The 55,675-nt window shown below is 59.7% G+C and carries 57 protein-coding genes (2 of these 57 only partly in view); 12 read left to right on the top strand and 45 right to left on the bottom strand.

Going from position 1 to position 55,675, the window contains the following annotated elements; genetic code table 11:
• Both MTP41_RS14735 and MTP41_RS14730 read right to left on the bottom strand, forming a co-directional pair.
• Positions 1-527: the 5' portion of a segregation and condensation protein A gene (locus MTP41_RS14735; RefSeq protein WP_249235824.1), read on the bottom strand. Its footprint begins 196 nt before the window's first position; 527 of the gene's 723 nt are visible here — the first part of the coding sequence; it begins with the start codon at positions 525-527; its stop codon lies beyond the left edge, outside the window.
• Positions 528-529: 2 nt separating this feature from the next.
• The gene (locus tag MTP41_RS14730; RefSeq protein ID WP_249235823.1) at positions 530-1,204 is read right to left on the bottom strand and encodes a site-2 protease family protein; all 675 of its coding nucleotides are present in this window, start codon (positions 1,202-1,204) and stop codon (positions 530-532) included.
• A 212-nt stretch (positions 1,205-1,416) separates the two neighbouring features.
• Between MTP41_RS14730 and rpmB the strand changes: the two genes are divergently transcribed.
• From rpmB to MTP41_RS14705, 5 genes are all read left to right on the top strand, one after another.
• Positions 1,417-1,605 (top strand): 50S ribosomal protein L28, encoded by a 189-nt coding sequence (gene rpmB / locus MTP41_RS14725; protein ID WP_082210844.1) that lies wholly within the window; start codon positions 1,417-1,419, stop codon positions 1,603-1,605.
• Positions 1,606-1,674: 69 nt separating this feature from the next.
• Complete coding sequence (locus tag MTP41_RS14720) at positions 1,675-1,851, top strand: DUF4250 domain-containing protein (protein ID WP_097801859.1); 177 nt, start codon at positions 1,675-1,677, stop codon at positions 1,849-1,851.
• A gap of 100 nt (positions 1,852-1,951) precedes the next feature.
• A complete protein-coding gene (locus tag MTP41_RS14715; RefSeq protein WP_249235822.1) occupies positions 1,952-2,707 on the top strand; it encodes an esterase family protein in 756 nt (251 codons plus the stop codon).
• Positions 2,708-2,850: 143 nt separating this feature from the next.
• Positions 2,851-3,246 (top strand): metal-sensing transcriptional repressor, encoded by a 396-nt coding sequence (locus tag MTP41_RS14710; RefSeq protein WP_249235821.1) that lies wholly within the window; start codon positions 2,851-2,853, stop codon positions 3,244-3,246.
• 42 nt (positions 3,247-3,288) lie between these two features.
• Positions 3,289-5,853 (top strand): heavy metal translocating P-type ATPase, encoded by a 2,565-nt coding sequence (locus MTP41_RS14705; protein WP_249235820.1) that lies wholly within the window; start codon positions 3,289-3,291, stop codon positions 5,851-5,853.
• A gap of 80 nt (positions 5,854-5,933) precedes the next feature.
• Here MTP41_RS14705 and MTP41_RS14700 read toward each other — a convergent pair whose 3' ends face one another.
• Positions 5,934-6,200 carry a type II toxin-antitoxin system RelE/ParE family toxin gene (locus MTP41_RS14700; protein WP_097774883.1) on the bottom strand — a complete coding sequence of 89 codons (267 nt, stop codon included), beginning with the start codon at positions 6,198-6,200 and terminating at the stop codon, positions 5,934-5,936.
• Positions 6,197-6,463, bottom strand: a complete 267-nt coding sequence (locus MTP41_RS14695; protein WP_097774882.1) for an AbrB/MazE/SpoVT family DNA-binding domain-containing protein — start codon at positions 6,461-6,463, stop codon at positions 6,197-6,199. Before MTP41_RS14695 ends, MTP41_RS14700 begins: the two co-directional genes overlap by 4 nt.
• Before the next feature lie 691 nt (positions 6,464-7,154).
• Between MTP41_RS14695 and MTP41_RS14690 the strand changes: the two genes are divergently transcribed.
• A complete protein-coding gene (locus MTP41_RS14690) occupies positions 7,155-8,522 on the top strand; it encodes an AAA family ATPase (RefSeq protein WP_249235819.1) in 1,368 nt (455 codons plus the stop codon).
• Between the two features lie 204 nt (positions 8,523-8,726).
• Here MTP41_RS14690 and MTP41_RS14685 read toward each other — a convergent pair whose 3' ends face one another.
• Positions 8,727-9,764 carry a hypothetical protein gene (locus tag MTP41_RS14685; protein ID WP_118527848.1) on the bottom strand — a complete coding sequence of 346 codons (1,038 nt, stop codon included), beginning with the start codon at positions 9,762-9,764 and terminating at the stop codon, positions 8,727-8,729.
• A gap of 72 nt (positions 9,765-9,836) precedes the next feature.
• Here MTP41_RS14685 and MTP41_RS14680 point away from each other — a divergent pair, with 72 nt between their 5' ends.
• Both MTP41_RS14680 and MTP41_RS14675 read left to right on the top strand, forming a co-directional pair.
• Complete coding sequence (locus MTP41_RS14680; protein ID WP_249235818.1) at positions 9,837-10,124, top strand: YabP/YqfC family sporulation protein; 288 nt, start codon at positions 9,837-9,839, stop codon at positions 10,122-10,124.
• A 9-nt stretch (positions 10,125-10,133) separates the two neighbouring features.
• Positions 10,134-11,276 carry a sporulation protein YqfD gene (locus tag MTP41_RS14675; protein WP_249235817.1) on the top strand — a complete coding sequence of 381 codons (1,143 nt, stop codon included), beginning with the start codon at positions 10,134-10,136 and terminating at the stop codon, positions 11,274-11,276.
• A gap of 407 nt (positions 11,277-11,683) precedes the next feature.
• Here MTP41_RS14675 and hslO read toward each other — a convergent pair whose 3' ends face one another.
• From hslO to MTP41_RS14615, 12 genes are all read right to left on the bottom strand, one after another.
• Complete coding sequence (gene hslO / locus MTP41_RS14670; protein ID WP_249235816.1) at positions 11,684-12,595, bottom strand: Hsp33 family molecular chaperone HslO; 912 nt, start codon at positions 12,593-12,595, stop codon at positions 11,684-11,686.
• Between the two features lie 4 nt (positions 12,596-12,599).
• Entirely contained in the window at positions 12,600-13,349 is a 750-nt protein-coding gene (locus tag MTP41_RS14665) for a class I SAM-dependent DNA methyltransferase (protein ID WP_005940360.1), read from the bottom strand.
• 3 nt (positions 13,350-13,352) lie between these two features.
• Positions 13,353-13,952, bottom strand: coding sequence for a ribosome biogenesis GTP-binding protein YihA/YsxC (yihA, locus tag MTP41_RS14660; protein WP_120120069.1), 600 nt, complete (start codon positions 13,950-13,952; stop codon positions 13,353-13,355).
• 154 nt (positions 13,953-14,106) lie between these two features.
• Positions 14,107-16,566, bottom strand: a complete 2,460-nt coding sequence (gene lon / locus MTP41_RS14655; RefSeq protein ID WP_005940355.1) for an endopeptidase La — start codon at positions 16,564-16,566, stop codon at positions 14,107-14,109.
• Positions 16,567-16,707: 141 nt separating this feature from the next.
• The gene (locus tag MTP41_RS14650) at positions 16,708-17,253 is read right to left on the bottom strand and encodes a Gx transporter family protein (protein ID WP_097781894.1); all 546 of its coding nucleotides are present in this window, start codon (positions 17,251-17,253) and stop codon (positions 16,708-16,710) included.
• Between the two features lie 13 nt (positions 17,254-17,266).
• Positions 17,267-19,162 (bottom strand): ABC-F family ATP-binding cassette domain-containing protein, encoded by a 1,896-nt coding sequence (locus MTP41_RS14645; RefSeq protein WP_249235815.1) that lies wholly within the window; start codon positions 19,160-19,162, stop codon positions 17,267-17,269.
• A 35-nt stretch (positions 19,163-19,197) separates the two neighbouring features.
• Positions 19,198-19,938, bottom strand: a complete 741-nt coding sequence (locus tag MTP41_RS14640; protein ID WP_249235814.1) for a YjjG family noncanonical pyrimidine nucleotidase — start codon at positions 19,936-19,938, stop codon at positions 19,198-19,200.
• A 95-nt stretch (positions 19,939-20,033) separates the two neighbouring features.
• The gene (locus MTP41_RS14635) at positions 20,034-20,255 is read right to left on the bottom strand and encodes a hypothetical protein (RefSeq protein WP_118527866.1); all 222 of its coding nucleotides are present in this window, start codon (positions 20,253-20,255) and stop codon (positions 20,034-20,036) included.
• Positions 20,256-20,310: 55 nt separating this feature from the next.
• Positions 20,311-22,176: an SGNH/GDSL hydrolase family protein gene (locus MTP41_RS14630; RefSeq protein WP_249235813.1), complete on the bottom strand. Its 1,866-nt coding sequence runs from the start codon at positions 22,174-22,176 to the stop codon at positions 20,311-20,313.
• 42 nt (positions 22,177-22,218) lie between these two features.
• On the bottom strand, positions 22,219-22,872 hold the full coding sequence (locus MTP41_RS14625; RefSeq protein WP_242702837.1) for an HAD-IA family hydrolase: 654 nt from the start codon (positions 22,870-22,872) through the stop codon (positions 22,219-22,221).
• A gap of 152 nt (positions 22,873-23,024) precedes the next feature.
• Entirely contained in the window at positions 23,025-23,348 is a 324-nt protein-coding gene (locus MTP41_RS14620; protein WP_005940334.1) for a hypothetical protein, read from the bottom strand.
• 74 nt (positions 23,349-23,422) lie between these two features.
• Positions 23,423-23,740 (bottom strand): YerC/YecD family TrpR-related protein, encoded by a 318-nt coding sequence (locus MTP41_RS14615; RefSeq protein WP_118527870.1) that lies wholly within the window; start codon positions 23,738-23,740, stop codon positions 23,423-23,425.
• 696 nt (positions 23,741-24,436) lie between these two features.
• Here MTP41_RS14615 and MTP41_RS14610 point away from each other — a divergent pair.
• The gene (locus tag MTP41_RS14610; RefSeq protein WP_097777928.1) at positions 24,437-26,164 is read left to right on the top strand and encodes a carbon starvation CstA family protein; all 1,728 of its coding nucleotides are present in this window, start codon (positions 24,437-24,439) and stop codon (positions 26,162-26,164) included.
• A 398-nt stretch (positions 26,165-26,562) separates the two neighbouring features.
• Here MTP41_RS14610 and MTP41_RS14605 read toward each other — a convergent pair whose 3' ends face one another.
• The 5 genes from MTP41_RS14605 to MTP41_RS14585 form a co-directional block, all read right to left on the bottom strand.
• Positions 26,563-27,255: an alpha/beta hydrolase gene (locus MTP41_RS14605; RefSeq protein ID WP_249235812.1), complete on the bottom strand. Its 693-nt coding sequence runs from the start codon at positions 27,253-27,255 to the stop codon at positions 26,563-26,565.
• Between the two features lie 190 nt (positions 27,256-27,445).
• Complete coding sequence (tsf, locus tag MTP41_RS14600) at positions 27,446-28,369, bottom strand: translation elongation factor Ts (RefSeq protein WP_249235811.1); 924 nt, start codon at positions 28,367-28,369, stop codon at positions 27,446-27,448.
• Between the two features lie 48 nt (positions 28,370-28,417).
• On the bottom strand, positions 28,418-29,140 hold the full coding sequence (gene rpsB, locus MTP41_RS14595; RefSeq protein ID WP_005940316.1) for a 30S ribosomal protein S2: 723 nt from the start codon (positions 29,138-29,140) through the stop codon (positions 28,418-28,420).
• A 201-nt stretch (positions 29,141-29,341) separates the two neighbouring features.
• Positions 29,342-31,279 (bottom strand): LTA synthase family protein, encoded by a 1,938-nt coding sequence (locus MTP41_RS14590; RefSeq protein ID WP_249235810.1) that lies wholly within the window; start codon positions 31,277-31,279, stop codon positions 29,342-29,344.
• Positions 31,280-31,414: 135 nt separating this feature from the next.
• Entirely contained in the window at positions 31,415-31,714 is a 300-nt protein-coding gene (locus tag MTP41_RS14585) for a PRC-barrel domain-containing protein (RefSeq protein WP_097774865.1), read from the bottom strand.
• Between the two features lie 130 nt (positions 31,715-31,844).
• Between MTP41_RS14585 and MTP41_RS14580 the strand changes: the two genes are divergently transcribed.
• Positions 31,845-32,459 carry an HAD family hydrolase gene (locus MTP41_RS14580; protein ID WP_097774864.1) on the top strand — a complete coding sequence of 205 codons (615 nt, stop codon included), beginning with the start codon at positions 31,845-31,847 and terminating at the stop codon, positions 32,457-32,459.
• A 66-nt stretch (positions 32,460-32,525) separates the two neighbouring features.
• Here the strand turns inward: MTP41_RS14580 and MTP41_RS14575 are convergent, their stop codons facing one another.
• The 7 genes from MTP41_RS14575 to MTP41_RS14550 all read right to left on the bottom strand — a co-directional run bounded on the left by MTP41_RS14575 (position 32,526) and on the right by MTP41_RS14550 (position 37,133).
• The gene (locus tag MTP41_RS14575) at positions 32,526-32,684 is read right to left on the bottom strand and encodes a DUF1540 domain-containing protein (protein WP_005940302.1); all 159 of its coding nucleotides are present in this window, start codon (positions 32,682-32,684) and stop codon (positions 32,526-32,528) included.
• A gap of 58 nt (positions 32,685-32,742) precedes the next feature.
• Positions 32,743-33,099, bottom strand: a complete 357-nt coding sequence (locus MTP41_RS14570; RefSeq protein WP_249235809.1) for a nitrous oxide-stimulated promoter family protein — start codon at positions 33,097-33,099, stop codon at positions 32,743-32,745.
• Between the two features lie 330 nt (positions 33,100-33,429).
• Positions 33,430-33,846 (bottom strand): flavodoxin, encoded by a 417-nt coding sequence (locus tag MTP41_RS14565; RefSeq protein ID WP_005940293.1) that lies wholly within the window; start codon positions 33,844-33,846, stop codon positions 33,430-33,432.
• A gap of 151 nt (positions 33,847-33,997) precedes the next feature.
• Positions 33,998-34,576: a heparan-alpha-glucosaminide N-acetyltransferase domain-containing protein gene (locus MTP41_RS14560; protein ID WP_330220993.1), complete on the bottom strand. Its 579-nt coding sequence runs from the start codon at positions 34,574-34,576 to the stop codon at positions 33,998-34,000.
• A gap of 45 nt (positions 34,577-34,621) precedes the next feature.
• Complete coding sequence (locus MTP41_RS15670) at positions 34,622-34,768, bottom strand: heparan-alpha-glucosaminide N-acetyltransferase domain-containing protein (protein ID WP_330220992.1); 147 nt, start codon at positions 34,766-34,768, stop codon at positions 34,622-34,624.
• Between the two features lie 164 nt (positions 34,769-34,932).
• The gene (locus tag MTP41_RS14555) at positions 34,933-35,484 is read right to left on the bottom strand and encodes an NADH peroxidase (protein WP_005926148.1); all 552 of its coding nucleotides are present in this window, start codon (positions 35,482-35,484) and stop codon (positions 34,933-34,935) included.
• A 287-nt stretch (positions 35,485-35,771) separates the two neighbouring features.
• A complete protein-coding gene (locus MTP41_RS14550; RefSeq protein ID WP_005940287.1) occupies positions 35,772-37,133 on the bottom strand; it encodes a uracil-xanthine permease family protein in 1,362 nt (453 codons plus the stop codon).
• A 394-nt stretch (positions 37,134-37,527) separates the two neighbouring features.
• Here MTP41_RS14550 and MTP41_RS14545 point away from each other — a divergent pair, with 394 nt between their 5' ends.
• Positions 37,528-38,649: a cysteine desulfurase family protein gene (locus MTP41_RS14545; protein ID WP_249235808.1), complete on the top strand. Its 1,122-nt coding sequence runs from the start codon at positions 37,528-37,530 to the stop codon at positions 38,647-38,649.
• Positions 38,650-38,858: 209 nt separating this feature from the next.
• Here MTP41_RS14545 and MTP41_RS14540 read toward each other — a convergent pair whose 3' ends face one another.
• The 16 genes from MTP41_RS14540 to MTP41_RS14465 all read right to left on the bottom strand — a co-directional run bounded on the left by MTP41_RS14540 (position 38,859) and on the right by MTP41_RS14465 (position 54,897).
• Positions 38,859-39,494 (bottom strand): thiamine diphosphokinase, encoded by a 636-nt coding sequence (locus MTP41_RS14540; protein ID WP_044953453.1) that lies wholly within the window; start codon positions 39,492-39,494, stop codon positions 38,859-38,861.
• Between the two features lie 18 nt (positions 39,495-39,512).
• Entirely contained in the window at positions 39,513-40,391 is an 879-nt protein-coding gene (gene rsgA, locus MTP41_RS14535) for a ribosome small subunit-dependent GTPase A (protein WP_249235807.1), read from the bottom strand.
• 11 nt (positions 40,392-40,402) lie between these two features.
• Positions 40,403-42,301 (bottom strand): Stk1 family PASTA domain-containing Ser/Thr kinase, encoded by a 1,899-nt coding sequence (gene pknB, locus MTP41_RS14530; RefSeq protein WP_249235806.1) that lies wholly within the window; start codon positions 42,299-42,301, stop codon positions 40,403-40,405.
• Positions 42,301-43,041 (bottom strand): Stp1/IreP family PP2C-type Ser/Thr phosphatase, encoded by a 741-nt coding sequence (locus MTP41_RS14525; RefSeq protein WP_120079537.1) that lies wholly within the window; start codon positions 43,039-43,041, stop codon positions 42,301-42,303. Before MTP41_RS14525 ends, pknB begins: the two co-directional genes overlap by 1 nt.
• Before the next feature lie 19 nt (positions 43,042-43,060).
• Positions 43,061-44,101: a 23S rRNA (adenine(2503)-C(2))-methyltransferase RlmN gene (gene rlmN / locus MTP41_RS14520; RefSeq protein WP_005940261.1), complete on the bottom strand. Its 1,041-nt coding sequence runs from the start codon at positions 44,099-44,101 to the stop codon at positions 43,061-43,063.
• A gap of 39 nt (positions 44,102-44,140) precedes the next feature.
• Positions 44,141-45,475 carry a 16S rRNA (cytosine(967)-C(5))-methyltransferase RsmB gene (gene rsmB / locus MTP41_RS14515; protein WP_249235805.1) on the bottom strand — a complete coding sequence of 445 codons (1,335 nt, stop codon included), beginning with the start codon at positions 45,473-45,475 and terminating at the stop codon, positions 44,141-44,143.
• Positions 45,475-46,395: a methionyl-tRNA formyltransferase gene (fmt, locus tag MTP41_RS14510; protein WP_249235804.1), complete on the bottom strand. Its 921-nt coding sequence runs from the start codon at positions 46,393-46,395 to the stop codon at positions 45,475-45,477. Before fmt ends, rsmB begins: the two co-directional genes overlap by 1 nt.
• A complete protein-coding gene (gene def / locus MTP41_RS14505) occupies positions 46,395-46,931 on the bottom strand; it encodes a peptide deformylase (protein WP_097777944.1) in 537 nt (178 codons plus the stop codon). Before def ends, fmt begins: the two co-directional genes overlap by 1 nt.
• A gap of 16 nt (positions 46,932-46,947) precedes the next feature.
• A complete protein-coding gene (gene priA / locus MTP41_RS14500) occupies positions 46,948-49,206 on the bottom strand; it encodes a replication restart helicase PriA (protein ID WP_249235803.1) in 2,259 nt (752 codons plus the stop codon).
• 21 nt (positions 49,207-49,227) lie between these two features.
• On the bottom strand, positions 49,228-49,800 hold the full coding sequence (gene gmk, locus MTP41_RS14495; protein ID WP_005940248.1) for a guanylate kinase: 573 nt from the start codon (positions 49,798-49,800) through the stop codon (positions 49,228-49,230).
• Positions 49,787-50,068: a DUF370 domain-containing protein gene (locus tag MTP41_RS14490; RefSeq protein ID WP_005940246.1), complete on the bottom strand. Its 282-nt coding sequence runs from the start codon at positions 50,066-50,068 to the stop codon at positions 49,787-49,789. Before MTP41_RS14490 ends, gmk begins: the two co-directional genes overlap by 14 nt.
• A 22-nt stretch (positions 50,069-50,090) precedes the next feature.
• A complete protein-coding gene (locus tag MTP41_RS14485; protein WP_097774851.1) occupies positions 50,091-50,969 on the bottom strand; it encodes a YicC/YloC family endoribonuclease in 879 nt (292 codons plus the stop codon).
• Positions 50,970-51,200: 231 nt separating this feature from the next.
• The gene (locus MTP41_RS14480; RefSeq protein ID WP_118528073.1) at positions 51,201-51,542 is read right to left on the bottom strand and encodes a transposase family protein; all 342 of its coding nucleotides are present in this window, start codon (positions 51,540-51,542) and stop codon (positions 51,201-51,203) included.
• Between the two features lie 185 nt (positions 51,543-51,727).
• Complete coding sequence (locus MTP41_RS14475; protein ID WP_005940236.1) at positions 51,728-53,131, bottom strand: oxaloacetate decarboxylase subunit alpha; 1,404 nt, start codon at positions 53,129-53,131, stop codon at positions 51,728-51,730.
• A gap of 16 nt (positions 53,132-53,147) precedes the next feature.
• Positions 53,148-53,528 (bottom strand): biotin/lipoyl-containing protein, encoded by a 381-nt coding sequence (locus tag MTP41_RS14470; protein WP_005940233.1) that lies wholly within the window; start codon positions 53,526-53,528, stop codon positions 53,148-53,150.
• 49 nt (positions 53,529-53,577) lie between these two features.
• Positions 53,578-54,897, bottom strand: a complete 1,320-nt coding sequence (locus MTP41_RS14465) for a carboxyl transferase domain-containing protein (protein WP_097777948.1) — start codon at positions 54,895-54,897, stop codon at positions 53,578-53,580.
• A gap of 366 nt (positions 54,898-55,263) precedes the next feature.
• Between MTP41_RS14465 and MTP41_RS14460 the strand changes: the two genes are divergently transcribed.
• Positions 55,264-55,675, top strand: the start of a protein-coding gene (locus MTP41_RS14460) for a glycerophosphodiester phosphodiesterase family protein (RefSeq protein WP_249235802.1). It continues 1,544 nt past the right edge of the window; 412 of the gene's 1,956 nt are visible here — the first part of the coding sequence; the start codon lies at positions 55,264-55,266; its stop codon lies off the right edge, out of view.

The raw sequence follows: 55,675 nt of genomic DNA, 5'->3' as shown, positions 1-55,675 counted from the left end.
TACACCACCCGGCTCGTCACCGACACCATGGGCGCTGTGACCAGCGGCTCGAACTGCTGCTGGGTAGGCTCCCGGTGCAGCTTGGTGCGGCCGGAAAGCGCGGCCCAGTAATCCGCCAGCACCTGCGGCGCATGGTGCAGGTCGTAGGTGTTATCGAACTCCATCTCCATGGGCGGACGCACAAAAACCGGCGCAGCTTCGGCCTTTTGGCGCAAAAGCGCAGCCATGCGGCGGCACTGGTCGTACTCGATCAGCTGGCCGGTGAACTCCTGCTTCATGCGCTCGCCCTCTTCGCTGCGGGGCAAAAGCAGGTAGCTTTTCATCTCCACCAGCCGCGCGGCCATCTCGATGAAGGCGCTGGCGGCTTCCGGGTCCGGGTCGGCCCGCGCCACAGTGGCGGTGTACTGGTCGATCAGCTCCAGAATGGGGATGTTGTGCAGGTCCATCTTATGTTTGGCCACAAGCGCCAGCAATAATTCCAGCGGGCCGTCAAAATCTTCCAGATGGAAGGTCAGTTCTTCTGCCACGCTCACACCACCGTCCCAAGGCCGGCATAGTAGACGGAATACGCGATCTTATCAATGTAGCCGGTGCCCTTGCCCAGCAGCTCCCACACAATGTTGTTCAGGTAGTACAGGGGGGTATCCAGTGCGCCGAACCACACTGCCGCCAGCAGGGCGATCATGATATAGCGCTCGTACTTCATCAGGCCAAAGTAGATGCGCCGGGGCAGCAGCACCAGCAGGATGCGGCTGCCGTCCAGCGGCGGCACCGGGATCAAGTTGAACACGGCAAGGCTCACGTTCATCAGCACAAGGTACTGCAGGAACATGGCAATGTAGATGGTGGCATCGTTCACCGGTGCCCAGTAGTACATGAGCTTCCACGCCACCATGCCCACATAGGCAAGGATCATGTTTGCCGCAGGGCCTGCCAGCGCGGTAAGGGCCATGCCCCACTTGGGGTTTTTGAAATTGCGGGGGTCGGTGGAGACGGGCTTTGCCCAGCCCACGCCCGCAAACACCATGCACAGCGTGCCCAGCAGGTCAAAGTGGGCAAAGGGGTTCAGCGAAAGCCGCCCCTGCCGCTTTGCGGTGTCGTCGCCCAGCAGCCATGCTGCCAGCGCGTGGCCGCACTCGTGGAAGGGGATGGCCACCAGCGCCACCAGCGCGCGGATGAGATAATAGATGCCCTGAGAGGTCATTCGATATTCCTGCCTTTTTTCAGTATACCATATATAATACTATTTTTTGAGGTTTTAGACAAGGGGGTATTCGGAGAGGGCGAGCATGCTTGCCTGTTTTCCAAAAAACGCAATATTTTTTGAAAAAAGGCTTGCATTTTGCCCGGCAATCTGCTACAATAGTCAAGCTGATTATTTTGATTCCTTACTTCACTGCAGGAGGTGCAAGTACCATGGCTAAATGTGAATGCTGCGGCAAGGGTGTTGCCTTTGGTATCAAGGTTTCTCACTCTCATCGTCGTTCCAACCGTACCTGGAAGCCGAATGTCCGTCGTGTCAAGGCGGTCGTTGAGGGTTCTCCCAAGTACGTCTACGCATGCTCCCGTTGCCTGCGCGCTGGCAAAGTTACCCGCGCTGTCTAATTTGGTGTATGTGGCCGGCCACTTTGTCGAGTGGCCGGCTTTTTTTGTTGCTGTAAGGAGGCAAAACACATGGCTCTGCCTAACGATCCCATCATGCTGCTGAGCGTGGTGAACCTGAAGCTGCGTGATTTTTACAAAAACCTCGATGCTCTGTGCGAAGACATGGATGCCGACAAGGCCGACCTTTGCGCAAAGCTCCGGGCCGTGGGCTACGAGTACGATGCCCAGCGCAACCAGTTCGTGTGATATTTCCAGAGAAAGCTTTCTTTTGATCGCTGACGACCGGCACCGACGTGCAGCGACTGCGCCCGGGCCGGTGAATATAGAAACAAGGAGTGCTTGATTTATGATCCAGGGTACCTATTACAAAGAGTGGAGCAGCGTGCTGAACCGCGAGATGGAGTTCAAGGTGTATGGCAGCGCCGGTGTGCCGGTGCTGGCCCTGCCTGCCCGCGGCGGCCGCTTTTATGATTGGGAGAACAACGGCATGCCCGATGCCATTGCCCAGCTGCTGAACGAGGGCAAGGTGCAGCTGTTCTGTGCCGACAGCATTGACGGCGAGGCCGTACTGAACGGCGACATCCCGGTGCGCCGCCGCGCCGAGATGGAGGAAAAGTACTTCGTCTACCTTACCGCCGAGCTGGCTCCCCGGGTGCTGGCCCTGAACGGTGCCGCAAAGGATGCTAAGCTGTGGTGTGTGGGCATCGACCTTGGCGCTGTGCACGCCGTCAACTGCCGCCTGCGCCGTCCCAAGCTTTTTGCCGGTGCCATCGGCCTTTCCGGCATCTACGATCTGGCCCGCTTCTGGGGCAGTGAAGCCGACGATCTGGTGCTGCGCGGCTCTCCCCTGCAGTATCTGGCCGAGAACGGCATCGCCGACAAGCTGGCTCTGGCCAAGGCCGAGGAGAACAGCCTGATGCTCTGCGCCGGTCAGGGTGCCTACGAGGACGACGCCAAAGCCGACACGCAGGCGCTGGCCGATGTGCTGGCCGCACAGGGCCTGCCCGCCCACCTCGAGGTCTGGGGCGGCGATGTCTCCCACGAGTGGTACTGGTGGGGCAAGATGCTGGGCCTGTTTGTGCCGCGGATTCTGGAGAAGTAAAAGTGATTTGATAGAGGGAAGGCATTTGCAGTGCCTTCCCTCTTTTTGTTTGTATTTTTCAATTTCCTACTTGATTTATCGGGTTTGCTGTGCTATACTCATGCTGTAAGACACATACCCCCTATGGGTAAAGGAGATATTTTATGGATAACGAGAAAAAGCCCTGCTGCTGTTGCGGCACGCCCGCCCAGCCCGAAGCTGCCACGGCTCCGGCCGTTGACGCATCCGCTGTGCCCACCGAAAGCGTCACCCCCTCCTGCTGCCGCCACAAGGACCGCACCCCTGAGGAACACAAGGCCCTGCTGAACCGGCTCAGCCGTATCGAGGGGCAGGTGCGCGGCATCCGCGGCATGCTGGAAAAGGATGCCTACTGCGTGGACATCCTTGTGCAGGTGGCGGCGGCGAACTCGGCGCTGAACAGCTTTTCCAAGGAGCTGCTGGCACAGCACATCTCCACCTGCGTAGCGGACGACCTGCGCGCGGGCAGCGAGGCAAAGCTGGACGAGCTGATGAATCTGCTGCCCAAGCTCATGAAATAAGAAGCCCTTTCCCGTGCATACTCAACGTAGGAGTGATATTTTATGGAACAATACAACGTTACCGGCATGAGCTGCGCAGCCTGCTCCGCCCGGGTGGAGAAGGCCGTGAGCAAGGTGCCCGGCGTTGCCAGCTGTTCGGTGAGCCTGCTGACCAACTCCATGGGCGTGGAGGGCACCGCCAGCTCTGCCGAGATCATCAAGGCCGTGCAGGATGCCGGTTACGGTGCCAGCCCCAAGCGTGCGGGCGCGGCGGCTGCCAGCGCCACCAGCGCCGACCTTGACGCGCTGGCCGACCACGAGACCCCCAAACTCAAGCGGCGGCTCATTGCGTCGCTGGGCTTTCTGCTGGTGCTGATGTACTTCTCCATGGGCCACATGATGTGGGGCTGGCCCCTGCCCCGCTGGTTCGACGGCAACCACATCGCCATGGGCCTTGTGCAGCTGCTGCTGGCGGGCATCGTCATGGTCATCAACCAGAAGTTCTTCATCAACGGCTTCAAGGGCCTCCTCCACGGCTCACCCAACATGGACACGCTGGTGGCCATGGGTTCCATGGCAAGCTTTGTGTGGAGCACCTACGCCCTGTTCGCCATGACCCGCGCGCAGGTGGACGGCAACAGTGAGCTGGTCATGCATTATATGATGGAGTTCTACTTTGAGTCCGCTGCCATGATCTTGACCCTCATCACGGTGGGCAAGATGCTGGAGGCCCGCTCCAAGGGCAAGACCACCGACGCGCTCAAGAGCCTGATGAAGCTGGCCCCCAAGACCGCCACCCTGCTGCGGGACGGTGCCGAAGTGACCGTGCCCATCGAGCAGGTGCAGAAGGGGGACATCTTTGTGGTACGCCCGGGCGAGAACATCCCCGTGGACGGCATCGTGCTGGAAGGCACCAGCGCCGTGAACGAGAGCGCCCTGACCGGCGAGAGCATCCCCGTGGACAAGGCTGCGGGCGATAAGGTGAGCGCTGCCACCACCAACCAGTCCGGTTTCCTGCAGTGCCGGGCCACCCGCGTGGGCGAGGACACCACCCTTGCTCAGATCATCCGGATGGTCAGCGATGCCGCCGCCACCAAGGCTCCCATTGCAAAAATCGCCGATACGGTGTCCGGTTTCTTCGTGCCTGCGGTCATTACCATTGCGGTGGTCACCACCATCGTGTGGCTGCTGCTGGGCCGGGAGCTGGGCTATGCGCTGGCCCGCGGCATCTCCGTGCTGGTCATCAGCTGCCCCTGTGCGCTGGGTCTGGCAACGCCGGTGGCCATCATGGTGGGCAACGGTCTGGGTGCCAAGAACGGCATCCTGTTCAAAACCGCCGCTTCGCTGGAAGCTGCAGGCCGCACCCAGATCGTGGCGCTGGATAAGACCGGCACCATCACCAGCGGTGAACCAAAAGTGACCGACATTCTGCCCGCCGAGGGCGTTTCCGAGGCGGAGCTGCTCACCCTTGCCGCCGCACTGGAGCGCAAGAGCGAGCACCCGCTGGCAAAGGCCGTGCTGGCCTGCACCGACGCGCAGAAGCTCACCGCCCCCGAGGTATCCGGCTTTGCCGCCCTGCCAGGCAACGGTCTGGCCGCAAAGCTGGACGGCGTGGAGATCTTTGGCGGCAATGCGTCTTTTATCGGCACCAAAGTCACCGTGCCCGCACAGCTGCAGGAGAAGGCCGCGGCCCTTTCCGCACAGGGCAAAACGCCCCTGTTCTTCGGCGGAGCAGGCCGTCTGCTGGGCATCATCGCGGTGGCCGATACCATCAAGGAAGACAGCCCCCGCGCCATCCGGGAGCTGCAGGCCATGGGCATCCGCGTGGTCATGCTCACCGGTGACAACCAGCGCACTGCCGATGCCATTGGCAGGCAGGCAGGCGTGGACGAGGTGATCGCAGGCGTGCTGCCCGACGGCAAGGAAGCGGTCATCCGCCAGCTGCAGGCATCCGGCAAGGTGGCCATGGTGGGCGACGGCATCAACGATGCCCCGGCCCTGACCCGTGCCGACACCGGCATCGCCATCGGCGCAGGCACCGACGTTGCCATCGACGCGGCAGACGTGGTGCTGATGAACTCCAAGCTGTCGGACGTGCCCGCCGCCATCCGCCTGAGCCGCGCTGCCCTGCGCAACATCCACGAAAACCTGTTCTGGGCGTTCATCTACAACATCATCGGCATCCCGCTGGCCGCAGGTGTGTTCATCCCCTTCGGCCTGACGCTGAACCCCATGTTCGGTGCTGCTGCCATGAGCCTTTCCAGCTTCTGCGTGGTAAGCAACGCCCTGCGCCTGAACCTGTTCGACGTGCACAGCACAAAGCACGATCGTGCGGCAAAAAATGCTGCTTCCCTGCCCGCTGTCTCCGCACAGCCCGCAGCGATTGCAAATAAAGAGAGTACCAAGGAGGACACTGCTATGAAAAAGACCCTGAAAGTGGAAGGCATGATGTGCGGCCACTGCGAAGCCCGCGTGAAGAAGGCTCTGGAAGCCCTGCCCGAGGTGGACGAGGCCGTGGTGAGCCACGAGGCCGGCACCGCCATCGTCACCCTGAACGCCGAGGTCGCCGACGACGTGCTGAAGAAGGCCGTTGAGGATCAGGACTACCCTGTGACCGGCATCCAGTAAACCGCCGCTGAATACTCCCCATCAAATGGAAAGGCCGCTGCATGTGAACGCAGCGGCCTTTTTATCGTGTTTACAGGCTTTTAAAATTGATTCAGAATATCATGGTGTCCGATGTCCAACAGCAGAATGATCGTATCACCGTCGTACTGCCAGATAACCCGCACATCCATGTTTACGCTGAACTCGAACAAGTCTACCGTGCCTTGAATACGCTTTGTGCGCAGCGACGGATACAGCGGGTCCATTTCCAGAATTTCCAGCTTCTTTTTCAGCTGCGCCCGCTCCGCTGCGTTCAAACGCTTCAGGTTCTTTATGAATCGTTTGGTGTAGGTGATCTTATAATTCATTCGTCCGCACCGTCCAGCGCTTCAAACAGTGCGTCCACAGTGTCGAACACCGGCTGCTCCCCTGCCGCAATTTTGGCCTTTGCTTCGTTGATCTCGCTGCGCAGCTCGTCCAGATACTTTTTGGGGTAAACGGCTACCGGCATCAGCTCGATCACGCCATCCTTCTCCACGATCTCCAGCTTGTCGCCCTCACGCAGGCCCATCTTCATTACAATATCCTTTGGAATGGTGATCTGGGATTTTGTCCTCAATTCCGTCAGCATCCTTCATCCTCCTTTGTGCGATTTTCTCACTTTCTCACTTTTATTATACTCTGCTTTTTTCAAAAAGCAACCATGCACCATAAAATTTTACAAAGCGTCGTTTCTGTGGGTTCTTATTGTATTTCGTCAGAAAGTATGCTAAACTAAAAATGCCGCCTAAAAAGGCGGTGATTAGGTGCTGTCTGCAAGCGCATGTGGTCATGCTCCCCTCCGGCAAGCGTCCGGGGGACGTAAAAGCTTATTGTTTGTTCCCCCGTTCGCAAACGCGGAAGGGGGGATGCATCATGGTGTTGAACGATGTTCTGCAGCTGTTCGTCATTGTTGGCGGTACAGTTGGAATTACATTTCAGATCGCATGGGCAATCTTCAAAGAGATCCATAACAATAAGAAATGACCGCCCCTGTCTCCAAACGGTAAGCGGTCATTCTTATTGATCTAACCGGAAGGAGCTGACCATTGCGGACAGCACCTTTTCTATTTATAGTATAGTTATTTTTTGCCGTTTTGTCAAGAGAAGGTGCCCGCCTTCTCTTTTTCTTTCCCCATTTTCCTGTGCATTTTCGCCCCGGAAGCTGTGGCTTTTTGCGCAAAAACTATTTGTTGACACGTTGTTTTTTCAGAGTTATACTTATAGCAACAACATTTGGTTTTGCTTCCAGTCATAAACCACAGCGAAAGGAGAAATGTATTTTGGGAGTATCCACTCAGGACCGCACAGACTTTCTGAACATGCTGGATGCCTGCAGGACCGAGCAGCAGCTGTTCAGCCGCCTGACCTTTGCGGTAATGTTCCACCAGACCGACCCGGATGCACGGGAAGACCTGCTGGACGACGTGCGCGGCGCAGCCTGCAACATGCAGCTGCCCGCCGTCAATTACAAGATCGATCAATGGCTCAACACCTGCAAGCAGGCGTGGCAGGCCGACCCCGCAGCCTTTATGGCAGCCGTGAACGCGGACGCAAAGCAGCGCAAGCTTGCGCTGGAGGGCAGCGCGGCGCAGCCCGGCCTGCTGGCCGATGTGCCCATGCAGAGCGTGGCGTGGCTGGTGCCGCAGCTGCTGCCGCTGGGCGAGGTGTCGCTGCTGGGTGCCGACGGCGGCACCGGCAAGGGCATCTGGCAGGCACAGCTCATTGCCTATGTGACGGCGGGCAAGACCTCCGGCTTTTTTCCGCTGCCGCCGCAGCAGACCGGCAAGGTGCTGCTGCTTGCGGGCGAGGACGACCCCGGCAAGGTGCTCAAGGCCCGTCTGCTGGCGGCCGGGGCCGACATGAACCGGGTGCTGGTGCTGACTGCCGACGACTACTTTGGCAAGACCGGCCAGCCCCTTACCCTCAAGGATCAGGCACTGGCGGATTTTGCCGCCAAGGCCGGGCCGCTGCTGCTCATCGTGGACCCGCTGCAGAGCTTTCTGCCCGCCGATGTGGAGATGGCAAGCCGCAACCAGATGCGCGGTGCCCTGCTGCCGCTGCGCGCCATTGCCGCAAAGCAGGGCTGCGCGGTGCTCATCGTGATGCACTCCAACAAAAAGCAGGGCGTTTCCGGCCGCGCACGTCTGGCCGACAGCTCGGATATCTGGGACATGGCCCGCAGCGTGCTGATGATGGGCCGCGCCAAGAACGACGGCAAAATTTATCTCAGCCACGAGAAAAACAGCTACGCCCGCCCCCAGCAGACGGTGCTGCTGCACATCGACGATGTGGAGGTGGAGGGCGTAAAGACTGCACGGGCCGTGTTTGACGGCTACACCGACAAGAAGGATGCCGACTTCATTGAGGAGCGGCGGGTGCGCACGGCGGAGACCCGGCAGGACACCCGCAGCGCCATCCTGAATGTTCTGTCCGAGAGCCGCCTTGGGTCGATGCCCAGCAACGAGCTGCGCGCCGCCGTCCTGCGGGAGATCGGGTGCAGCGACAGTACATACAACCGTGTGTACAGTGAGCTTGTAAAATCCGGTGAGATCGCAAAGCACCAGATCAATCAGGGCGGCAACGTACGTAGTTGGTTCACTGCCATGCCCTACCGTGGAGAAACAAGTGACAAAGTGGCGAAATTATAACGCATCTATGTTTATAATTGTCTGTTTGTCAATTTGACAAAGTGACCCTTGCTGACAAAGTGACTCTGTTTGCCACGCTGTTGTCAGTTTATCAGCTTGACAAAGTGTCTTTTTTCACGCTCATTCGTCAAAAATCAGTCACTTGCTCAGATAACGCTCCTACAGTAGCACCTGATAAAGTTCCCCGAAACCGCAGGCTGCGCCTTAACGTGCCAACTCCTCCACCGTGATGCAGCACACGGCAAAGGCCAGCAGGGCGCAGTCCAGCGGCACGCGGCGCAGCACCACCACCCGTTCGGTCAGGGTGGTAAAGGTCTGCACGGCCTGCACCGGCACGGTGCTGCCCAGCCAGAACAGCGCCACCGAAAGCGGCAGATGCACCGCCCGCGCTGCCAGCAAAGGCCGCAGCGAGATCTCGGCCGGGCAGATGGTGCGCACCTGCAAAAGCACCGACACCCCCTGCACACTGAGCGCCGCACAGCACAGCGTGCTGGCCCACAGCCCGGTGCGGGCGGCCTGATCGCAGCCGGAACACACTTCCAGCAGCATGGCGGGCAGCGCCGCCCACGGCTGTGGCAGCAATGCCCCGCACCCTGCCGCCAGCAGCCGGAAGTACAGCACAAAGCCGCAGAGCTTCAGATAGGTCACTGCCGCCTGCGCGATCACCGCGTCCAGTGCGGGCAGCTGAATGGTTTCCCCCTGCGCGGGTGGAGCCTGCCCGGCCCCGCCCTGCATCCGGCACAGCAGCGCCGCCGTGAGGTATCCCGCCAGCAGCTGGGCCGCAAACAGCCGCACCCCCACCGCGCGGCTGCCCAGCATCTGCTGCCCTACCGTGAGGATGACAAAGGACGGCCCGCTGCACACACAGGCGGGCAGCAGCGCCGAGGCCTGCCGGGAAGTGAGCTGACCGGTGCGCACGGCTTCGGACGCAGCCACCGCCGCCGGTGCAAAGCCCCCCAAGGCCCCAATGAGCAGCACGCCGCCCGCGCCCTTTGCCCGGATGCCCATGAGCCGCGCCGCAGGCCGGAACACAAAGCCCAGCCACTGCCCGGCCCCGCAGCCTGCCGCCAGCGCCGATACGATGAGGAACGGAAACAGCGATACCAGCAGCGGCCCGCCGCACAGCCGCAGCCCCGCCTGCAGGGCATCGGCACAGCGCTGCGGCGCGGCAAACACCAGAAACGCCGTGTACCCTGCCAGCGCCAGCAGCACGCCCCGCCGGAAATTCCAGCTTCGATTCATAACTCAGCCCTCCGCATCCATATATATGTAGCAGCGCGCCGCGGGCAGAACTGCGGGATGGGAGGGAATGGGATGTGTGCCAAGCGCAAAAAGCGGCTTTTGCCGCAAAGCTGGCTGGCCCTGCTGTTCCGTCAGCCGCCGCAGGGCTTTTACCACGCCCCTGCCGTCTACCTGAGCGGGGGCCGCATGGAGGTGGAGCACTTTTGCCGCATTCTGGCCTACAGCCCCGACCGGCTGTGCCTGCAGATGCCCCATGGCCGGTTGACCATCTACGGCGACGGGCTGAAGATCGTCACCCTTACCGCCAGCCGCCTGACCCTGCGGGGGCGGTTCGTGCGCACGGACTTTGCGGATGACTAGGAGGTGCCCATGGAACCGGTAAGCCTTTGGGCCGCGGTGGAGTTCACCGCATGCAATGGCAGCACCGAAGCCCTGCTTACCGCTGCCGCCCGGGCCGGGCTGCATCCCTACGGGGTAACGGCCCTGCCGGGAGGGTTTGGCGGGCGGTGCGCCGCGTGGCAGTATCCGCGCCTTGCCGCGCTGGCCCGCAAGCACCGGGTGCGGCTGCGCATCCGCCGGAAGCTGGGGCTGTATTTCCGTCTGCGCCCCTTGCTGCGCCGGGCCGGGCTTTGGGCGGGGCTGGCGGTGTTTGTGCCGCTGCTGCTCTTTGCACAGCAGTTCGTCTGGTATGCGGACACCTCTTCCCTCACCACCGGACAGGCTGCGCGGGCCTGCGCCGTCCTGCGGGAAGCGGGCCTGCAGCCCGGTGCGGCTGTGACCGAGGCAAAGCTCACCGCCGGGGAGTACGCCCTTTTGCACAGCGGCGAGTTCTCCTGGGCCAGCCTGAATTTTGCCAAAGGGCGGCTGGTGGTGGAAGCCGCCGCGGCCAGGCCCAAGCCGGACATTGCCGCCGGAACGCTGCATGGCATCCGGGCAAAATGCAGCGGCACTGTTCTGCGCACGAACCTTACCAGCGGCACCATGCTGGTGCAGCCGGGCCAGCAGGTGGAAGCCGGGCAGGGCCTCATTGGCACAGCCCGCGCCGAGCGGGACGGCACCCTGATCTTTGCGCCCGCCGCCGGAACGGTGGTTGCGCAGTTTGAGTGGAGCGACACCCGCACCGTGCCCTTGGAAGAGACGGTGCAGCAGTACACCGGCGCGTGCACCCGCGCATACCGGGTGACAGCGTTCGGGCACACCTTCTCCCTGCCCGCCGCGCCTGCGCCGGAACATGCGGCGGTGATCCTCCGGCACTTCCAGCCGGAGGTGCCGCTGCTGGGCCTTGCCCTGCCCTGCTCTGTGGAGGAGACCTGCCGCTATGTGCAGCAGCCGGAAACGCTGCACCGCACCGAAGCGCAGGCCGCCGCGCTGGCCCGGCTGCAAAGCCTGCAGGCGCTGTACGCCGCATGGCCGGACGCGGAGCACATCGCCCGCAAAGAGGACTGCACCGTGAACGGCAATGTACTGGACTATACCGTCACCTACACCGTGGCGGCGGACATCTGCGGGTGAAAGGATTCCCGTTGTAATTCGTCAAAAAGTATGCTAAACTAAAAATGCCACCCCGAAGGGTGGCGTTAAGGTGCTATCTGCAAGCGCAGGTGGTCATGCTTCCCTCCGGCAAGCGTCCGGGGGACGTAAAAGCTTATTGTTTGTTCCCCCGTTCGCAAACGCGGAAGGGGGGATGCATCATGGTGTTGAACGATGTTCTGCAGCTGTTCGTCATTGTTGGCGGCACAGTTGGGATTACATTTCAGATCGCATGGGCAATCTTCAAAGAGATCCATAACAATAAGAAATGACCGCCCCAGACTCCCAAACCTGAGCGGTCATTCTTATTGACTCCTTAGCCGAAGGGAAGCTGACCATTGCGGACAGCGCCTTTTCTATTTGTAGTATAGTTGTTTTTTAGCGGTTTGTCAAGTCCCCTGCTCTGCAGCGGCACGTTCCGCCGCCTGTGCGTCGTACTCGGCAAGCAGGTCGTCGAGGTCGTACTGGTACTTGCTGTGGCAGAAGTGGCACACCACCTCGCAGGCGGGGTCCTCGTCGCGCATCCTCACCAGCTCCTTGCGGCCAAGGCTGAACAGCATCTCCTTGGTGCGCTCGGCGCTGCAGTCGCACTGGTAGTGCACATCGCGCTCGTCCAGCACATTGGGGGCAAAACCCGCCAGCGCCAGCTGCATCATGTCCTCGGGGGTCTTGCCCTCGTGCAGCAGGGTGGTGACGGACGGCATGGCCGCGATATTCTTTTCCAGCTGATCGATCTCCGCATCGGTGGCACCGGGCAGCAGCTGCACCATAAAGCCGCCTGCGCACAGGATGGACAGGTCCTTGTCCACCAGCACGCCCAGCGCCATGACGGTGGGCACCTGCTCGCTGTAGGCGTAGTAGGCGGTCAGGTCCTCGGCGATCTCGCCGGAGACCAGCGGCACCTGCCCCACGGTAGGCTCCTTCTGCAGACGGTTATCCCGGATGACGGTGAGCACACCGTCTTTGCCCACAGCGCCGCCCACATCCAGGTGGCCGTTCGGCTTTGCGGGCAGCTCCACCAAGGGGTGATCGATGCAGCCCTTCACGTTGCCGGTGCCGTCGGTGCAGGCAATGACCACGCCCGCCGGGCCGCCGCCGGACACACGCAGGGTGATCTGGTCACGGTCGTCCTTGAGCATGGAGCCCATCAGGGCCGCGCCGGTGAGCAGACGGCCCAGTGCCGCGCTGCAGGTGGCGCTGGTGGTGTGCAGCTTTTCGGCCTTGCGGACGATCTGGGTGGAATCCACGCCGCAGAACACGACCCCGCCGTTCTCCGACAGGCCGCGGATCAGATTTGCCATAAAGTTATCCCTCCAATTGTGTATACTGCTTGACTGCGCAGAAGAAATAGCGCTGGCTGTCCTCGGTCAGCGGGCCGAAGGTCTCGCCGTCGCAGACGCTTTCCAGCGCAAAGCCGTGCTTTTCCAGCGCGGTGCGGATGGTGTCAAGGTCATAGGTGTACTCGCAGAACTGCTCGTGGAAGTGCTCGCCGGTCTCGTGGTAGTCGATGTCCACGGTGATCTCCACGCGGCGGTTGGCGGCATCGTAGTGGTTGCGCCACACACAGGCGGCATCCTCTTCCTCAAAGGTGAACGCGTTGTCGCCCAGCACGTTCCGGTGCTTGTAGGGCGTGTTCATATCGAACAGGAACACCCCGCCCTTCTCCATGAAAAAGCCCGCGTTGGCAATGGCGGTGTCGAGATCCGGGATGTGGTTGAAGGTGTCAAAGGTGGACACCGCGCCCCGGATGGTGCCGTACAGATCCAGCTTGAGCAGATCCTGCCGGAGCAGCAGCAGCCTGCCGGAAAGGCCCAGCTGTTCGGCCTTATCGCGCACAACGCAGAGCATCTCCTCGGACTGGTCAATGCCGATCATATCATAGCCCGCCTGCGTGAGCATCAACGTCAGCTCACCTGTGCCGCAGCCAAGGTCGGCAAGGATGCCGTCGTGGATGCCGTGCTCCTTGAGCTTTGCATGGATGTGGGCATACAGGGCATCGTAATCGGCCTCGCCGTTGAATTCATCGTAGAAATAGGCAAATTCGTTGTAGGCCATGGTTTACTCCGCTTCCTGTTCCCCGGCCACAGCGGCATTGAGCACCGCCTGCAGCTCCGGGATGCCGTAGCCGTTCTCGCCGCTGGTCAGCACCACCTTCTGGCAGCCATAGGGGCGGCAGAAGTTCTCAAAGTCTTCCAGCGTTTTGGCCAGCTGGCTCTTTTTGAGCTTGTCGGCCTTGGTCAGGGCCACCACGTAGGGGATCTGGTGATAATGCAGATAGCGCAGCATCTGCTCATCGTCGGCGCTGGGGGCGTGGCGGCAGTCCAGCAGCTGCACCAGCAGGGTGTGGTGGCGGGGTGCTTCAAAGTAGCTGTTGATCAGGTCGTCCCAGCGCTCACGGTCGGCGTTGCTCACCTTGGCGTAGCCGTAGCCGGGCAGGTCCACAAAGTAGCAGTCGTCCACCGAATAGAAATTGATGGTGGCCGTTTTGCCCGGCGTACTGGACACACGGGCAAGGTTTTTGCGGCTGCACAGCTTATTGATGAGGCTGGATTTACCCACGTTGGACCGCCCCGAAAAGCTCAGTTCCGGGCGGTCGCTCTCGGGCAGCTGGCTGGAAATGCCGTAGCTGGCAATGAAATCAGCTTTGTTGTAATTCATGGAGCTTTCCTTTCTTTGATAAGGGGATCGGAGGATCGTCAGATAGTTTCTCCAGCGAATGTCCTGGGGGTGGGGCCCCGGCGCGCAAGCGTTGGGGCGGGACTGGAGTCCCGGGCTGTTCGCGGAGAAAGCTATCTGCCGCCCTGCCCTATTCTCAGCACACCGCGCCGGGCTGGGGCTTTTCTGCGGTGGGCGGCACGATGGCGGCGTCTGCCGCCTTTTTCTTTGCATGGGTGCGGCTGGGAGCCTTGGCCTTCTTTGCGTTCTGGGGCTTGAGCAGGGCCGCGTTCAGCACCTGCGTCAGGCTCTGCATGGGCAGGAAGGTGAGGTTCTTCTTCACCTCGTCGTCCACCTCATACAGGTCGGGTTCGTTGTCCTTGGGGATGAGCACCGTTTTCATGCCCTCGCGGTAGGCCGCCATGCTCTTTTCCCGCAGGCCGCCGATGGGCAGCACGTTGCCGTGCAGGGTGATCTCGCCGGTCATGGCCACATCACCGCGCACCGGGATGCCGGACAGGCAGGACACCAGCGCCGTGGTCAGGGTGACACCGGCAGAAGGGCCGTCCTTGGGCACTGCGCCCTCCGGGGCGTGGATGTGCAGGTCGCACTTTTTGAGCTTTTCCGGGTCGATGCCGTACTCGGCGGCGTGCACGCGCACCCACGTAACGGCCAGCTGAGCGCTCTCCTTCATCACGTCGCCCAGCGAACCGGTGACGGTGATCTTGCCGCTGCCGTTGTCCATCACCTGCACCTCGATGGGCAACGTCTCGCCGCCCACGCTGGTCCATGCCAGACCGTTGGCGATGCCCACCGCGTTGGTGCGGTTGAGGAAGTCGGGCTTGACAAAGCGGGGGCCAAGCAGCTGTTCCAGCATGGTGCCGGTAACGGAGACGCTTTCCACCTCGCCTGCGGCGATCTTGCGGGCGCACTTGCGCAGCACGCTGGTGATGGTGCGTTCCAGATTGCGCACACCGGCCTCGCGGGTGTAGCCGTCGATGATGCCGTACAGCGCGCTCTGGCTCAGCGTGACCTTGCCGGTCAGGCCGCAGGCCTTGAGCTGCTTGGGCAGCAGGTGCTTGCGGGCAATGTTGTATTTTTCCACGCGGGTGTAGCTGGGCAGCTCGATCACGTCCATGCGGTCGCGCAGGGGGCCGGGGATGCTGCCCAGATCGTTGGCGGTGGTGATAAAGAGCACATGGCTCAAATCGAACGGGATATCGATGAAATGGTCGTTGAAGGTGCTGTTCTGCTCCGGGTCCAGCGCTTCCAGCAGGGCTGCGGCCGGGTCGCCGCGGAAGTCGCCTGCCAGCTTGTCGATCTCGTCCAGCAGCATGAGGGGGTTCGCGCTCTTGGCAGAGATCATGGCAGTGATGATCTTGCCGGGCATCGCGCCGATATAGGTGCGGCGGTGGCCGCGGATCTCGGCTTCATCCCGCACGCCGCCAAGGCTGATGCGCACATACTTGCGGCCCAGACTTTCGGCGATGGAGCGTGCAATACTGGTCTTGCCCACGCCCGGAGGGCCTACAAGGCAGATGATCTGTGCCTTCACGTCCGGTGCCAGCTTGCGCACGGCCAGCGTTTCCAGAATGCGGTCCTTCACCTTTTTCAGGCCGTAGTGGTCGCGGTCCAGAATCTGCTGTGCGCGGCTGATATCAAGGTCGTCCACCGTAAAGGTGTTCCACGGCAGGTCCAGACAGGTGTCCAGATAGGTGCGGATGACCGTTGCCTCCTGATTGGAGCCCTGCATCTTGGCAAGGCGGTCCACTTCCTTGAGCAGTTTCTTCTCGCTGTCCTCGGCAAGGTGCAGCCCGGTGATCCTGCGGCGGTACTCGTCGGCCTCGGCGTGGGTGTCGTCGCCCTCGCCCAGCTCGTCGCTGATGATGTGCAGCTGTTCGTGCAGGTAGTAATCGCGCTGGTTCTTGTCCATGGACTCGTTGACCTTTTCCGCGATCTCCTTTTCAATTTTCATTACCTGACACTCACGGCGCAGCATCTCGATGAGCTTTTTCAGCCGTCCGTTCAGGGTGCCCTCGTCCATCACGGCCTGCTTGTCCTCGTAGCGGAACAGCAGGTTTGCAGGCATGTACTCGCTGAGGAAGGCGGGGTCGTCGCTGGAAACGATGGCAAACACCACGTCCTTGCCAAGGCGCGGGTTCATACCAAGGTACTCGTCAAACCCGGCCTTGAGGGCGCGCAGCAGCGCTTCGGTCTCCACGGCATCGTCGGCCTTGCCTGCGCGCACCGGGGCCGGGCGCACCTCCGAAAGCAGAAAATCGCCGCTGGCATCCAGTGCACTGAGCTTTGCGCGGTACTTGCCCTCCACCAGGACCTTTACAAGGTCCCCGGAGACGCGCAGCACCTGCTTGACCTCGGCCACCACGCCGTAGCTGAACAGGTCTGCCTGCTGCGGCTCGGTGGTGTCCATGGACTTCTGTGCCACCAGAAACACGTTGGAATTATTTGCCATTGCCCACTCCACGGCGGCAATGCTCTTTTCGCGGCCCACCTCAAAGTGGACGAGATTGTTGGGGAACACCACCAGCCCCCGCAGGGCGATGGTGGGCAGATGCAGCTTTTTGCGCTCCACCTTGATGGTAACTTTTTCACTCATAGTGCAAACACCTCCCGGCTGCCGCGCACTTTCCCACGGCGGCAGCGCTGTATGCAAGAGATTTTATCTTTAAAATAGCAGGTTGTTTCCTTATTATACTGATTTCCGGCCAAAATGCAACTGTGATGCATGGACGGTTGGTTATTCCCCCCGCTTTTCCTGCGTGGAGAAGCCCATTTTGCCAAGAGCCGGCAGCAGGGCCTTGAGGGTGATGGAGGTCAGTGCGCCCATCACAAGGCCCAGCACCAGCATGACCGGCGCATAGTAGAACGAGAGCGAGGACGAGATGATCACGCCTGCACCCAGCAGCTGGCCGATGTTGTGGGCCAGTGCGCCGCATACGGACAGGATGAACCAGGTGGGCCGCACCGGCAGCAGATAGTACAGCACCCACATCACCAGCAGGGACAAAAGGCCGCCGCACAGCGAGAGAAAGCCCGCCGTGAAGCCGGACACCAGAAACACGAACAGTGCCTTGAGCACATCCAGCACCAGCGCCTGCCTCGGCCCCATGAAAAACAGCGCGTACATCACCACGATGTTGGCAAGGCCCAGCTTCATGCCCGGCAAAAGGCCCGGGATGGTGAGCGTGCCCTCAATGAACGAAAGTGCCATGGCCAGCGCAAACAGCAGGCCGGAAAGGGCGATGCGGCGCGTTTTTTCGTAACTGCGTCTGTTTTGGGGCATGCTGCACCCTCCTTTACTCTTCGGTCTGCTGGCTCTGCTCGTAGCTTTCCTGCTCTTCCATGGCAGCTTCCCACGCGGCAAACAGCTCTTCCTGATGGAAGCGCAGGTCGCTCAGCTCGTCGCTCTTCTGGCGCAGCAGGTCGGGGTCGTTGTACACCTCCGGGGAGTTGATCTCGTTGTCCAGCTCCACTTCGCGTGCACCGCAGGCTTCCATCTCGTCCTCGCAGGCCTTGATCTTGGCCCGCAGCTCTGCGCGGCGGCGGCGCTGCTCCCTGCCGTAGCCGGTCTTGGCCGGTTCGGCGGCCTTCTGCACGGCAGGGGCCGGGGCGCTGCGGCCCATCAGGGCATCGTAGCTGGGGTAGAGGGTGGCCTTGCCGTCCTCAAGGTAGAGAATGGGGCAGGCCAGACTGTTCATCAGGTGGCGGTCATGGGTGACCAGCAGCAGCGTGCCGGTGTAGGCCATGAGGGCCTCGGTAAGATTTTCGCGGGTGTAGATGTCCAGATGGTTGGTGGGCTCATCCAGAAACAGCAGGTTGGGCCGTTCCAGCACGATCTCCGCAAAGCGCAGGCGGGCCAGCTCGCCACCGGAAAGCGCCTCGCAGGGCTTGAACACCGTCTCGCCCCGGAAGCCCAGCTTTGCCAGATGGCTGCGCACCTCCAGCTCGGTCATGCGGGGGTACTTGTTCCAGATCACATCGATGACCCGGCCCTGTCCCAGACGGTTCTGCTGCTGGGCAAAGATGCTGGGCCGTGCGCCGGTGCCCAGCCGCACCATGCCGCCGGAGGGGCGGCGCTTGCCATCCAGCACCTGCATCAGGGTGGACTTGCCCGCGCCGTTGGGGCCTGCGATCACCAGCCGCTGGCCGCGGCACACCGTGTAGGTAAAGGGTTCCAGCAGGGTGCGCTCCCCTATTTTGATGGTCAGGTTCTTGAGCAGCACCAGTTCGTTCCACGGTTCTACGTCATATTCAAACCGGAACTTGAGCTGGTTGGTCTCGTCCTTGGGCGCTTCGGTGATCTCCAGCTTTTCCAGCTGCCTGCGGCGGCTCTGGGCCATTTTGGTGGTGGAGGCGCGCACAAGGTTGCGGTCCACATAGTCCTGCAGCTTTTCGGCCAGTGCCACATCTGCATCGTGCTGCTTCTGGCGCAGGGCATCGGCGGCTTCCTTCTGGGGCAGGTAGGCCGAGAAGTTGCCCTTGTAGGTGGTCATGGTCTGGAAGGAGACCTCCCAGATCTTCGTACACACGTTATCGAGGAAGTAGCGGTCGTGGCTGACCACCAGCACCGCACCGGAATAGCTTTTGAGGTAGTTTTCCAGCCATTCCATGGTGGCAAAGTCCAGATGGTTGGTGGGCTCGTCCAGAATGAGCACATCCGGCTTTTTCAAAAGCAGCTTGGCCAGCCGCAGTCTCGTCAGCTCGCCGCCGGAGAGCACCGCAATGTTCTTCTGCCATGTATCCTGCGCAAAGCCCATGCCGGACAGCACCTTTTTGATGTTCACATCCATGTTGTAGCCGTCGGCGGCATCCACGATGTTCTGCAGCTGGTCGTGCCGGGCCAGCAGGCTGGCATCCTCCGGGTTTGCGGCCATTTTGCGTTCCAGCACCTGCATCTGGGCCATGGCATCCAGCACAGGGGCAAAGGTGGAGCGCATCTCGCCGTAGAGATCCAGCGTGGCATCCAGCTTTGCGTTCTGTTCCAGATAGCCCAGCGTCACGCCGTGGGTCACGCTGAACTCACCTTCGTAGTCCTGGTACTCGCCGGTCAAAATCTTGAGCAGGGTGGTCTTGCCCGCGCCGTTCTGGCCCACGATGCCAATGCGGTCCTCCCGCTCGACGCTGGCGGTCACATCATGCAGGACGATCTTTTCGCCAAAGCTCTTGCCTAGTTTTTCCAAATGTATCAGCATAGTTTTATGATCCCGTTCTCTATCCACTTGTTGGCTCAACACTGGTGGCGGCGGTTTTTCAGGCCCACATTGGCCAGCTCTTCCTGCTCCATCACCAGAGGATACAGCTCCTTCAGGTCTGCGATCTCGTAGGTGGGCACCACCTTGCCGGGATTCTCAGCGTGATTGGGATTATACCAGCAGGTGTCCAGACCTGCATTCGCGCCGCCCTGAATGTCGCTGCTCAGGCCGTCGCCCACCATCAGCACATGCTCCCGGTTCTCCACGCCAAGGGCGCGCAGGGCTGCGTCAAAGATCTTCCGGTTGGGCTTTTCGGCGTCCATCTTCTCGGAGACGAATACATCCTCCATAAAGTTCAGGATGCCGCTTTCTGCCAGACGGCGGGTCTGCACCTTCTGGAAGCCGTTGGTCACAACGGCCAGCGTCGCCACCTCGGAGAGCTCCCGCAGCACATCCAGCACTTCCGGCCCCATCAGATCCGGGTGGGTGGAGAGCTGTTCCAGATAGAAGCGGTTCATTTCCACGCCGTCACCGGCGGCATCAATGGCCTTGAGAAAGCGGGTGAACCGCTCCGCCATGAGCTTTTCCCGCTTGATCTGGCCTTTTTCCAGCTGCCGCCACAGCTCCGAGTTGATGGTGCGGTAGGTCTGCACCGTTTCTGCGTCCGGCTCAATGCCGTAGTTCACCAGCGTTTCGGCCAGTGCCTTGCTTTCGGCTGCGTCAAAGTTCAGCAGGGTGTTGTCTGCATCGAACAGCACGCAATAATATTTTGCCATAAACCTTCCCTCTTTTCCTTCTGCCATGGCCTCAGCTGCCATGCGCTCAACAACAGGCAGAAGCCAGCCCTGCCGTAAACAGAGCTGGCTTCACATCATTCTGTTACAATTTCGTACGGTGGTACGTCCGTCTGCTCCGGGTCGTTGTCCGGGCAGGTGGTTTTGACATCACAGGGGGTGGCAGCACACTTTGCCATTTCCTCTTCCAGCGCGCCGTTGTCCACGTTCTCCCAGTCGGTGCCGTAATCGTCCACGCTGCCGTCGGTCACGTTCTCTTCCCCGGGCAGCGCCGGGATGCGGGGTTCCTCGTAGTACATGCAAACGCCTCCCTTCCTGCCAGCCTATGCGGCACAGCAGGCCGGGGTGACAGCCTCAGGACGCGGAGTCCGTGGATGCGGACTGCTCGTTGGCGGCTTCCTTGCTGGCATTGGATTCCGAAGCCGCATGGGAGCTGCCAGAGCTTGCAGAGCTGCTCTCGCTGCTGGAGCTGCTATGGGAAGCCGAGCTGCTCTCACCAGAGTCCGCGTGGGACGAGCTGGTGCTATGGGAAGAGCTGGCTGTTCCGTTGGAAGCAGAAGCCGAGCCTGCCGGGGAAGCCGTGCTCTCACTGCTGGAAGAGCTGTGAGACGAGCTGCCGGAGGTGGATGTAGCCCCGGAGGATGCCCCGGAGGTGGTGCCGGACGATGCACCGGAAGAACTGGTGCTGCCGGAAGAACTGCTGCCCGACGTGCTGCCGGACGAGCCGGAACTGCTGCCGGAGCCGGACGAAGAGCTGCCGGAGCTTACGCCGCTGACCGTCACATTCAGGGTGTTGCTGGTAACGGTGCAGCCGTTGTAGCTTGCCACTGCGTACACCTTAAAGGTCGCATCGAGCATGGAGGGGTCGATCTGTACCTTGACGGTGGTCTTGCCCGCCGCCTGCGGCACTTCCACACCGTTGGCGTACCAGCGGATGCTGTCGGCAGTGAGGTGCTTGCCGCTCAGCTTTGCGGTAAAGGTGTAGGAATCGCCCAGCACGGCCTTGCCGGTGCTGCTGATATGCACGGAAGCCGCTGCAAACACGGCGGTCACGTCCACGTTCTGCTTGAAGTTCGTATCGGTGCGGGTCTTCTGGGTCACACCGTCGCTCCACTTGACGAACACATAGCCGTCCTGCGGCACAGCCGTCACGCTGATGGACTGGGCGGCGCTGGTCACTTCATAGGAGAGGGATGTCTTGCCGCTGTCGCTGCCGCTGGAAAGGGTGCCGCCGGTCTTGTCCACCCGGTAGCTGGCCTGATACAGCACGCCCTGCTCTTCGGAAGAGCCTGCAGCCTCCGAGCTGCTGGGTGCTGTCACCGCAGAGCTGGGGTTCGGGGTATACTCGGCGCGGGTGGGGATGTTGGCGGTGTCCGGGCGGCGGTCGTCGGTCTGGTAAGCGTGGGTGCGCAGATAGCTCAGCATGGCCTTCAGGCCCACGGGCTTCAGGTGGATATCGCCGGTCTGGTAGTAATCCTCGCGGCCATAGCCGTTGGCATCCTTCAGCGCTTCGGCACTGTTGAGGAACTTCAGGCCCATCTGCTCACACATGGACAGCAGGGCCATGTTGAAGTCGTCGATCTTGGTCTGGTCCATGTGGGGGTAGTTTGCGTGGTTTGCAGGCACCGGCGGCACCGTGTTCACAATGATGTCGGTGTAGGGGTAGCTTTCCTGAATGGCCTGCACCAGCGCGGTGTAGTTCTTGATGAACTCGTCCACGCTCATGCCGGTATCATTGGTGCCCAGCATGATGACCACGCGGCGGGGCTTCATTTTGGCCACGGCCTGCGCGATGGTGTAGGTGCTGCTGTCCTTTTTAAAGGTAACGATGCCCTCGTTCAGGGCGGCATGGGTGCCAATGCCCTCCTTGGCGCAGAACTGCTGCAGGCTGATCAGGCCGTTGGCGTACAGGCGCACCGTGTTGGAATCGCCGAGGAACAGCGTTTCCTTCTGGTAGCTCTCGCCCGCGTCGGCGGTCTCCGGCAGCAGGGCGGCAGAGGTCTCGCTGATCTGGTAGTGATCCGAGATATCCTCTTCGCCCGGCACCAGCACCTCGCTGGAGGGCTGTTCCACCGGGGCCGCAGGGTTCTTGCCGCGCTTGAGCAGCGTCATGGTAATGGCAATGGTCAGAATGGCTGCCAGCGCGCACACACTGCACACCAGCACAGCCTGCTTCTGCATAGGAGTAAGCGATTGCTTTTCCGGTCGTGTATTTCTCATATCTCTCACCATTCACTTCGTTTCCGGCACAGGGCCTTCCGGTCATGCCTGTCCGTTCAGGATCTGGTCTGCAAGGCTGGCGCAGCTTTCGGCCAGCAGCACCGGGTGGAAGGGTTCCAGCTCTTCCCTGCTGCCGTAGCCGTACAGCGCACCGGCGGCATCCAGCCCGCAGTCCGCAGCGCCGCGCATGTCGTCGTTGCGGTCGCCCACCATCAGCACCCGCCTGCCCTGCATCATGGGCTGGGCCAGCACATGGCGCACCACGTCGGTCTTGGTGTCGCGGCTCTCGTCCATGGACGCGCCGCCGATAAAATCAAAATAGCCTGCAAGGCCCTTTTCTTCCAGAATGGGCGTGACGACCTGCGTGGGCTTGGAGGTAGCGGTGCACAGCACAAGGCCCGCGTCCTTCAGGCGCTGCAGCATCTCTGCTGCACCGGGGTAGGCGGCGCACTCGTGGCTGCCCTTGACGGCGTAGCTGTCGCGGTACAGGTCGGTGGCCTTTTCAATGAGGGCCGGGTCGGTAAAGTGCTCACCAAAGCTCTTGCGCAGCGGCGGGCCAAGGTAGCGGCGCAGGTTCACATTTGTGGTGTCCACGCCCATCCTGGCAAAGACTTCTTTTAATGTATTTATGATACCGGGAGCGGAATCGATCAGGGTCCCGTCCACATCAAACAGGATCGCATCGTAGTTCAGCAATTTGTAAATTTCCTCACTTTCATGGTGATACATTGTATAGTATAGCACAGAATCCCGTTATCAGCAATTCCAACAAATGGTTTTTACAAAAATTATGCATTCAAGCAGAGAAAAGGCCCGCCCGGCATCCGGACAGGCCTTTCCGCATCTTCTTACTTCGCTGCGGCATCCGCAGGCGGATAGTACAGGTTGTTGGAGACGAACTCCAGCTTATCCTTGAGCACCAGCTCCAGGTTTGCCACGGCGTGCACCATGTTGGTGGCCGAATCGTTTACTTCCAGCAGCTTGCACAGGTCCAGACCGTCCAGTTTCATGGCGGCATCCATCTTCCGGCTTTCGGCACACAGGATGTGGCTCAGGGCATTTTCCTGCAGAGCGATGCTCTCCACAAGGTCAACGACCGCCTGCTCCAGCGTCACCTTGGGCAGGCAGGGGCAGGGGCAGCGGGTGGTATCGATACAGTTCTCAGCAGACATGATAAAACCTTCCTTTCGTTCATCCGGTCAGGGGCGGTGTACGCCCCATTCTATGTCTGCCGGGTACGCCGGTGTTACTCCTGCTTTTTAGGGTTCTGGGTGCCGCGCACCTTTTCGATAGTCTCGCGGTAGCCGCCGGAGCCGTACTGGATGCAGCGGTTGATGCGGCTGATGGTGGCCGTGCTGATCTCCACTGCCTTCACGATCTGATCGTAGGTCCTGCCGTCCAGCAGCATTTTTGCCGCTTCCAGCCGCTGCGCCATATCCGAGATCTCCTTTACAGTGCACAGGTCTTCAAAGAAGTTGTAGCACTCCTCCCGCGTTTCCAGACTGAGGATGGCATCAAACAGTGCATCGGTGGTCTGGTTTCTTCTGGAATTTTTATCTGCCATGAATGTTCTCCTTGCCGCCGCAGCGGCCTGTCCGGTTTTGGGAGCGTTCCCTCTTTTAAATGTTCCGGAAATGTTCAGGTTCTTTCTTGCATCACCACTTTAGCACATCAAAGTGTGAAAGTCAAGTCCTTGGCGTGAACTCTTTTCATCCGTTTGTGTGTATAGTTTTCTTCGTTTCACGCATGAACAAAAATCATCTAAAAATTCTTGCAGAACGCTTTTCTGAATTAGTGCATCCTCCGAACTTGTGCCAAAGATATTGACAATTTGTGAATCCCGCACTAAAATACGGACAATCATTCGGCAAATGCGATGAACAGGACATGATTCTTTGCAGCACCCTCTCCCAGAGAGCCGCCCATCTGATGCAAGGGCAGCAGTCAGGAGCAAAGCGTTCTCCCCTGCGAGCAGCCTGTGTGAACAAAGGCGCTGACCCCGCCTTCCAGTAATGCATGGCCGTTTTGCCCACGTTACGGGGCTGCGTATGTATGTACGCTGGGAGTGGCTGCCCTGTGCAGCAAACGAAGTGGTATCGCGGAGTATTCTATACACGATGTGCAGTGTATGTGAAGGCCTTCGTCTTCGATGGTTCGTCCCAAATGGAACGAACGCAGGAGGACGGGGCCTTTTTTACACCCTGCCGCCCCCATGTCGCTGACATTTGCCGGATGCCAAAAAAGGAAAGAGGTAAAAACAATGAATACGCTGGTCATCGTATTGATCGCAGCCGTGTGTCTGTTTGGCGCTTATATGCTTTACGGCCGCTGGCTGGCAAACAAGTGGGGCATCGACCCCTCTGCCAAGACCCCGGCAGTTGTCCATGAGGACGGCCGGGACTACGTTCCCACCGACGGCTGGACCGTGTTTGCACACCAGTTCAGCTCCATTGCCGGTGCAGGCCCTGTTACCGGTGCGATCCAGGCCGCTGCTTTCGGCTGGCTGCCGGTGCTGCTGTGGGTGCTGCTGGGCGGCATCTTCTTCGGTGCTGTCACCGACTTCGGCGCTCTGTATGCTTCCGTTAAGAACGACGGCAAGAGCATGGGCATGCTGATCGAAAAGTACATCGGCAAGACCGGCCGCAAGCTGTTCCTGCTGTTCTGCTGGCTGTTCTGCGGCATCGTCATTGCCGCCTTTGCCGACATGGTGGCCGGCACCTTCAATGCCTACGGTGCTGACGGTGCTCTGGTGGAGGCTGCCCAGACCAACGGTGCTGCCGGCATGGTCTCCATCATGTTCATGGTGTTTGCCGTGATCTTTGGCCTGCTGCAGAAGAACCTGCACTTCACCGGCTGGAAAGAGAATGTGATCAGCATCGTATTCATCGTGCTGTCCTTTGTGGTGGGTGCAAACTTCCCCATCATTCTGGGCAAGGCTGCATGGAGCTACATCACCTTTGTGTACATCTTCTTTGCTGCTGTCCTGCCCATGTGGCTGCTGAAGCAGCCCCGTGACCACATGACCACCTTTATGTTCGTGGCCATGATCGTGGGTGCTGTTCTGGGCCTGATCGTCAACCATCCCGTCATGAACCTGCCGGTGTTCACCGGCTTTACCAACGCCAAGCTGGGCACCATGTTCCCCATCCTGTTCGTTACCGTTGCCTGCGGCGCTGTTTCCGGTTTCCACAGTCTGGTGTCTTCCGGCACTTCCTCCAAGACCGTTACCAATGAGAAGGATATGCTGAAGGTCGGCTACGGTGCCATGGTGCTGGAAAGCCTGCTGGCTGTCATCGCCCTGTGCGTGGCCGGTGCTTCTGCTGCTGCAGACGGCACCCCCGCAGACGGCACCCCGTTCCAGGTCTTCAGCCGCGGCGTTGCCAGCTTCTTCGTGGGCTTTGGCCTGGACCAGCACTTTGCCTCTGTGTTTATGACCATGTGCGTTTCCGCACTGGCCCTGACCAGTCTGGATGCTGTGGCCCGTATCGGCCGCATGAGCTTCCAGGAGCTGTTCAGCGTGGACGACATGGAGCATGCTGAGGGCTGGCGCAAGCTGCTGTGCAACGTGTACTTCTCCACCTTCCTGACTCTGGCTTTCGGCTTCCTGCTGACCAAGATCGGCTACGCCAACATCTGGCCCCTGTTCGGTTCTGCAAACCAGCTGCTGAGCGCTCTGGTTCTGGCCACCCTGTGCGTGTTCCTGAAGGTCACCGGCCGCAGCAACAAGATGATCTTCCCTCCGCTGGTCATCATGCTGTGCGTCACCTTCACCGCTCTGGTGCAGCGCCTGATCGCCATGGTCAAGGCCATCAGCAATGCCGCTGCTGTCACCATCCCCGCTGGCGAGACCACTTGGGGTGCTGTGTTCATTGCAAACGGCCTGCAGCTGATCCTGGCCGTGCTGCTGATCGTTCTGGGCCTGAACATCGTGTTCCACTCCTTCAAGGCCTATAAGAATGCTGAGCACAACAGCGAAGCAAAGGTCTGAGTTTCAGATCCTGCTGAACTGAATCTGTAAATGCAAACTGCCGCTGACGGCGTAAAAACCGTCAGCGGTAGTTTTTGTTGCTGTAAGCTTCTATGATTTGAAATGGCCTCCGCGTGCGCTCTGGCCATAAGCAGAGGAAAATTTATTTGATATTGTGGTTTGGAAACGACTGCGGTCGTTTTCAAACCATTTTTTCACAGAAAGAGTCCCAAAGATAAAATGCATAGTCACCACAAAAAATGCAGTGTACGGTCACGACCTTTCCCGTGAAAAAACAAACCAGCAAAGCCCGCAGGCTTTGCTGGTTTGCAAATATAAAAATAATACTTCCGCTGGAAATGGCCAGAGCGCACGCGGAGGCCATTCTAAATCTTCTGCCCAGTTGCAAAGCACAAGAATCAAAGGTTTGCTTCTTCCCACGTTTGAAGGACCGCCATCTGCACTGGGGTGTGGAACCAGTGCTCCCCGCCTTCCATGATCGTCAGATGCGCCCCGCTTTCCTGACGGAAGCGCTCGATCATGGTGCGGCTGGTCAGGGCATCCCTGTCACCATACAGCACCTGCGTGCGGCCATGCCAGTGCAGCGGATGTTCCCGCACCCAGCACAGATACGGCCATGAGAGGGTCTCCCCAAGATCCGTGGGGATCTCCCCTGCCCGCTGCAGCTGTTCCTCGGTCACATGGGCATATTGCATCATATTCGTGATGAGAGCTTCCATATCCACCACCGGAGAGACCAGAAGGGCCTGTTCCGACGCGTCTCCCTGCAGCGCCTGCATGGCAAGCCACGCGCCGATGCTCACGCCATACAGCCGGATATGCGCCCACACCGGCTTCATGCGGGCGTATACGGCTTCTATCTCCGGCACAGCCACCCACGGCAGAAGCCGTTCCGGGCTGTTTTTCCGTGCGCCATGCTCGGGCAGGTCGATAGCCAGCACCTGCCAGCCCGCTTCACAGGCTGTAGCGGCAAAACGTTCTGCCTCTTCCTTGCAGCCGTTCTTGCCATGGAGATAGAGGTAAACATTCCGGCTCCGGCTGCCGTACAGGATGGCCGGGATGCCCGCAAGAGTCATGGTTTGTTTTTTCATAAGGGATTCTCCTTATCCGATCATGCTCTCCATTCGGAGAGACGTTTTGTTTACACTGCGCATTGCTTTTCGTCCTCCCTTCTTTCCGTTTTCTCTATGATAGCACATCCGCCCGGCAAACACAAACAAAAAGGAGCCGCAGCGCCCTGTTACGGGTACTGCAGCTCCCAATTCAACTTTGGAAGTTAAATTACTTCACCATGCTTGCAACTTCAGCAGCGAAGTCGTCAGCACGCTTCTCCAGGCCTTCGCCCTTCTGGAAGCGGGTGAACTTGACGATCTTGATGTCGCCGCCCAGATCCTTAGCGACCTTAGCGGTGTACTGAGCAACGGTCAGGTCGCCGTCCTTGACGAACTCCTGATCGACCAGGCAGTTCTCCTTGAAGAACTTCTTGATCTTGCCCTCGATCATCTTCTGCTTCACAGCCTCGGGCTTGTTAGCGGTCTTGGGATCGCCAGCCATCTGAGCCAGCATGATCTCCTTCTCCTTGGCCACGACCTCAGCGGGGACAGAAGCCTCATCGACATAGCCGGGGTTAGCAGCTGCGACCTGCATAGCGATGTCCTTGCCGTAGGTAACGAACTCGTCCTTAGCCTCGATGCCGTTGGTGGTCTCGAAGTTGACCAGAATGCCGTGGGTGCCGCCGCCGTGGACGTATGCAGAGCAAACGCCCTCGTAACGGACGAAACGGCGAACCTTGATGTTCTCCTTGATGACCAGGATCAGGTTCTTCAGAGCCTCGTCCACGGTCTCGCCGTTCTCGGTCTTGCAAGCCATCAGAGCCTCAACATCAGCAGGGTTCTGCTTCATGATGACCTGAGTAGCCTCCTTGACGAAAGCAACGAACTTGTCGTTCTTGGCGACGAAGTCGGTCTCAGCGTTGACCTCGATGACAACACCCACCTTGCACTCGGGGCAGTAGTCAGCGTAGACCATGCCCTCGGCAGCGGTACGGCTTGCCTTCTTGGCAGCGGTAGCCAGACCACGCTCACGCAGGATCTCGATTGCCTTCTCGAAGTTGCCGTCAGCCTCGGTCAGAGCCTTCTTGCACTCCATCATGCCGCAGTCGGTCTGCTTGCGCAGTTCCATAACGTCCTTTGCAGAAATAGCCATTTTCGTATTCTCCCTTACACGTTATTTTGTTGTTTGTGGGATGGGAAATCAGGCGTTTGCTGCATCCTCAGCGGGAGCGGCCTCCTGGTTGCCCTGCTTGCCTTCCAGCACAGCGTCAGCCATAGCGCCAGCGATCAGCTTGACAGCGCGGATTGCGTCGTCGTTGCCGGGGATCACGTAATCGATCTCGTCGGGGTTGCAGTTGGTATCAACGATAGCCACGATGGGGATGTTCAGCTTGCGGGCCTCAGCAACAGCGATGCGCTCCTTGTGAGGATCAACGATGAACATAGCCTTCGGCAGGGTCTTCATGTTCTTGACACCGCCCAGGTACTTGTCCAGCTTCTCCATCTCCAGCTCCAGCTTGGCAACTTCCTTCTTGGGCAGCAGCTCGAAGGTGCCGTTCTCCTTCATCTTAGCCAGCTGATCCATACGGTCGATGCGCTTGCGGATGGTGCGGAAGTTGGTCAGCATACCGCCCAGCCAGCGAGCATTGACATAGTGCATGCCGCAGCGCAGAGCCTCGTCACGGATGGACTCCTGAGCCTGCTTCTTGGTGCCGACGAACAGGATGTCGCCGCCCTCAGCTGCAACTTCCTTCACGTAGTTGTAAGCCTCGTCCAGCTTCTTCACGGTCTTCTGCAGATCGATGATATAGATGCCGTTGCGCTCGGTGAAGATGTACTTTGCCATCTTGGGGTTCCAGCGGCGGGTCTGGTGACCGAAGTGCACACCTGCTTCGAGAAGCTGCTTCATAGAAACGACTGCCATAGTAAAAATACCTCCAGATATTGTTTTGCCTCCGCACACCGTGATCCCGGGCCGTATCGGACGGTTCGGGACTGCCCTCCACCCATTTGGGCACAAAAGGGCATAGTGATGCGTGTGTAATGCCTTGTTATAATATCACAAACAAACGCCGGTTGCAAGAGTTTTTCTCTGTTTTTTACAAAGAAATCGTCTGTTTTTCGCTCATTTGCCTGTGTCCACGCCGCTCAGGCCCGCAAGGCCCATGCGCTGCAGGGCGTATCCCCTGCCGAACATCAGGTCGTACTGCAAAAGCCAGTGCTCTGCGCTCCACCGCTGCTGGAACTCGGTAGGCTCCTGCGTGGTGGTGCCGTCCAGATTCATGGTGGTTCCGCGGGTATTGGTGCGGCTGGCCACGCGCAGCTGACGGTTCAGGAACTGGAAGTAGAGCGGCTCTTCCAGACCGTAAATATCCATCATCACCGGCGAGATATCGTAAGCGGCAATGGTGCCAAGGTCCACCTGCTGCTGGCTGTAGTTGGACCACATCAGCAGCGTGGTCTGGTGCAGGCGGGGGTCTGCGCTGGAATCGCTGGCATAGCCGGTAGTGGTGTAGACATCGTAATTGGAATCGATGGGGTTATAGTGGTCGCCCCAGAACACCAGAATGACCGGCTCGTCCACCTGCGAGAAGTATTCGGTCAGTTTGCCCATCATGGCATCTGCATCCCGGATACCGGTAGCAAAATCTTCCAGCGCGCCCACGGTGCTGGGCTTGAGGCCCGCCGGGTGGGACAGCACCTTCACCCGCTCGTCGTCCGGGTAGTTGTCCTTGTTATAATTGGTATGGTTCTGCATGGTGACAGCGTGCAGGAAGATGGGCTTGTCCGAGCTGGACTTCATGCTCTCGTACTGCTGGATGATCTGGTCGGCCATGGAATCATCGGTGACAAGGCCGCTGGTCCAGTAGTGCTTGCGCACCTTGGTCACGTCATGCATATCCTCAAGGCTGATAAAATCGTCAAAGCCGAGGTTGGGGTAAGCCTTGTCGCGGCTCCAGTATTTTGCCCAGAAGCAGTGCACGGCTGCGGTCTGGTAGCCCTTGAGCTTGAGGTAATTGGGCATGGCGAACATGGGCTTGGTCACATGCTGCTGGTAGGGCTTGCTGCCGCTGGGCAGGAAGGATACCGAGTAGCCGGTAAGGGCTTCAAACTCCACATCGCAGGTACCGCCGCCAAAGCTGGGGCTGTAGGCCCGGCCATAGGCGCTGGTCTGCTGCAAGGCGTGCAGGTTCTTGGAGACATCGGTATCAAAGGTGATGCCGTACTGTTCCAGCTCCGAGACATCCCAGTAGGACTCGTCCATCACATAGATGATGGTGGGCTGCTTCACCTGCTCGTCCTTGGGGGTCACGGCGCTGTAGCTGGTGGAGTACAGCGGGCTGGTGGCAAACTTCTGGCTCTCGTCCGCATTGTCCAGCAGGGCATCCACCGCTTCCTGCGAGTATTCCTCGGGCTTCGAGATCTCCAGATTGGTGAGGTTGGTCATAAAGCCGGTGATCACGCCGTAGTAGCGGTAGTAGCGGTCCTGCATCCATGCATCCGGCGTAATGCCCAGCACCTGCGTGACAGCGGGCTGCAGGTACACGCCGAACACCAGCAGGCAGAGGGCCGCTGCGGTGGCGGCACTGCCCGCCAGCCGGGGCAGCCAGCGCTGTTTGTGGCGGCCGCGGAACAGGAAGAAGCTGCCCACCGTCAGTGCCAGCACCACGATGATGGTCACGACCATGCTGGGCTGGATCTTGAGGCCCGCAGCGGATGCCACACCGGCAGCCTCCGACACCTGTGTCAGATCCCATGGCAGGAACGGCTCGCCGCGCAGCTGCAGGGTGTAAAAGTTCACCGCGCAGGGCGCACAGCCCAGCACCGCCATGCCCAGCGTGGACAGCGGCGGGCAGCGGAACACCCAGTCCAGCAGCAGCCACACCAGAAACAGCAGCAGCCACGCCAGCAGATAAGCCCCGATGTGCGGGAAGATAAAACTTGCAAAAACGTCTGCGCTCAGGCTCCCGCGGGCGATCCCCTCGCCCAGCAGCAGCACGATCAGCGATGCCGCCAGCGGGAATACCATCCGCAGCGCCAAAAGCGGTTTGGGAGTTTTCATAATTCCTGTTCCTTTCCTCATCCGTGAAACCTCAGATCATACGCAAAAGCACATTTCTTTACGCTTTTTGCACAAAGCTTCTGCGATTATTATAGTCACTTCCACAAAAAAGTCCACCCTGTTTTTGCAAAAAATTTACAAACCCAGCTTCACGCGCAGCTTTTGCCACCATTTGAGCTGTTCCGGCTGCGGCGGTGCTTCCGGCAGGGCCGTGTGCACCAGCACCGCATCCGTGCCAATGGTCTCGATCTCCTGCCATGGAATGGTCAGGCTATCGTCCCGGCCAAGCAATCCGAACAGCCTTGGCCGCCCCAGCAGGATCAGGCTCTGCAGCCGGGCGGTGGCAGGGTCAAAGGTCAGGTCGTCGGCCCGGCCAAGGCAGACCCCCTGCTCCAGCTGCACCACCTCTTTTTCACACAGTTCCCGGATGGTCAATGCCCTTCTCCCCTTTCTGCCACAGCTTATGCAGCCGCCGGGCGCATCATGCAAAAAGCAGTGGAAACCGCATGGCAGATTGTGGTATACTGTGGGCAGAGCATTCCATGAGAAACAGAGGAAATTTTAAATGTATAAAAGCATCGTGTTTGATCTGGGCGGTGTCATGGTGGATTTTGCCCCCCGCGCCTATCTGGTAGACCGCATTTGCAATGAAGAGATCGAGGAGCAGGTGTACGACCTGACCTTTGGCAGCGAGGAGTGGAAGCAGCTGGATGCGGGGCTTGTCTCCCGCTTTGACGGCAATCAGGCCATGCTGCGCAACGCCAAAGCCGCCGGGCGCGAGTTTGAGGTGCAGGGCGTGCTGGACGACTGGCTGCACATCCTGCGCCCGCGCCGCCGGATGCAGGAGCTGGTGCGCCGCCTGAAGAACCATGGCTACAGCGTGTACTATCTCAGCAACATCCCGGAGGACGTGCTGGCCCTGCTCAAGGAGCGCGGCGTGCTGGACCGCTTTGACGGCGGCGTAGCCTCCTGCGAGGTGCACATCAACAAGCCCGACCCCCGCATCTATCAGGCCCTGCTGGATCAATACGGCCTGAAGGCCAGCGAGTGCGTGTTCATCGACGACAATCTGGCCAATGTGCAGGCCGCATTCACGCTGGGCTTCGTGGGCATCCGGATGAAGGAGAGCGTGGGCACCCTGATCCGCAGCCTTGCCACCTGCAATGTGGCCCTGCGCTGACCTCCGTGACCCAAAACAGCTCCTGCCGGAAATGCTCTGGCAGGAGCTGTTTTGCTGCTTTAGGAATTACTTTTTCTCGTAGCTCTGGCAGTAGTGCGGGGTCTCCACCTGCTGCGTATCGCAGGTGCACTGCTCGGTCACTTTGATCTGGGGCAGGTCGCACTTGCAGCCGCTCACATTGTGGCTGCACTCGCAGACATCACAGGTAACGCCGATGTTTTCCATATTTATCACCTCTCTGTCCACAGTATGGCCTGCGGGCAGGATGTTTATTCTGGAAAACTCAGCCAGCCTTTTTCGCTTCGCGCTTAGACCAAAGTGTGACTGCCGCATGCCGGATGGAAAGCACCGGGTGCACCGGCAGCATCCGCGGGCCTGCCCAGCGCATCACCGCGCGGATCTTCTCCCGCATTTCCGGCTTGTAGCAGTGCACTTTGCAGGCCGAGCAGAAGGTCTTGGTCTCCATGAACGGGCATTTGTCAATGCGGGTCAGGGCGTAATCGTGCAGCTGCCGGCACTCCGGGCACAGGCTGCCTTTGGGTGTTTTGTGCTGCCTGCGGCAGTAAAGAGCGATCATCTCGCTCACCAGCATCTTTTCATCTGCGCGCTTCTGATCCAAGTTCTTCGGGGTATCCTGCATGGGACGGGGCCTCCTGCTGCCTTATTTTTTTCTACGGTCCGACCGCATTGCAGCGCGGCGCACCGCACGGCGCAAAAATGCAAAGCCTACCGTAACACCAATTGCTGCAGCCGCTGCCATATACACCGCCTTCTGAAACCAAAGCGGCAGGAGCGCAGACCTTTCCGTCTGCTGTCCCCTGCCGCAGTTTTGATGCATTCTGTACAGAGGCTGTTGTTTTTGCGTGAAAGTTAGTATTTGCTAACTTCCAGCTCTGCAAAAACACCGTTTTTCCGGTGTTCTCATAGTTTATCGCACCCGTCTCTGTTTGTCAAGAGAAGCTTCTCCTGTTTACCATGCAGCCAGATCTGCACCCAGCTTGCGGCATGCAGCCTGAACATCATCGTCCGGGGCCTCGTTGCAGATCAGGCCCTCACCGTTCAGCACCTGTGCGCCGTCGCCCTGAGCACGCTCCACCCAGTCACGCATCCACTGGCCGTCGCCCCAGCCGTAGGAGCCGAACAGGGCGATCTTCTTGCCGTTCAGAGAACCCTCCAGATCAGAGAACATCGGCTCGAACTCGCTCTCCTCCAGCTGCTCCGCACCCATTGCGGGGCAGCCAAAAGCCACTGCATCAAACTCAGCCAGCTTTGCGGCGTTCATCTCGCTGCAGGGCACGATGGTGCCGTTTGCACCCTCTGCCACGCAGTTTGCCATGGTCTCAGTGTTGCCGGTTGCGCTCCAGAATACGACTGCTACTTTGCTCATAAAGATCGTCCTCTCTCAAATCAATATTAGTTAGATGTATCTAACTTTATGTTCCGTGAAAATGCGTCCAACCACGCAGACGCATCCTCATTTGGTTAGTATCTTCTAACCACCGATAGAATACCACAGCTTCCCGGCTGTGTCAAGCCTTTTATGCAAAAAGAACTGCCGCGGCTGAAAGCACGCCGTAGATCACCGGCTGGTGCAGCAGATACAGCAAAAGCGAGTGGCGGCCCATCCAGCCCAGCGCCGGGCAGACCGAGCGGCGCAAGGGCTCCATGCGCTGCCGCCCCATGCAGAAATGCAGGAAGTACCCTGCCCAGAACAAAAACAGCCACGGCAGCAGGGCAAAATAATCGGTGGAATAAAAATCGAAGGGCAGAAAGCCGAAAAACGCTGTAAAGTAATTCGCGTACCATGCATCCGGCAACGCAAGGCGCAGCCCGCCGAAGCCGAGCCAACGCTCGTCCAGATGATAAGTCAGTGCAAACAGCACCGCCGAAACCGCCAGCCCTGCGGCGGGCGGGATCTTTTTCAGCAGCGGTTCCAGCACACCGGTGAGCAGCATGGCGCTGCCCAGAAAGGTCAGCACACCGAACACCACCCGGTCCTCCGGCATGAAGACCAGCGTCACCACCGTGACCAGTGCCCCGGCAGCAAACACCTGTGCGCCGCGCTTCAGGGTGCGGTGTCCCAGCGGCACGCAGAAGCCGGACAGCAGGATGAACACCCAGCAGATGCTCTGCTGCCACAGCCGCCCCGGCCAGCCGATATACTAGTCCATCCAGATGCCGAACAGGAACATCATGTCCCAGCAGGCATGGTACAGCATCATGCTGACCAGATCCAGCCCGCGCAGCTCGTCCAGCAGGGCGTAGCGGCTCGCCGGGGCCTTTTGCTGCACTCGTCGTTCGTTTTCCATTATCCATATTCCCCTTTGCTGTGTTTCGCAATACGATATGACAAATTATAAACCGCACTGCGGCACCTGTCAACCAGACATCTCAGGGGGTTGAAGGCAGCAAAAAACCGCTGCACAGCGGCAAAGCCATGCAGCGGTCAGAATGGATAACCGGGGAAACCTTATCAGACTTCGGTGTTGAAGTAGCGCTTCAGCAGGCCCTCAAAGCCGCGGCCGTGACGGGCCTCGTCCTTTGCCATCTCGTGAACGGTGTCGTGGATGGCATCCAGATTCAGGGCCTTTGCCTTCTTGGCCAGATCCATCTTGCCTGCACATGCGCCGCACTCGGCCTCGGCACGCATCATCAGGTTCTTCTTGGTGCTGTCGGTGACAACTTCGCCCAGCAGCTCTGCAAAGCGGGATGCGTGGTCTGCTTCCTCGTAGGCATAACGCTTGTAAGCCTCAGCGATCTCGGGGTAGCCCTCGCGCTCAGCCACACGAGCCATTGCCAGATACATGCCGACCTCGCTGCACTCACCCTCAAAGTTTGCGCGCAGGCCATCCACGATCTCCTGCGGCACGCCCTCGGCCTTGCCGATGCCCACAACATGCTCGGTGACGTAGGTGTTGCCGGTCTTCTCCACAAAAGCGGAAGCAGGAGCCTTGCAGACGGGGCACTGTGCCGGGATCTCGCCTTCAGCAATATAACCACAAACGGTGCAAACGTACTTCTTCATAAGAATAGACCTCCATCATTCTTTTTATATCAGTTAGAAAACAGGCTGGGCGGTGTTGGTACTCACCGGCCCTTGTCATGGCTCTATTATAGCGAATAGTTCCTAGTTAGTCAAGGATAATTTTAAGAATAATTCCTATTTATTTTGTCTTACAGATAAATTCCGGCAGGGTCACTAAAAACCATCCTCAAAAACTGTGTGCTTTGCCCTGTGCACCTTAAAAACAGCAAAGCCGCCCTGCACACACAGGACGGCTTCTGCCTTGTTCTTCCTTCTTCTATGGGAGATCAGACCTGCAGGTTGCTGCTGGTAGCGGCTTCGGAGCCGTCGGCAGCATCAAACTCGTAGTCGTTGCCGGGCAGGATAGCGTTCAGCAGGATGCCTGCGATCGCGGCCACAGCCAGACCGGACAGGTTGATGGTGACACCTGCAACGGCAAAGCTGACACCGCCCACAGAGTTGAAGCCCAGTGCGCACACCAGAATGACAGCAGCCACGATCAGGTTGCGGCTGTTGGTAAAGTCCACGCGGTTCTCCACCACGTTGCGCACACCGATGGCGGAGATCATGCCATACAGCACAAAGCTGATGCCGCCGATGATGCCGGTGGGGATAGTGTTGATGACAGCCTCAAACTTGGGGCTGAAGCTCAGGATGATGGCCAGCACGGCAGCAATGCGGATGACCAGCGGATCGTAGATCTTGCTCAGAGCCAGCACGCCGGTGTTCTCGCCGTAGGTGGTATTGGCCGGGCCGCCCAGCAGGCCGGCCATGGTGGTTGCAAGGCCGTCGCCCAGCAGGGTGCGGTTCAGGCCGGGGTCGTTGATATAGTTGTGGCCCACGGTTGCGCTGATGGCGGCGATATCGCCCACATGCTCCATCATGGTTGCCAGTGCAATGGGGATGATGGTGAACAGTGCGCTGATGAACTCAGGGCTGCCGTCGATGGCAAACAGGCCCATGGCCTCCTTGTGCAGAGGGATGCCCACCCATGCAGCCTCAGAAATGCGCTGGAAGTCCACTGCACCGGTCACCAGTGCCACTGCGTAGGACACCAGCACACCGATGAGGATGGGCAGGATCTTGACCATGCCCTTGCCCCAGATGTTGCACACGATCACGACACCCAGTGCCACAAAGGCCAGGATCCAGTTGGACTGGCAGTTTTTGATAGCAGAGGGGGCCAGGATCAGGCCGATAGAAATGATAATGGGGCCAGTAACCACCGGCGGGAAGAACCGCATGATGCGGCGGATGCCAAAGGTGGAGATCAGCAGGCTGGCCACCAGATACACCAGACCGGAAAATGCGACGGCTGCACAGGCGTAGGGCAGCATCTTGGTATTGGCCACGGTCAGGTTGCCGTCTGCATCTGCCAGCATGGGGGCCACGATGGAGAAGCCGCCCAGATACGCAAAGGAGGAGCCGAGGAATGCAGGCACCTTCTTTTTGGTAATGAGGTGGAACAGCAGGGTGCCCAGACCTGCGCACAGCAGGGTGGTGGAAACGCTCAGGCCGGTGAGCAGCGGCACCAGCACCGTTGCGCCGAACATGGCAAACATGTGCTGCACGCCCAGAATGAACATGCGGCCTGCGCCCAGCTGGCGCGCGTCGTAAATGCCTTTGGAGTAATCGATCTTTTCGCTCATGAAGTTTTTCTGCCTCCTACAGAACTCGCAGCCCCAAAAAAAGAGGCACCGCCGTCAGCAAAACGGCAATGCCCCTGAAATTTGGGAACAATGATCCCGCCCGGAAATGAGAAGTGCAATACAGCGCAGTCGATGATTCTTGTGCAGCATGGTGCGCTCCCCCTTTCATTCAGGCTCTTTCCAAACCGCCGCCAAAAGCCCCGCAAAAGGCCGCAGCGGGCAGTCCTTCAAGAGATTATAGCAGACTTTTTGCCGCCGTGCAACTATTTTGCTTAATTCTCCTGTATTTCCAGCCCGGAAGTTTGCGCCGCTTCTCTTGCAATCCGGCCCAAAGCGCACTATAATATAACCTACCATTGTAATCTGTATTATAAGAGAATTATCAGGAGAGTTTATGATCTATCTGGATTATTCCGCCAATACCCCGGTAGACGAAGCGGTTTTACAGCGCTTTTGCGAGGTGGATCGCAATTGCCCGGGCAATGCCAACTCCCGCCATGCAGCAGGCACTGCCGCAAAAGCCGCCATCGATGCCGCCACCCGGAGCATTGCCCGCAGTCTGAATGTGCAGCCCGCCGAGATCATCTATACATCCGGTGCCAGCGAGGCCAACAACTTTGCCATCAAGAGCATCGCCCGGCTGGAGCGCCACCATGGCAGACACATCATTTCCACCCCGCTGGAGCACTCCTCGGTGAGCGGCAGCCTGACCGCCCTGCAGGAGCAGGGATACGAGATCGACCTTGTGGACATCCGGCAGGACGGCACGGTGGACCTTGCCCACCTGAAAGAACTGCTGCGCCCGGACACCATTCTGGTGGCCGTCACTGCCGTGGACAGTGAGCTGGGCGTGGTGCAGCCGGTGGCCGAGATCGCGGAAATGTTGAAGGCCTGCCCCCACTGCCACTTCCATGTGGATGCCACACAGGCCGTGGGCAAGCTGCCGGTCAGCTTTGCGGGCATCGACACCATGAGCCTGACCGCCCACAAATTCTACGGGCTGAACGGCATCGGTGTGCTGGTCAAGCGGCGCGGCCTTGCGCTGGAGCCGCTCATCCATGGCGGCGAGAGCACCACCCTCTACCGCAGCGGCACCCCCACCGTGGCGCTGGCCTGTTCGCTGGCGCTGGCACTGGAAAAGGCCGTCACCGAGCTGCCCGCCCGGGTGGAGCACATCCGCGCCCTGAACGCCCGCCTGCGCACCGGGCTTGCCCAATACCCCAAGGTGCGCATCAACAGCCCGGACACCGCCGTGCCGCAGATTTTAAACCTGAGCGTACAGAACGTGAAGGGCACCGTGTTCCAGCGGGAGCTGGATGCCAGGGGCGTATGCGTCTCGGTCAAATCGGCCTGCTCTTCGGACGGCCTGCCCTCCCGCGCCGTGTTTGCCGTGAGCCATGACCGGCGCAACGCGCTGTCCTCGTGGCGCATCAGCCTGAGCCACCTGACCACGGAACAGGAGATCACTGATTTTATGCAGGCGTTCGATGCCTGTTACAACGCCCTGACGCAATAAAAAGGAGTATTATGAAGCAAGATCCCCCCGCCGACCAGCAGCGAGGGGATCTTTTTTACTGTTTTTGAATGCCGAACAGTCTGCGCAGAATGCCGCGCAGCGCCTTGGGGCTTCGGATCACAACTACCTGCATATGCTCCCCGCCTTTCCGTTTTCTGGCCCATCCTATGCAGGCAGGGGCCGGAACGTTCCGGCAAGGGCAGCAGCGCTCAGTCTGCGATGGTCTCCACCACCACCAGCGCACCGCTGCGGGTGGAGATGGTGATGCAGTCCGACCCGGCAGCGTACTCGTTGCTGACGCCCAGCGGGTAGCTGGCGGTCAGCTCCGCATCGGTCAGTTCATAGTAGGAGCCGCGCTCGCACACGCCCTGCGCCCTGCCCTCCATCGGGAAGGCCGAGAAGAAGAAGTACTTCTCCTTCGGGTAGCGGCGGGTCTCGCCGGGCATCACGTAGGTGATGCGGCTGCGCTCATCCAGCAGGGTGGTGCGCACACCGCGCTGTTCCAGCCCAAGGCCGGTGCACAGGTTTGCAAGGGTGTGCTCCACCCGTCTGCCGCCAAGGCCGCCCAGCAGCAGCACCTCGTCAAAGCCCTTTTCCGAGACCAGCTTTGCGGCATACTCGGTGTCGGTATCGTCCTTCACATGGGGCAGGACGATGATATCGTCGTCCTGCTGTTCCGGGCAGGGGGCGGTGTCAAAGTCACCCACGATGATGTTGGGTCTACGCCCCAGAGGTGCGCAGTTGCGGTAGCCTGCATCACAGGCAATGATAAAGTCGTCCGGCCGCAGGGCCTCTGCCAGCTCCGGAGAAACCGGGCAGGCCGAAATGATCACACAGCGTGACATGAATCTCTTCCTTATCCTTTATACTTTCGGGCGCTGCCAATCCTTCACGTCCTTGACTTCCTCGTACATGGCGCAGTAGCTGTCGTACCGGGTCTGGGAGAGCCTGCCCTCGGCCAGTGCGGCGCGCACGGCACAGCCTTTTTCGCTGCGGTGGGAGCAGCCGGTGAACTGGCACTGGCCCAGATAAGGCCCGAACTCCGGGAACGCATGCTCCAGATTTTCCTTGGGGATGAACCCGGCGCGGTTCGCTTCCAGACTGGCAAAGCCCGGCGTATCCGCAATGCGCCCGCCAAAGGCTTCAAAGATCGTCACCTCACGGGTGGTGTGGCGGCCACGGCCCAGCTTCTGGCTGATGGCACTGGTCTCGCGCTCTGCTTCCGGCAGCAGATGGTTCAAAAGGGTGGATTTTCCCACGCCGGAGTTGCCGCAGAACGCACACAGCCTGCCGCTGATCCACTGCTTCACCTCGTCCAGCCCGCCGCCGGTCTTGTAATCGATGCGGATGAACGGCAGGGTCGATTTTTCGTAGGCCTTACGCAGGAATTCCGCCTCGGCCAAGTCGCCCTTGGTGCACACGATCACCGGCTGCACGCCCTTGTCCACCGCAATGGCGGCAAGCTTATCCAGCACCAGCGTGCTGGGCGTGGGCTGGGTGGTGCTGGCCACAAGGAACAGCACATCCAGATTTGCCACCGGAGGCCGCACGAACACATTTTTGCGCGGTGCGATCTCGGCAATGACGGCTGCACCGTTCTCGGTCTCCAGCGTCACCTCATCGCCCGCCACCGGCGTGATCTTCTGTTTGCGGAAAATGCCGCGGGGCTTGCACTCCACAATGCCCTCCGGCGTTTTTACATAGTAAAAGCCGCCGATGCCCTTTGTGATATATCCCTTCATGCACGCCTCCGTCAGCTCAGCAGCGAGGACCACCAGTCGGTCAGCGGTTTCTGCGAAGGCTCGCCGCTGCCCGCTGTGCCCTGTTCGGTGCCAGTCTCGGTGCTGGAAGAAGAGGAGCTGCTGCCAAACAGGCCGCTCCACCAGTCGCCGCCGGTGGTGCTGTCGCTGGGTGCTTCCGGTTCCGGTGCAGGCTCCGGCCCTGCGCTTACCACAATGTTCACGCGGCCGTTCAGCTTTGTGGTAGAGCCTGCCGCCGGGTTCTGACTGATGACAGTGCCCACCGGCTGGTCGCTGTACTGCTCGGTCTGGCTGCCAAGGCCCAGATGGTTCTGCACCAGCAGGGTGCGGGCATCAGCGGTGCTCATGCCGGTCAGCGAGGGCACCTTGGTGGTGGTTGCCACCTGCGGGCGGCTGATATACATCACCACAGTGCTGCCTGCAGCCACCTGACTGCCCGCCGCCGGGTCGGTGCGGATCACCGCGCCGGATGCCACAGAGGTATCCACAGCCTGCGTTACCAGCACCGAGACACCCAGCTCCTTGAGCTGCTGCTCTGCATCGGCCTGCACATAGTTGGTCAGGTCCGGCACGGTAACGTACTGGGTGCCAAGGCTCACAGTCAGGGTCACATTCTGGCCCTCGCGCACCGTGCGGCCGGACACCGGCGACTGCTTATAGATATAGCCCGCCGCATAGTTACTGTTGTACTCCTGCTCCCAGGTAACGCTGATCTGGCCGGAGACCACCTGCTCGGTGGCAGCAGCCTCGTCCTGCGTCATACCGATATAATCGCCCAGCGTGATATCGGCCTTGTTGTTCATCAGGTTGGAGGAATCGTTCAGGATCATCCAGCACAGCGCAAGGCACGCCAGTGCAAATGCAATGGTAACGCCGAACAGTGCCGGCAGGAAGATGGTGCGCTTTTTCTTGCGCGGTGCGGCCTTTTTGCCGCGGGGCGCAGGCTTTTCGGCCTGACGGTTTGCACGGTTCTGGTTCATGGTACGTTTCACCACCTTTTCGGGAGCATCTTCTGTAATATACTTGTACTCGAACATCACGGAGGGGTTGTGCACGTAGGTGTCCAGCGCATCCAGCATTTCGCGGGCGGATGCGTAGCGGTTCTGCGGCAGCTTTGCCATGGCCTTTTCGGTGATCTCCACCAGTGCATTCGGCACCTCCGGTGCGATCTCGTGCAAAGACTTCGGCTGATCGGAGATCTGCTTGATGGCAACTTCCACCATGTCGTCTGCATCAAAGGGCAGATGACCGCTGAGCATCTCGTACATCATCACGCCCACCGAGTAGATATCGCTGGTGCAGTCGGTCTCATCGCCCTTGGCCTGCTCCGGGCTGATATAGTGCACGCTGCCCATGGCCTTGCCGCTCAGCAGCTGGTTCTCGGCACGGGAGATGCGCGCAATGCCAAAATCCATCATGCGCAGCTGGCCGTTGTCCAAAAGCATGATGTTCTGGGGCTTGATGTCCCGGTGCACCACACCGTTGGCGTGGGCATGTTCCAGCGCCTTTAAGATCTGGGAGATGAAGTGCACGGTCTCCCGGTTGGTCAGCCTGCCGCCGCGCTGGTTAAGGTACTCGCGCAATGTCATGCCGTCCACATATTCCATCACGATATACTGCAGATCATCATTCACCGATACATCGTACACTTTTACGATGTTGGGGTGGTTCAGCAGCGAGATGGCCTTGGATTCATTTTTAAAGCGGCGCACAAGGTCCGGGTCGTGCATATACTCCTGCCGCAGCACCTTTACCGCCACCACGGTACCGGCAGGCACCGGGCCGTTGTGCCCCAGCATGACCGCCTTGTAGACGTTTGCCATGCCGCCGGAACCGATCAGCTCCCGCACCTCATACAGGCCGTCCAGCTTTTTGCCGATCAGGTTGTCCATCAGCGCACCTCCTCCACACACAGCAGCAGCGCGGTGATGTTATCCGGGCCGCCGTTCTCGTTGGCCGTGCGGATCAGAAGGTCCGGCAGGTCGTAGAACCTGCCGGTGCGCAGCAGCTGTTCCAGCTGTTCTCTGGGCACGGCATTGGTCAGGCCGTCCGAGCACAGCAGCAGGATATCCCCTTTCTGCAGCGGTGCGGTGGTGAACTCCGAGTCCAGCCGGTAGTCCACGCCCAGCGCCTTGGTGATGATGTTCTTCTGAGGGTGGTGCTCGGCTTCCTCCACGGTAATGGTGCCGCAGTCCACCAGCTCCTGCACATAGGAATGGTCGTGGGTGAGCTGGGCAAGCCTGCCGTCCCGGTACAGGTACGCCCGCGAGTCGCCTGCATGACACAGGAACACCTTGCCGCCGCGCACCAGTGCGCACACAGCCGTGGTGCCCATGCCCGCCAGCGATTCCTCACGCAGGGCCTTCTGGAACACAAAGCGGTTGGCGCTGAGCAGGCTCTTTTTCAAAAAGGTCTCCTCTTCGCCGGGCAGGCACTTGGAAGCATACTGCTCCTGAAAGCAGCGCTCGATCACATCGCACGCGCTCTGGCTGGCTTCCCTGCCGCCGCGTGCACCGCCCATGCCGTCGCATACCAGCAGCCATGCGGCATCGCCGGGCAGTTCTCCTGCGCGATAATCGTCCTGATTATCCTGCCGGACCCTGCCGACATCCGTTTTTCCTGCAAGTTTCATAGGCTTCTCCCTTTAATATTTACGCTTTCCCGTTCATTTCGTCACGGCGCAGCTGGCCGCATGCGGCGCTGATCTCGCTGCCAAGGCGGCGGCGCACCGTAGCGTTCACGCCAAGGCTCTCCAGCTTCTGCTGGAAGCGGTGCACGTTGGCTGCATCGGTGGCCGAGTACGGGCTGCCGTCCACCGGGTTGATGGGGATCAGGTTCACATGGGCACCCATGCCCCGGATCAGGTTTGCCAGCTGTCTGGCGCAGGCATCGGAATCATTGACACCGCGCACCATGGAATATTCAAAGCTCACGCGGCGGCCGGTGGTATCCTGATAGCGGCGCACGGCCTGCATCAGCACTTCCACAGGATAGGCATCGTTCACCGGCATCATGCCGCTGCGAATTTCATTGTTGGGTGCGTGCAGCGACACCGAGAGGGTCAGCTGCAGCTTTTTCTCGGCCAGCTGGTCGATTTTGGGCACCAGACCGCAGGTAGAAAGGCTGATGTTGCGCATCCCGATGTTCACGCCCTCGGGCGAGGTGATGTTCTCCAGAAACTTCATCACTTCGTCAAAGTTATCCAGCGGTTCGCCAATGCCCATGAGCACGATGTGGGAAATGCGCTCCCCGATATCCTTCTGGGCGGTGTAGATCTCAGAGCAGATCTCGCCTGCTTCCAGATCGCGCACGCGGCCCGCCTGGGTGGACGCACAGAAGCGGCAGCCCATGCGGCAGCCCACCTGCGTGGACACACACACCGTGTTGCCGTAGTGGTAGCGCATCACGACAGTCTCGATGCAGTTGCCGTCCGCCATGCGCAGCAGATATTTTACCGTGCCGTCCTTTGCTTCCTGCCTGCGCTCGATCTTGGGCGCGGCAATGTAGAAGCTTTCTTCCAGCTTTGCCAGCAGGGTCTTGGGCTGGTCGGTCATGGCAGAAAACTCGGTGACCAGCTTCTGATGCACCCAGTGGAAGATCTGCTTTGCCCGGAAGCCCGGCTGACCCATCGCTTTCAGTTCAGCGGTCAGCTCTGCCAGCGTAAAGGAAGAGATACAGCGTTTTTGTTCCATTGTGTTCTCCTATTGTTTTTTACGAACAAGCCGCCCGTTTCATTGCAGCTTTTCCCCGTTTTTCTGCATGGCGCACAGGAAAAAGCCGTCCATGCCGGTGCGGGTGGGCACCGAAAGCGCGCCGTGTTCCCCTGCCGCCATCCCGGCGGGCAGCGCTGCGGCAGGCTCCACCACCGTAAACTCCGGGTGGCGGGCCAGAAATGCCGCGATCTGCCGCTGGTTTTCTGCCGGGTCGATGGTGCAGGTGGAGTACACCAGCCTGCCGCCCGCTTTCAGCAGCTGTGCCGCCGTATCGAGGATGGCCGACTGCGTGGCCAATAATTCAGCTTCGCGGGCCGGTTCCAGCTTTTTGTAGCGCAGATCCGGCTTTTTTGCCAGAATGCCAAGGCCGCTGCAGGGCACATCCGCTAAAATGCGGTCGGCCTGCGGCAGGGCCGGGTTCACCTTTGTGGCATCGTTGCACAGGGCTTCCACATTGGTCAGGCCCATGCGCTGCACTGCCGTGCGGATCAGGCCCACGCGGTTCTCGGCGGCATCGCAGCTGTAAAGCCTGCCGGTGCTGTGCATCTGCTCGGCCAGCAGGATGGTCTTGCCGCCGGGCGCAGCGCACAGGTCGATGACTGTTTCTCCGGGCTGTGCGTCCACGCAGAGCGCCGCCAGCTGGCTGGCCTGCCCTTCCACATGGAAGTACCCCTGCCGGAACAGCTCATTTTCCGCCGGGCTGCCCTCGAAGCGGGCCAGCACACTGCCGGGCACAATGCCCCGCTTTGCTTCCTTTGCGCCGGAAGCCAGCAGCTTTGCACAAAGCTCATCGGCACTGCCTTTCAGCGGGTTCGCCCGCAGGCTGGTCATGCCGCCGTCGGCCTTGTAGGTAAGGATATCCAGTGCCTCGTCCGGGTAGTTTTTGTGCAGAAATTCCGCCACATCCTGCCCGGCAGAGCCAAGCACCATGAGCCGCTCCACTTCGTTTTTGAAGCTTGCGGTGCTCAGGTCGTAGCTGCACGCCTTGCGCAGCACGGCGTTGACCAGACCGGATGCGCTGGATTTTTTGAAGGCACGGGTCAGCTTGACGGCTTCGTTCACCGCAGCGGACACCGGCACCTGCATATAGCGGGCCTGCGCCAGCGCCGCACGCAATATTTCGCGCACCGGCGCATCCAGCTTGGCAAGGCCCTTGGGCAGGAACTGGCACAGGATGTAGTCCAGCGTGCCCCGGTGTTCCAGCACCGTGTAAAAGATGGCGCTGGCAAAAGCTTTATCGCGGCCTTCCAGCTGCTGGCGCTTGAGTTCGGCATCCAGAACAAGGTTGGAAAAACCATCCTGCTCCTGCCGCACCAGCGCCGCCACTGCCGCCGCGCGGGGATTCGCCGCCATCAGAGGATATCCCCCGTTTTCAGGCGCTGTCCGGCCGCAAAGGCGGTGCCGTCCATGGGCTTTTTGCCTTCCGGCACCACATTCAGCAGCTGGACGGCCCCCTCACCGCAAGCCACCGTGAGCGGCTTTGTGGCCAGCACGGTGCCGGGCGCTTCGCCGTGAGCTTCCACGGCACGGCACTCCATCACCTTGAGCTTTTTGCCGCCGGAGGTGACGAACCATGCACTGGGCCACGGGTTCATGCCGCGCACCCAGTTGTGGATGTGGGCAGCCGATTCGGTCAGGCGGAACTCTGCCATCTCCTTGTTCAGCATAGGTGCAAGGCAGGCGTTCTCATGATCCTGCGGCTGGGGTTTCAGCGTTCCGGCGGCGATGGCGGGCACCACCTCGCACAGTACCCGTGCACCTACGGCAGTCACGCGGTCAAACAGCTGGCCGCTGGTCTCCTCCGGGTCAATGGCGATCTTCTCGCAGCAGAGCACATCGCCGGTGTCAAGGCCCTCGTCCATCTGCATGATGGAAACGCCGGTCTCGGCATCGCCGTTCAGCACGGCCCACTGCACCGGGGCGCTGCCGCGGTACTTGGGCAGCAGGGAGACATGCAGGTTGATGCAGCCGTACTTCGGCGCTTCCAGCACAGACTTCGGCAGGATGCAGCCGTAAGCCACCACCACGATCAGTTCCGGGGCCAGTGCGCGGATGTTCTCGTCCTCGCTGCCGTCCCGCAGGGTGCGGGGCTGGAACACCGGCGTGCCGTGGGCAAGGGCCACTTCCTTGACCGGGGGTGCGGTAAGCACCTGCTTGCGGCCAACCGGCTTGTCCCGCCGGGTGTACACCGCGCAGATGTCATGCCCGGCGGCATACAGTGCTTTGAGGCACTCTGCGGCAATATCCGGCGTGCCCATGAACAAAATGCGCATTACTTGTTTCCTTTCGCTTCGCGGGCAGCTTTTTTGCCCTCTTCGGTATCCTCATAGAAATACTCGCTGGACTGCATGATGGTAATGCCGTCCAGATGGTCGTTCTCGTGCTGGATGCAGCGGCCCAGCAGATCCTCAGCTTCCAGCTCGAACCACTCACCGTGGCGGTCCTGTGCGCGCACCTTGACCGCGGCGGGGCGGGTCACAGCGCCGTTGTGGCCCGGGAAGGACAGACAGCCCTCGTAGGCGGTCTCCTCTTCCTCGGATACGGCCAGGATCTCCGGGTTGACGAAGTCGATGAACTTATATTCGTAATCTTCGGGGATCTCCTCGGGCGCGTCGGTGGTGTCCCACACCACGAACAGACGGCGCAGCATGCCCACCTGCGGGCCGGCCAGACCCACGCCGTCGGCGGCGATCATGGTCTCGTGCATGTCGTCCAGCAGGGTAGCCAGACGGTCATCAAAGGTGGTGACGGGGCGGCAGACCTTGTTCAGGATGGGGTCGCCCTCTTTTACAATGTTACGGATAGCCATTTATGGTACCTCCAAATCAGATGTCACCGTCCGAGTGCAGGTCCACCGCAACGGTGGCCTTGGACGGAAGTTTTTCCTGTTCGTATCTTTCCAGTGTGCTGCGCACGAGGTCGCGGAAGCGGCGGTCGTTGCGGCACTTGATGGTAAGTTTGTAGCGGTAGGTGTCGTTGATCTTTTCAATGCTGCCGGGCGTGGGGCCAAGCACCCGCAGCGGCAGGTCCGGCTGTTTTGCCGCCTGCTGGCCCAGCAGGGCCGCAAAGCGCGCCGCCGCCCGTGCCACCTCGATCTCCTTTGCGCCTGCAAAGCCAATGACGCACAGCCCGCAGAAGGGCGGGTACAGGCCCAGCTTGCGGTAGGCGATCTCCTGCTCAAAAAAGGCATCGTAGTCCTGCGCGGCGGCAAGGTTCAGCACCGGGTTATCGGGGTCGGTGGTCTGGATGATGGCAAAGCCCGGGTCTCTGGCCCGTCCGCTGCGGCCCACCACCTGCGTGATGAGGCTGAACACGTTCTCATACGCGCGGAAGCCCTGCGCAAACAGCAGCGAGTCGATGCCCAGCACGCCCACAAGGGTCACATCCTCAAAATCCAGTCCCTTGGCCACCATCTGGGTGCCCACCATGATGTCATATTCGTGGTTCGCAAACCTTGCCAGCAGCTTTTCGTGGGCATCCTTTGCGGCAGTGGAATCCTGATCCATGCGCAGCACCCGCGCATCCGGGAACAGCTTTGCCAGCTCTTCCTCGGCTTTCTGGGTGCCGAAGCCCCGGTACTGCAGCTTGCCGCCGCAGGCGGGGCACACAGTGGGCGGTTCCATCTGGCTGCCGCAGTAGTGGCACAATACCTTGTGCGCCGCTTTGTGGTACACCATCGGCACGCTGCACTTTGTGCACTTGAGCACCTCGCGGCAGTCCTCGCACTGGGCCATGGTCTGGTAGCCCCGGCGGTTCAGCAGCAAAATGGTCTGCTTGCCTGCATCCAGATTGCGGCGGATGGCATCCTCCAGCGCAAGACTGATCTCCCGCGGGTTGCCTGCCGCCAGCTCTGCGCGCATATCCACGATCTGCACCGTGGGCAGCGGGTTGCCGCCGTAGCGCTGGGTCAGCCGCACCAGCTGGGTGCGGCCATGCTGGGCCGCGTAAAAGCTCTCGGTGCTGGGGGTGGCGCTTGCCAGCAGCAGCAATGCACCGTTTTCCGCCGCGCGCTGCCGGGCCACCTCGTGGGCAGAATAGCGGGGCGCGGATTCCGAGCGGTAGGTGTGCTCCTGCTCCTCATCGATGATGATGAGCCCGATGTTTTCCAGCGGCGAAAAGATGGCACTGCGGGTGCCCACCACGATGTCTGCGCCGCCGTCCTGGATCATCTGCCACTGCAAAAGGCGTTCGGTGTGGTTGAGGGCAGAGTGCTGCACCGCCACCCGGCGGCCAAACTGACTCTTGAGCCGCAGGATCATCTGCGGGGTCAGGCTGATCTCCGGCACCATCACCAGCGCACGCCTGCCCTGCTCCAGACAGCGGGCAATGAGCTTTAAAAACACCAGCGTTTTGCCGCTGCCGGTCACGCCGTAGAGCAGCGCCGAGTGGGGTGCATCGTCTTCCAGCTTTGGCAGCAGAGCATCGTAAGCCGCCTGCTGCTCCTGCGTGAGGGTGATCGGCTCGTTTTTCAGCGGAATGGACGAATACAGGTCGATGGATTTATTCACCTTGCTGCATTCCAGCACGCCTTTGGTGCACAGGTTATCCAGCACGGCACGGCTGATGCCCTTGTCTTCCAGCTCGTTCAGGGTGCGCGGCCCGCCGCCCAGCAGCGCCACTGCCGCCAATTGCTTGGCCGTCGGCTTCGGCTTTGGCGGCAGCCCGCCCACAAGGCGGTAGGAGTTCTCGGTGTGGCGGGTGAGCTGCTTTTGCAGCACCGGCGTTACACCGTCCGCCGCCACGGCAGGCTTGTACTGTGCACCATAGGGAATGACCGCCTTGACCGCTTCATAATAGGTGCAGAAGGTGCGCTCCTTCAAAAAGTGCACCAGCCGCAGCAGTTCCGGGGTCAGGCAGGCGGATGCCGGGGCCACGTCGAAAAGATATTTCAGCTTTGCACTTTCCGGTTCGGCATCGCAGGCCAGCACCACGCCCATGCGGGCGCGGCTGCCGCGGCCAAAGGGCACCAGCACCATGCTGCCAAGTTTTACCGCATTCTGCTGATCCGGCATGACGGCATAGGTATAAAGCTTATCAAAGTGGAAGGTCGCATTGCTGACGGCAACGCCTACCGTTTTGAGCATTCGTCCAGCTCCTTCAAAATGTTATTCTGCGGCACCAATGCGCTGGCAGATGGCCTGATACAGTGCATCGGCGCAGGTATCGACCTGGTCGTTGACCAGCTTCAGGGTGAATTTATCCTGCTGGGCCAGCTCCTGCCGGGCGGTGGCAAGACGTTCCTGAATGCTGTCCTCGGTCTCGGTGCCGCGGCCGCGCAGACGGCGCTCCAGCTCCTCCACCGACGGCGGCAGCAGGAACACGGTGGTCGCGCCCGGGAACATGCGGCGGATGTTCGCTGCGCCGTGCACATCGATGACCAGAACGACCACCTTCCGGGCTGCAAGGCGCTTGTCCACTTCCTCGCGCAGGGTACCGTAGTAGTTGCCATTGTAGAAGTTGTGCTCCACTACCTGATCGTTCTCGATCAGCTGCTGGAACTGCTCCCGGGTGCGGTAATAATAGTCCACGCCCTCCTGCTCACCGGGACGCGGTGCGCGGGTAGTGGCGGAAACAGTCTTTTCGATCTCCGGGTGTGCTTCGCGCAGTGCCTTCACCACGCTGTCCTTGCCGGTACCGGCCGCGCCGGAGACCACAAACAAATATTTATCGTTCGCCATGGGTCTGTTCCTCCTCTGCTGGTGTTTTGCCCTCCTGCCCTGCCGCACGGTTGGCCACCGTTTCCGGCTGAAGCGCCGAGAGCACCACGTGATCGGAGTCCATGATAAGCACTGCACGGGTACTGCGGCCATAGGATGCATCGATCAGCATTCCGCGCTCCCGTGCTTCCTTTACAAGGCGCTTGACCGGGGCGGAATCCGGGCTGACCACTGCCACCACACGGCCTGCACTGACCATATTGCCAAACCCGATGTTGATGAGCTTCATAAACCCCTCCGAATTCTCTGTATCACTCCAGATTCTGGATCTGTTCGCGGATCTTTTCGATCTCCGCCTTCATATCCACCACGATGCGGGTGATATCCAGATCCTGACACTTGGAGCCGATGGTATTGGTCTCGCGGTTCAGCTCCTGCGTCAAAAAGTCCAACTTGCGGCCCACCGGCTCGTCCAGCTTGAGGATATCGCGGTACTGCGCAATGTGGCTGCGCAGGCGCACCGTTTCTTCATCCACAGCGGTCTTATCACCAAAAATAGCGGCCTCAGTCAGCACGCGGGCATCGTCGATATCGCGGTCCTCCAGAATGACCTTGAGCTTCTCATACAGGCGGTTGGTGTAGGCTTCCACGCGGCCTGCACTCAAAGTCTCCACCCTGCCCACGCACTCCTCGAGGAAGTTCAGGCGGTTTTCCACATCTGCCTTCATCTTGGCACCCTCGGCGGCGCGCATCTCCACAAAGCGGTCCAGCGCCTGTGCGGTAACGGCAGAAACATCTTCCCACAGCTGTTCCTCGTCCACATCCGCGTGGCGGGTGGTGAGCACATCCGGGAAGCGGGTCAGCACGCCCGCAGAGATATCGTTCTTGACACCCAGCTGTTCCGAAATATCCCGCATGGCCTGCTGGTAGCTGCGTGCCAGCTCCATGTTGACGGCCACCACCGTATCGGCAGCGTCCACATTCTGCACAGTCATGCTCAGCTCCACCTTGCCGCGGGAAATGCGCTCGTTGAGCTGCTTTTTCAGGCGGCTGTCCAGATAACTGCAGGTGCGCGGGATGCGCGAAGAATACTCAAAGTAGCGGGAATTCACGCTGCGCAGCTCCACCGTGATCTCACGGCCATTGCGCACAGCAGTCCCCCGGCCAAAGCCGGTCATGCTTAAGATCATAACGCTCTCCTGTTCTTACATTTTCAGTGTTTCAGCTTACAAGTTTCGGTATACGTATCCGCCTTTGGGTACACAAACCCATGTTACGATACATATAGTTCCATTTTACTATTCTTCGGCCCAAAATTCAAGGTGCACTGTTGCGTGCCGCCGCCAAAACCGGCCGCAATACACGGTGCAAAGCAAAAAAGCTCTGATACAAAATCTTCCGATCCTGTATCAGAGCCTGTTTCAGTTGGTTTTATATACGCAGGTCACGCTGTTCTGCAGCAGATTTGCGTTCAGTAGTGCGCGCTCCACCCAGTGGATATTGTCCGCAATGGTATCGCGGGAGACACCGTATTCTGCCGCAATGTTCTCCATGCTGCGGTACTCGCGGCGGTAGAGCAAAGTCAGCACCAGCTTATCCTGCATTGTGATCTTGGTAAAATGCGGCCTGCGCCGGTGTTCCTTGCAATAAGCCGCATTCAGTGCTTCCAGCATCTGGGCAAATTCCTTCCGAGTGATGCCGAAGGTAAATTCATAATCTTGCTCTGTAAATTCCGCAAGGCGCTGTACCGTGATGCTTCTCATGCAGATCACCTCTTCTTTTTCCGGGGATGCCCGGGTGTCGGCTGCATCCATTTTGATTCATTATAAAATGGATGGATTTTCATGTCAATGAGCCGCCGCCCATTTTTGGGGCCAGATCCGGTGCAAAACACAAAAAGGAGCCTCCCGCCGCAAAAGCGGGAAGCTCCTGGATCCGTTATGAAAGATCAGACGGGATGAGACTGATTGGTGTAGTCCACATGGTCGCCGTCCACGCCCTGCTTCTTGGCATTGCGCTTTTCAAAGAACTTGGGTGCCACCTGCGGGAACATTGCGTAGGTCAGCACATCCTCTTCCTGCGTTGCCCACTTGGCAGCTTCTGCCTTCAGCTTGTCCATCTCAGGAGCCAGAGTATCAGCAAAGCGGCAGGTAATGGGCTGCTCGTCGCCCAGGATCTTCTTGGTGAACTCGGGCTTGATGGGAGCGGGAGTCTTGCCGTAATCACCGTGGACCAGACCCTTGAACTCCTTGGTGACCATCTTGTAGCGCTCACCCAGGATCACGTTGAACACAGCCTGTGTACCAACGATCTGGCTGGTGGGGGTGACCAGCGGCGGATAGCCTGCATCCTCGCGGACGCGGGGGATCTCTGCCAGCACTTCGTCCAGCTTATCTTCCTTGCCGGCATCCTTCAGCTGTTTGAGCATGTTGGAGAACATGCCGCCCGGCACCTGATACAGCAGGGTGTTTGCATCCACGCCCAGGCTCTTCGGGCTGATCTGGCCGTTGGCAATGTACTTCTCGCGCAGCTTTGCAAAGTATGCGCGCACAACGTTCAGCTGCTTCAGATCCAGACCGGTGTCGTAATCGGTGCCCTGCAGGGCAGCGACCAGACTCTCGGTGGGCATGTGGCTGGTGCCCAGGCTCAGGGGGCTCATGGCGGTATCGATGATGTCGGCACCTGCCTCGATGCCCTTCAGGATGGACATGGAAGCCAGACCTGCGGTGTAGTGGCTGTGGATGTCAACAGGGATGCTGACGGTCTCCTTCAGCTTCTTCACCAGATCGTAGCAGGTATAGGGGGTCAGCAGACCGGCCATATCCTTGATGCAGATGGAGTTTGCGCCCATCTCCTCCAGGGTCTTAGCGTAGGCTGCAAAGTACTCGTTGTTGTGCACGGGGCTGAGGGTGTAGCTGATGCAGCCCTGCACATGAGCGCCTTCCTTGTTGGCTGCCTTGATGGCGGTCTGCAGGTTGCGCGGATCGTTCAGTGCATCGAAAATACGGATCACGTCGATGCCGTTTGCAACAGACTTCTGCACAAAGTACTCAACGGCATCGTCTGCGTAGGGGCGGTAGCCCAGCATGTTCTGGCCGCGGAACAGCATCTGCAGCTTCTGGTGGGGCAGCTCCTTGCGCAGGATGCGCAGGCGCTCCCACGGGTCTTCGTCCAGAAAGCGGATGCAGCTGTCGAACGTAGCGCCGCCCCAGCACTCCACGGAGAAGTAGTTGATCTTATCCATTTCCGGCAGGATGGGACGCATCTCATCCATGGTCATGCGGGTGGCCAGCAGAGACTGGTGGGCATCGCGCAGGACGACCTCAGTAACCTTGATCGGCTTTTTGGCCATGATTGTCACCTCTCCCTTAGTTCATGGAAACCAGAACGTCACCGGAGTTGACGGTGTCGCCCTTGTTGACGTTGATGGAAGCCACAGTGCCATCCTGCGGAGCAACGATCTCGTTCTCCATCTTCATGGCCTCCAGGATCACCAGCACGTCGCCAGCCTTCACGGATGCACCGGCCTTGACCTTGACATCCAGAATGTTGCCGGGCATGGGAGCCTTGACGGCAACGGCACCAGCAGCGCCTGCAGCAGCCTTGGGAGCAGCAGCGGGAGCCGGAGCAGCCTTAGGAGCAGCGGGTGCGGCAGGAGCTGCAGCAGCAACCGGAGCAGCACCAGCGGCAGTCTCCTCCACGGAGACGCTGTAAGCAACGCCATTGACGGTAATATTGTAGTACTTCATGGAAGGATCCTCCAAATCAAAATCGTATCAAAAAGATTTATACAGACGATTACAGAGCCATGTTGCCGTGCTTCTTGGGCAGGCGGGCAGCACGCTTGGTGCTCAGCAGTTCCAGTGCGGCAACAACGCTTGCACGCACATTGGCTGCATCGCAGGTCAGGTCAGCAGCGCCGCAGGCAACTGCATTTGCTGCGCTGCACACCTCGGCGGTGTAAGCAGCAGCCTTTGCGTTGGTGGCTGCAATGATGTTGTCGGAAGCATCGATCTCTTCCTTGTACAGGACGCTGACCGCTGCGCTGGGTTCCAGTGCGCTGACGGTGCAGCCAGCCACGGCAATGCGCAGATCGGCAGCAGCCAGAGCGGTGTAAACAGGGCCGACGGCCTTGCCAGCCAGCACAGCCACCTTTGCGGTGGTAGCGTCGGCATAGGTAGCAGCCAGACGGGCAGCCTCACGGATGCCGCCTGCAATGTCGTCGGTCGCGCTGGGCACAAAGCCCTCGGTATCCACAATGGTGATCACCGGCACGCTGAAGGCATCGCACAGACGCACAAAGCGGGAAGCCTTGGCCACGCAGTTGTGGCACAGGGTCTTGCCGGTGGCCACAACGCCCACGGCGTTGCCGCCCACGGTGGCAAATGCAGTGTAAACAGACTTGCCAAAGCCTGCATACAGCTCCACAGCGCTGTCCTTATCGACCACGGCAGCAGCAGCCTTTGCAGGCTCTGCACCGGCAGCCAGAGCAGCAGTGGGCTGCTCGAACTCAAAGATCGCAGGGCCGGTCAGGTTGTTGGCCGGCAGCAGGCCCACGATGTGAGCAGCTTTCTCGGCAGCTTCCTCAGCAGTGGGTGCCACAATGGCGGCCACGCCAGCCTTTGCAGCGGCGGCTGCGGTGCCGGCATCGGTCACCTTGTCGCCCTTGGCAGCAGAGGTGAACGGAGCGGTGAAGAACAGCTCTGCGCCCTCAGCCATGATGCAGACATCTGCATTGGCAGCGCTCAGTGCGCTGGTGCCGCCGCAGACACCCAGAACAACAGCCACCTGCGGGATCACGCCGGAAACCTTTGCGATCTGCGCATTCAGCTTTGCGCTGGCGGTCAGCACGTCCAGACCCTCAGCCAGCTTTGCGCCAACGGAGTTATAGAAGGTGACGACCGGGCAGCCAGTCTGTGCTGCCATCTCCAGAACCTTGATGTTCTTTTCAACATCCTTTACGGTAACAGCTTCGCCGTTCTGGTAAACAGCGTAAGCCTGCTGACCTGCCGCATAGCCGCAGGCAGCGCTCACTGCACCGTCAGCAAACAGTGCAGTGTATTCCCCGTCATCAAAAAACTTGGCGAGGATTTCTCCCTTATTGATCTTTGAAGCCATGGTAAGACCTCCTGGTTGTCTGTGTGAGCTTTCAAAATTAGTTTTATTATACTGAATTTTCCATAAAAATGCAAGAGATTCTATAAAAGTCCATGCGAATCAACATCTGTCGCGCAAAGTTCTACAATTTTTTAACGATTCATCGTTTCTCTGCTTTCCCGCCTTTTTGCGGGCATTTTGCGCCGCACATTCGGCTGTCAAAAATTCTCTTTCAATTTTGTGGATTCTGTCTGCTCCTGCTGCATTTTATTTTATAGGAAGTTATGTTACACTATATTTAATATGTAAATTTTTTTCGCAGAACAGCCCGCCGGGAAGCTTCGGGACGGGTCATTTTGCAGAATATAAAAGGAAGGCCATGTCAAATTGAAAGATCTGCTCACTTCACTCCGCGCCTCCAACGAAACCTACCACTCCATGAAGCACTCCGCCCGGGCTATCATCCGCCGCGCCGAGATCCCCCTGCTCGCGGTCATCGTCCTGTATAAGGCTGCAACGAACCTGCTGTTCGTCCCCCTGATGCAGCAGCTCTGGTCGCTCACGCTGCGGTTCGCACCCATGCACTACCTGAACAACAACAACGCTTCTGATATCTTTTCCTCCCCCGCGATCATCCTGTGCATCACGCTCATTGCCATCCTGACCGCGTTCTGGGCGCTGTATGAGTTTTCCGTCCTGCTGCATGGGCTGGATCTTGCCCGCAAGGGCGAAACGATCCGCCTGCCCGCCCTGCTGCGCACCTCTCTTGCAGATATCCGCCACGCATTCCTGCCGCAGA

The sequence above is a fragment of the Faecalibacterium sp. I4-3-84 genome (assembly GCF_023347255.1).
In the GTDB taxonomy this organism is placed as follows: domain Bacteria; phylum Bacillota; class Clostridia; order Oscillospirales; family Ruminococcaceae; genus Faecalibacterium; species Faecalibacterium taiwanense.
Note: the sequence above shows the minus strand (reverse complement) of the source record. Positions and strands in the feature narration are given on the sequence as shown.

Coding starts and splice junctions, on each gene's coding strand:
- MTP41_RS14730 (WP_249235823.1), bottom strand. CDS start 1,204: ATGACCTCTCAGGGCATCTATTATCTCATCCGCGCGCTGGTGGCGCTG.
- rpmB (WP_082210844.1), top strand. CDS start 1,417: ATGGCTAAATGTGAATGCTGCGGCAAGGGTGTTGCCTTTGGTATCAAG.
- MTP41_RS14720 (WP_097801859.1), top strand. CDS start 1,675: ATGGCTCTGCCTAACGATCCCATCATGCTGCTGAGCGTGGTGAACCTG.
- MTP41_RS14715 (WP_249235822.1), top strand. CDS start 1,952: ATGATCCAGGGTACCTATTACAAAGAGTGGAGCAGCGTGCTGAACCGC.
- MTP41_RS14710 (WP_249235821.1), top strand. CDS start 2,851: ATGGATAACGAGAAAAAGCCCTGCTGCTGTTGCGGCACGCCCGCCCAG.
- MTP41_RS14705 (WP_249235820.1), top strand. CDS start 3,289: ATGGAACAATACAACGTTACCGGCATGAGCTGCGCAGCCTGCTCCGCC.
- MTP41_RS14700 (WP_097774883.1), bottom strand. CDS start 6,200: ATGAATTATAAGATCACCTACACCAAACGATTCATAAAGAACCTGAAG.
- MTP41_RS14695 (WP_097774882.1), bottom strand. CDS start 6,463: ATGCTGACGGAATTGAGGACAAAATCCCAGATCACCATTCCAAAGGAT.
- MTP41_RS14685 (WP_118527848.1), bottom strand. CDS start 9,764: ATGAATCGAAGCTGGAATTTCCGGCGGGGCGTGCTGCTGGCGCTGGCA.
- MTP41_RS14680 (WP_249235818.1), top strand. CDS start 9,837: ATGTGTGCCAAGCGCAAAAAGCGGCTTTTGCCGCAAAGCTGGCTGGCC.
- MTP41_RS14675 (WP_249235817.1), top strand. CDS start 10,134: ATGGAACCGGTAAGCCTTTGGGCCGCGGTGGAGTTCACCGCATGCAAT.
- hslO (WP_249235816.1), bottom strand. CDS start 12,595: ATGGCAAATCTGATCCGCGGCCTGTCGGAGAACGGCGGGGTCGTGTTC.
- MTP41_RS14665 (WP_005940360.1), bottom strand. CDS start 13,349: ATGGCCTACAACGAATTTGCCTATTTCTACGATGAATTCAACGGCGAG.
- yihA (WP_120120069.1), bottom strand. CDS start 13,952: ATGAATTACAACAAAGCTGATTTCATTGCCAGCTACGGCATTTCCAGC.
- lon (WP_005940355.1), bottom strand. CDS start 16,566: ATGAGTGAAAAAGTTACCATCAAGGTGGAGCGCAAAAAGCTGCATCTG.
- MTP41_RS14650 (WP_097781894.1), bottom strand. CDS start 17,253: ATGCCCCAAAACAGACGCAGTTACGAAAAAACGCGCCGCATCGCCCTT.
- MTP41_RS14645 (WP_249235815.1), bottom strand. CDS start 19,162: ATGCTGATACATTTGGAAAAACTAGGCAAGAGCTTTGGCGAAAAGATC.
- MTP41_RS14640 (WP_249235814.1), bottom strand. CDS start 19,938: ATGGCAAAATATTATTGCGTGCTGTTCGATGCAGACAACACCCTGCTG.
- MTP41_RS14635 (WP_118527866.1), bottom strand. CDS start 20,255: ATGTACTACGAGGAACCCCGCATCCCGGCGCTGCCCGGGGAAGAGAAC.
- MTP41_RS14630 (WP_249235813.1), bottom strand. CDS start 22,176: ATGAGAAATACACGACCGGAAAAGCAATCGCTTACTCCTATGCAGAAG.
- MTP41_RS14620 (WP_005940334.1), bottom strand. CDS start 23,348: ATGTCTGCTGAGAACTGTATCGATACCACCCGCTGCCCCTGCCCCTGC.
- MTP41_RS14615 (WP_118527870.1), bottom strand. CDS start 23,740: ATGGCAGATAAAAATTCCAGAAGAAACCAGACCACCGATGCACTGTTT.
- MTP41_RS14610 (WP_097777928.1), top strand. CDS start 24,437: ATGAATACGCTGGTCATCGTATTGATCGCAGCCGTGTGTCTGTTTGGC.
- MTP41_RS14605 (WP_249235812.1), bottom strand. CDS start 27,255: ATGAAAAAACAAACCATGACTCTTGCGGGCATCCCGGCCATCCTGTAC.
- tsf (WP_249235811.1), bottom strand. CDS start 28,369: ATGGCTATTTCTGCAAAGGACGTTATGGAACTGCGCAAGCAGACCGAC.
- rpsB (WP_005940316.1), bottom strand. CDS start 29,140: ATGGCAGTCGTTTCTATGAAGCAGCTTCTCGAAGCAGGTGTGCACTTC.
- MTP41_RS14590 (WP_249235810.1), bottom strand. CDS start 31,279: ATGAAAACTCCCAAACCGCTTTTGGCGCTGCGGATGGTATTCCCGCTG.
- MTP41_RS14580 (WP_097774864.1), top strand. CDS start 31,845: ATGTATAAAAGCATCGTGTTTGATCTGGGCGGTGTCATGGTGGATTTT.
- MTP41_RS14575 (WP_005940302.1), bottom strand. CDS start 32,684: ATGGAAAACATCGGCGTTACCTGTGATGTCTGCGAGTGCAGCCACAAT.
- MTP41_RS14570 (WP_249235809.1), bottom strand. CDS start 33,099: ATGCAGGATACCCCGAAGAACTTGGATCAGAAGCGCGCAGATGAAAAG.
- MTP41_RS14565 (WP_005940293.1), bottom strand. CDS start 33,846: ATGAGCAAAGTAGCAGTCGTATTCTGGAGCGCAACCGGCAACACTGAG.
- MTP41_RS15670 (WP_330220992.1), bottom strand. CDS start 34,768: ATGGAAAACGAACGACGAGTGCAGCAAAAGGCCCCGGCGAGCCGCTAC.
- MTP41_RS14555 (WP_005926148.1), bottom strand. CDS start 35,484: ATGAAGAAGTACGTTTGCACCGTTTGTGGTTATATTGCTGAAGGCGAG.
- MTP41_RS14550 (WP_005940287.1), bottom strand. CDS start 37,133: ATGAGCGAAAAGATCGATTACTCCAAAGGCATTTACGACGCGCGCCAG.
- MTP41_RS14545 (WP_249235808.1), top strand. CDS start 37,528: ATGATCTATCTGGATTATTCCGCCAATACCCCGGTAGACGAAGCGGTT.
- MTP41_RS14540 (WP_044953453.1), bottom strand. CDS start 39,494: ATGTCACGCTGTGTGATCATTTCGGCCTGCCCGGTTTCTCCGGAGCTG.
- rsgA (WP_249235807.1), bottom strand. CDS start 40,391: ATGAAGGGATATATCACAAAGGGCATCGGCGGCTTTTACTATGTAAAA.
- pknB (WP_249235806.1), bottom strand. CDS start 42,301: ATGGACAACCTGATCGGCAAAAAGCTGGACGGCCTGTATGAGGTGCGG.
- MTP41_RS14525 (WP_120079537.1), bottom strand. CDS start 43,041: ATGAAACTTGCAGGAAAAACGGATGTCGGCAGGGTCCGGCAGGATAAT.
- rlmN (WP_005940261.1), bottom strand. CDS start 44,101: ATGGAACAAAAACGCTGTATCTCTTCCTTTACGCTGGCAGAGCTGACC.
- rsmB (WP_249235805.1), bottom strand. CDS start 45,475: ATGGCGGCGAATCCCCGCGCGGCGGCAGTGGCGGCGCTGGTGCGGCAG.
- fmt (WP_249235804.1), bottom strand. CDS start 46,395: ATGCGCATTTTGTTCATGGGCACGCCGGATATTGCCGCAGAGTGCCTC.
- def (WP_097777944.1), bottom strand. CDS start 46,931: ATGGCTATCCGTAACATTGTAAAAGAGGGCGACCCCATCCTGAACAAG.
- priA (WP_249235803.1), bottom strand. CDS start 49,206: ATGCTCAAAACGGTAGGCGTTGCCGTCAGCAATGCGACCTTCCACTTT.
- gmk (WP_005940248.1), bottom strand. CDS start 49,800: ATGGCGAACGATAAATATTTGTTTGTGGTCTCCGGCGCGGCCGGTACC.
- MTP41_RS14490 (WP_005940246.1), bottom strand. CDS start 50,068: ATGAAGCTCATCAACATCGGGTTTGGCAATATGGTCAGTGCAGGCCGT.
- MTP41_RS14485 (WP_097774851.1), bottom strand. CDS start 50,969: ATGATCTTAAGCATGACCGGCTTTGGCCGGGGGACTGCTGTGCGCAAT.
- MTP41_RS14480 (WP_118528073.1), bottom strand. CDS start 51,542: ATGAGAAGCATCACGGTACAGCGCCTTGCGGAATTTACAGAGCAAGAT.
- MTP41_RS14475 (WP_005940236.1), bottom strand. CDS start 53,131: ATGGCCAAAAAGCCGATCAAGGTTACTGAGGTCGTCCTGCGCGATGCC.
- MTP41_RS14470 (WP_005940233.1), bottom strand. CDS start 53,528: ATGAAGTACTACAATATTACCGTCAATGGCGTTGCTTACAGCGTCTCC.
- MTP41_RS14465 (WP_097777948.1), bottom strand. CDS start 54,897: ATGGCTTCAAAGATCAATAAGGGAGAAATCCTCGCCAAGTTTTTTGAT.